This window comes from Mesocryomonas lacus (genome assembly GCF_055730105.2).
The window spans coordinates 1-53703 of sequence record NZ_JBUZWF020000006.1; the positions used below are offsets into that span (position 1 = coordinate 1).

A 53703-nucleotide genomic window follows, 5' to 3' on the forward strand; every position below is an offset into this window, starting at 1 on the left:
CGCTGGGCACCTGGACTGGGGACTCAACCAGGTCTCCCACCTTTTCCGGCCATACGTCAGCTCGTCGGCGCGGGATGGCCTGTTTCCTTTGTCGGCGGGACGATAGGTCAGCCTAAGTCTGCTTTCGAGATACCTCATCAAGGACGAAGAACGGCGGCGTTGGGTCGAGAGCCGTCCGACTGCTTCCGGACGGCTGCTTCAATAGCCGCTCGAGACCGGACGGGGTGGATAGTTCTCCATCCGCTTTCGGAAGGCATGCGCGGGGAAGCAGACGTTCCGGATGTGGCATCAAGCTGGAGTCAGCAATCGGCGCACGCGCACGTCGCGCAACCATAGCCCGGACCACAGGATGAGGCCGACATACACCCCGAACAGGGTGTGGCTTAGCATGGGACTGGCAACTCGAAGATGAGTGGCAATTGCCCCGCCGAGATAGGCGGTCAGCAGAACTGCGCCGATCACCGCTGTCCGCGGCCAAGTATAAAGAGCGGTGCACCCGGCGAGGATTGCGCCAAGTAGACGATAGAACCCTGGCTCTGGCGGCAGTCCCAGCGCCGGGGAGTTGGCAATCATCAAGTCTGGTGCGAGCAGCTTGCCGCCCGCGTCCATCGCCAGGAATAGGATTGCAAAGCCGCTCAGTATGCGCCCAACCAAGGTGCTTGCTGCAAGCCGTCGCGAAGGTGCGGATCGCACTTTTTCCACCATTGATGCCATGGTCTTCCTCCAGGGTGGGACAACGCCAACGCCATCCTTCGTCCGTTACTTTCCCTCGGCGAGTGCTTTGAGCTGGTCCGCGGCGGCGCCCCACCCGGAATCGAAACCCATCTCGCGATGCCGCTCCATGGCCTCGCTGGTCCAATGTCGCGCGGTCGCTCGGTAAAGCGTTCCGGCACCATCGGGCTCGATTTCGAAGATGGCGACCATGAATGGCCCGGCGGGTTGCCAGTCACCGGTGAAGGCGTCGGTGAAGACGAAGCGCTTGTTCGGTTCGAACGCGAGCACCGTCCCCTCGTTTGGCATCTCCTCGCCGTTGGGCCCGTGCATCACCACGAGGCTGTGTCCACCTGGCCGCCAGTCCAGCTCGCGCGCTTCGGCGCGCCATGGCTTGGGACAGAACCAGTCCTCGAACCGTTCGATCATCACCCGCCATACCTGTTCGATCGGCGCTTCAATCCGGCGCTCGATGCTGATTCCGTATCCTTGGTCGGTCATCACGCGTCTTCCTTGCACAGCAATGTCACGTAGCGTTTCAGATGGCGCACGCTCTCGCGAGCCATCTCAGTGTCACCTTGGGCCTTGGCGAGTACGAAGGCGCCTCGCAGCACGGCCTGGAAGTGCAAAGCGAGGCCACGCGCATTCTGGCGTCAGCGTTTGTCCCCGGGCGGCAGATCAGGCCGCGGCGGAGCCTTCCGTTTGGCGCCGACCGACGAGGCCGAAGCGGATGCTGCGGTCGTCCTCGGCGACGAGAGCGAAGGCGCCGCCGGGGATCGCGTCCGGACCCTGCACTGGCTTGCCGCCAGCCATCTCCAGCCGGGCCTTCGCCGCGTCGATGTCGTCGACGGAGAAGTAGATTTGCCAGCCCAATTGCCCGTTCGGCACTTCCCCCATAACCGCGCCGATCCCATTGCTTCCTGCTTGTAGGAAGCGATATTCACCGAGACCGCCCATCGGCATGCCACCCTCGGCCCGTAGGCCAAGGATTCGGCCGTAGAATGCGAGCGCGGCCTCCGGATCCGGCGTCGAGAGCTCGTTCCACACCCCGTGGCCCTGCGGCACGGTTGCTCCGCAGACGAAGGCCCGGGAGTCCTCGGTGCTCGCTCCGCGCATGATGTAGATCATCTGCCCTTGCGGATCGGTGAGGAAGGCGAACCGTCCGACGCCGGGAATGTCAGCCGGGGGAACGTGAATGTTAGCCCCGGCCACGCTTGCTTCCTCCACCGTGCGGTCGACGTCGTCGACGCCGAAGTAGACGAACCAGCGGGTCGGCATGGCCATGCCCGATGGGCATTTCATCACCCCGGCGACGCCCGTGCCATCGGCTTTCGCGATGCGATAGTCGCGCTCCAGGCCGCCGGCAGGGCGTGAGAAGCGCCAGCCGAGGACTTGACCGTAGAACCTCTCGGCGCTGTCGGCATCTTCCGTGATCAGTTCGTACCAGATCGGAGTTCCCTGCGCGTTGGCCATCTTCAATCCTCCCGGCTGACGACGGCAAAGCCGCCATAGATCATCCGCTTGCCGTCGAAGGGCATTGGATTGTCTGCCATCGCGCTCTCCATCTCGGCGAAAACGGCCTTCTGTCCAGCGTCGCGGGTTGCCTTGTCCGGCCATTCGATCCAGGAGAAGCAGACCGTCTCGTCAGCCTCTGCTTTCACTGCGCGGTAGAAATCGGTGACCTTGCCCCGCGGTACATCGACGCCCCAACATTCGACATGTCGCGTCGCCCCGTTGCGCAGAAACACTGGCGCGGCCTCACGGCAATGGAGTGTGAACTCCTCTCGACGCGCCGTCGGCACGGCGAGGACGAAGCCGTCGACATAGCCGAAGACACCTCCGGGTCCCTCATCGACCACTGGCTCGAACCCGCCGAAAATCATGCGTTGCCCGTCGAAGGCCATGTCGGACATGTCCATGCGCGGATCGTTCATCATGGCGGGCTCAGCCGCATCCTTGGTCGCCTTGTCCGGCCAGAGGACCCAGCCAAAGCCGATAAGCTCGTCTTCTCTCGCCGCGACGGAGCGATGGAAATCCGTCAGCGTCCCCTTCGGCACGTCGTCTCCCACCGCGTCGACGACGCTCGTGCCGCCGAACTCGCGAAAGAAAGGCGCCGCTCTTGCGGCCTGTTCCACGAAGCGCTCGCGCTTGGCTCCTTCCACCGGGAGCACGCAACCCAGGACGTAAGACATCGGTGTTTCCTTTCGGTTCGGTTGGGGACAGTTCGTACCGACGGCTAAGTCGGCCACACTCAGCCAGCGCCCTTGTACTTGGCCGCGTTCTCGCGGAACGGCTGCATCTGCGCCTCGAGCGCTCGCTGGAACGCGGGGCGGGCAGTGTGGCGTCGGACGTAGGCTGCAAGCGTCGGGAAGCTGTCGAGGTCACCGGTCGTCTCGATGTTGCGTAGGACGACGGATGTCATCAGGTCGGCAATCGTGAAACGCTCGCCGACAAGGAAGGGACAATCGCCCAGCGCATCGGCGAAGCGCGACAGTCTCAGGCGAAGAAAGTCACGCGCCTGTGGCTCGATCCGATCAGCCGCCTCGCGATCCTCGGCGAAGAAGCGAAGATAGCTGCACAGGTCGATCGGCTGGCCAAGCGAGTCCAGTGCCGCGAAGAACCAAGAAAGGCAGGCCTGCCGGTCGGCCGTGTCCTCGGGAAGCAGAGCTTTGCTGGCTTCCGCGATCCGCCAGGCGCAGGCGCCGGACTCGAACATCGTGAGGGCGCCCACCTGCATTGCGGGCACCTGCCCGAAGGGCTGCCGCGCAAGGTTTGTGGAACTGGCACGCTCGGCATGTGGCAGGAGGTCAGCATCGTAGGGAAAATCTGCCTCCTCCAGCGCCCAGCGCAGCCGAAGATCGCGCACATAGCCCTGCGCCATCTCAGGCACCCAATCGTAGGCGGTGACGGAGACGGGGCCGCGGAGAAAGTCCTCGCGCTTCACTGTACAGCCTCCGCAACATCGGCGTCCGGGGCGGGCATGTCGTTGATGTGAAGGATGTTGCCGTCGGGGTCCTTAAACCAGGCCATCTTCATGCCGCCGGCATGGTGGATGCCAACGCGATAGGTGCCGGCCATATCGTAGTGCTCGAAGGCGATGCCCTTGCCCGCAAGATCGGCAACGATGGACTCGATCTCGCCGGCCGCGTCGAACACGACGGCATTAGCTTGGTTCGTGCCCGCCTCGTCGGAGCGATAGATGACGAGATGCGTCTCACCCGTCCGATAGACCGCGACGTCGCCGTCGTCGCCCGCCGCGGAAAGGCCGAGCGTCCCGCCGTAGAAGGCACGGGCTCGGTCCATGTCGGACACGGCGAGGATTGCGGACGAGCTCTTGTGCGAAAGCATGGCGGGTCTCCCTTCCAGCCGACTTCGAACACTTGTCCTAAGAGTTGATATCAACATATATGGGGTGGTGTCAAATAAAGTCTGCGGCCCGGCGCTCCCGGAAGCCTCCACGGTTCCCTATGCGACGACGATCCACGTCCGCGATCATTGCCTATGCCTTCATACCCAACGTGCTGCCCGGCGCCTGTCGCGACGCTTCGACGAGGCCCTGCGCCCGGCTGGCCTGAAGAGTGGGCAATTCTCGCTGCTCATGTCGTTGAATCGACCGGAGCCGCCGACGCTCGGCGCGGTGGCACATCTTCTCGCCATGGATCGCACGACCCTCACTGCTAACCTGAAGCCGCTGGAGCGTGGGGGACTTGTTGAGGTCCGGGTCGATGCGCAGGACAAGCGCGCCCGTCGCCTCGTCTTGACACAGAAGGGGCTGGAGGCTCTTGCCCGCGCAACGCCGATCTGGACCGCAGAACACGCAGCGATCGAGGCTGAGTTGGGCGAGGGGGAAGCTGGTAGGTTGAGAGGGGCGCTGAACCGTCTCGCTTGAGGGAGTTGGTTCGGCTTCCTGGACCTTGCTGCCTTACACTCGAACAGCTTGGTCGGGTGGAAACCTGCCTGACGTCTTTCGGGCGGGTCCAAGCGGAAGCCGCTGTTTATCCTGTCGCAGTCGATCTGGTCGTGGCATGTTGAGCAACCTCGGAGCGTCCGAGATGAACCAAACGGATGCCCCGCCATGCCACCTGTGGAAATCCTTCTCGCGTTCATGGTGACGACGGCAGTCTTCGCCTTCATCCCGGGTCCAGCGATGCTTTATGCTGCTGCGCAGACAATGGCGGGTGGGCGCCGATCGGGCTTAATGGCCGTTCTTGGTATCCACCTCGGCTGTTACGTCCATATCGTAGCGGCGGCAGCAGGGCTCTCCGTGCTGTTCCATGCGATCCCGACACTCTACCTCGCGATCAAGCTTGCAGGTGCCGCTTACCTCGTATGGCTGGGCATCTCCTTGTTTCGATCAAGGAGCGCTAGCGAGACCGACGTGTCGGGCATCCAACCCAAGTCCGGACGGCGCGCTTTCGTGGAAAGCGTGACGGTCGAGGTCCTGAACCCCAAGACGGCGATCTTCTTCCTCGCCTTCCTACCGCAGTTCGTGGACGCGTCCGCCACGTTCCCCGTGTGGCTGCAACTCGCCATTTTCGGCATCGTCATCAACGCGATGTTCTCGTTCGCGGATTTGGTGTGCGTCTTTCTCGCTGGTCTCGTTGTCGAGCGTCTGAAGCGATCGGGTAGCGTTCAACGATGGGTCCAGCGCGCCGGGGGAACGATCCTTATCGGTCTAGGCGCTCACCTTGCTCTGCAACGAACCTAACAGAGCTCGTGGACACTGGGGCGACCGCTCTCCGGCTTGGCGAGAGCCCTCGGGTTCGTCCTGAAACGTTCGAGAGCAGTCCTCAGGTCGATGATCATCATTGATATGGGGGGCAATGGCTAAAAGCTGAACGGATGGTCCGCTCGCAGAGCGTATCAGTGACGCGTAGCCCTGGCGGAATAGCGGCCGATTTTTTCGAGGAAAGGATTTCGGGGCCCTCCTCAGCCATAGCCCCGATCCTTCAGGATCGCGTTTAGCTCTTTATCCGGGACAGCCTCCAGACAGAGCAGGGCCTCGTAAGGATCGCCGTCGAGGCCGAGCACGGCGGCGAAGGCTGGTTCGGTCTTCAGGCCGGACCAGCGTGCCGCCATGACTGCCCAGCGAAAGCCGTCGCCGCCCATCGCTAGCAGTCTTCGCTCCGCGTGAAAATGCCGCCATCCTGCTTGCCGGGAGACCGGAATGGCCTGACCGAAGATCTCGATCACCCACTCCGAATGGACGATCTCGGCGACCACTGCCCGATCAAGCCCAGTCCGCTGGAAGATACGAAAATTCGGGCAGGGGCCGAAGGCGTTCGAGACAGCGCGAGCAAAAGCCAACGGATCGGGCGCGAAGCAGACGATGTCGATATCGCTTGTCGGCAGATCAAGGCTGAGGGGCGGCGTGCCGACCACATGCGGATCGAACGCGGCCAGGATCTGCAAGACCCCCGTGTGTTCCAGAACCTCTCGGTAATGCGGTCTTTCCATGAAGTAGGCCCTTTACCATCGAGTAGCTCGTCGATGCCAACCGAATGTCGGCGCAATCGTTTCGGTTCGCGACTGCGCTTAAGCCGGACAATAGGCCAGACTGCACGACAGCTTTCCGGACTGTCCGAATGCGCTCGGACAGTCTGAGACGGGCCGTGAACAGCCGTACTGCGTAACGCAAGCGCGTGTTCGCATTGTGGGGTCGCTCGTCGTGGCCAACCGTGTTCTCGTCGCGGCGGCGGCGTGCATGTGGCGGACGGCTACCTGCCGTCGCGGCAGACACCTCCGATCGGTAGGCAATGGACCGCCGATGTGCGCGGGACTACGCGGTCTGGCTCTTGCGGGAGCCGCCGTGAAGGTCACGGTTGCCCCAGCTCCGCAGGGCCCTTTGGGTGATCGACGCGATCCTCCACGAACCCTCGGCAGGCGAGAACTGGAACTCGTACGACCCGCAGGAGTGATAGAAGTCCTCGCCCCCAGACGCAGCCTCGGCGAACCGCAGGATGAGGTAGTTGCAACGCCCGCCGATGCCGTCGCCCTCTCGCGACAGCAAAAGGTTCGAAAAGCTGTGCTGCTTCGAGAGGCTGTCGACTGCGCCCTTGCGGCGCCCCACGAACTCGGCTCCCGGCATGGTGACGGGAGCTTCACGTCCGGAGGAGGAGTAGTCGACGAACACCGTCTCGGCGAGGGTATCTCCCATACCGACCCAGTCGCGCTGGTCGAAGGCCAGGAAGAACCTGCACAACAAATCATGGATAGCCCTGCGGGCTTCGGCGTCGACATTGCTCATGAGGTGAACTCCTTGCTGGGACGATTCATTACCGGCGGCCTCCGGTAATCAATTTCGGGCGCAGGGACTAGTAAAAGCCACCAACACCTAATGCCGCTTCGTTCAGGTGGCGGCCTCGATGTTGCTTGGTGGCAGGACGAAAGTGAACCGCGTTTCGTCGACGCTGGAGGTGACAGATATCCGCCCTCCATGCGCGACGGCGATCTCGGAGGCTATGTGAAGGCCGAGACCAAGGCCTTGTTGGTTTGGTCGCACGTCTCCGCGGAAGAAGGGCTGGAAGAGTTTCGAGATGGCTTCGTCCGAGATCGGGTCGCCGCCATTCGCGACCCAGAACTCCAGCGTGCCATCGCGTGACTTCGCCCCCACTTCGATGGCCTTGCCCGGATCCCCATGCGTCAGCGCGTTACCAAGAAGGTTCGACGCAAGCTGCCCGATCCGGATGAGATCGCAGTCGATTGCCTCGTGCAGCTCGATTAAAACCTCGATCTCCCGATCCGGATGGCTGAGCCGAAGCTCCTCGACGACTTGTCGCAACACGGGCTCCAACGGCAGATCGGAGGTCCGGTTCAAGACGATGCCGCTTCCAAGACGTCCGCGTGCGAAGTCCAGGATGTTGTCGATCAGGCCCGACATCCGTACGACGCTGCCTTCCATAAGGTCCAAGATACGCGAAGTCCGCTCTGGCGAGGGACCCTTGCGCAGAAGGTTCGTCGCTGAACTTATCGATGCGAGCGGATTGCGCAGATCATGTCCGAGGACCGCTATGAACTGCTCGCGGAGCTCGGCGTTCTCCTGTTCAACTTCTAGCTTGGAGCGCATCTCGGCACCTGCCGCCTCCAAAGCGGTACGCGCCTCGACGAGGCCTCGTTCATACCGTCTGCGCTCGACCGCGGGAAAGACCGTGACCCGCGTGAACAAAAGGGCGCCGTCATCGCCACGCCGTTCCGCGGCGTTCGCTAGCACGGGCAACTTGGAACCGTTGGCAGCGATGAGGTCCAGCGCCACCTCGTTAAAGAAGCCTTGCATGCGCAGCAGTGGGGCGAAGTGCGTCTCGTAGAAGATCCGTCCGGGCATGTTCAGGAGGTCGCGCAGGCGCTTGCCGCGCAGCTCCTCGGACGACCTGCCCATCCAAGTCGTCAGCGTGCGATTGACCTTGACGATCCGGCCGTCAGGACCGAGCGAAAGGTACCCACAGGGAGCGTTCTCGTAGAGGTCCTCCAGGTCTTCGACGCCGTCCGCGGAGGGTGCTCGCGGAACCATCAAACGAATTCGCGGATGGCCTGGATCACCTCGTCCGGACTGCTGAGGTTCGGGCAGTGGCCGTTGGCCTCCAGAACAACCAGCTTGCTGCTACGGATTTGGCGATGGACATACTCGCCGACTTCTTCGGATGCGATGATGTCGTCCCGGCACTGGAGAATGAGCGTGCGTGTGGTGACGAGGGGCAAGTCCGCCCGGTTGTCTGAAGAGAAGGTCACCCGAGCGAAGGCCTTCGCTATATCCGGATTGGTGCGACAGAAGCTGTTCGTCAGCTCTTCTCCAAGCTCTGGACGGCCGGGGTTGCCCATGATGACCGGAGCCATGGCGGCGGACCATCCGAGGTGATTGTCGTCGAGTGAATCCAAAAGCTCGTCGACCTCGGCCGCAGTGAAGCCGCCAACATAGTCGCCGTCGTTGATGTATCGCGGCGACGGGCCGACAAGTACAAGGCTCCCGAACAGCTCGGGTGCCTTCAAAGAGGCGATGACACCGATCATCGCGCTGACGGAGTGGCCGACGAAAACCAAGCCGGCCAGCCCGAGCTCACGGCAAATCTCGATCAGGTCGTCGGCGTAGCCCGAAAGCATCGCGTACTTGGCAGGATCGTATGCGGTGAGGTCCGACTGTCCCGCGCCGACGTGGTCGAAGAGGACCGTGCGAAAGTCCGCCTCAAATGCTGGGCTGACCAGGCGCCACATGTTCTGGTCACAGCCGAATCCATGCGCGAAGACGATGGCGCGTTCGCCATCACCTCTGATCTGAACATGATTTCTGGCCAAGACCGACATGGACTCTCCCTTGTCAGCTTCCGTAGCACTAAATTCCGGGGCTGGTCTTCCAGTTCGTAGATCGCGTCGTAGTCGGCAGCCTCTCGCAAACCCTTGAACGAAGCATGCGGCAGCTTGCCGTCTCCGGTCCAAGCACGGAACTCAATCTCGGCCACCAGATCGGCTCTTGCGAAGACGAGCTTCTTTGGTGGCTTGATCATCGGCGCCGCTGCGGCTGGCGCCCCTAGTAGCATAATTGGGTCGAGAGCGGTTGGACCGCTTCCGAGCGTCCGCTTCTCCTGCCTCCGAGACCGGACGGGGTGGAAAGGAGACTGGCACCTTTCCGGTCGTAAGACGACCATGTGGACATTGATTACATCGGGTCTAACCCGAGCGGGCATGGTCCAGTAATGCCTGCCACTTGGCATGACTCCTCACGAACCTGCTACGTAACAAGCCACGTTGAACGAATTCATGAGCCTGTTGACGCAGAGCGTCCGCTCAATGGAAGCACAACACCGCTCCTCAAAGTTTGAGGTCACTGGCGAGAAGGTCGATGAACCCTCTGACACGGGGCTCAAGCAGCCGGCGTCCGGGATAGATGCACCTGATCTCTATCTCTTCGCTTGTTACGTCTGGCAAGATATGAACGAAGCGACCTGACTGAACCTCCCTTGAGACCAGGAAGTTAGGCATCAACGCTATGCCAAGGCCGCGCATGACCGCGTTGTGAAGCGCTTCTCCGCTGTCGAGTCGCAGGCGGCCTTGAATAGGAACTGAGGACCAACTCCCCGTCGCGTCGGTGAAGCGCCAGCGCTGTCGATATCCCCGGCTGCTGAAGGCCAGACATGGGTGCCTTTTCAGCTCGTCCAGATCACACGGCTTCCCGTGCTGGGAAACGTAATCGATTGATGCAACCAAGAGGTAACGGTCCCGAGCCACGACGCGAGACATGAGCCGACTGTCGGGTACGACGCCGCTGAAGCGGATCGCGAGATCGAACCCCTCGTCTAAGAGATCGACCATTCGGTCGGTGAAGCTGGCTTCAATCTGCGTTTCAGGCCACTGGGCCAAAAACTTTTCAATGATGGGCATGATCATCCGCTGTCCGAAGGCATGCGGGGCGGTCAGGCGTAGAATGCCACGCGGCACGCCCGTGCTGCCGCCCACGCTTGCCTCTGCCTGATCCACCGCATCCATTATGTGTTGGCCATGGACGTAGAACGAACGGCCTTCATCGGTCAGGCTGAGCGCCCGAGTTGTCCGGTTGAGCAAACGGACACCCAATCTGTCTTCGAGCCGTGCGACGGCCTTGCCGGCGGCGGAGCGCGTCATGCTGGAAGCGGTGGCACCAGCAGAGAAACTCCCTGCATCCACGACTGCCACGAATACCGAGATATCGCTGAGGTTCATACCTGTCGTCACGCCTCAGCTAGCGGTCCATGCTCACCCGTCTGTGTATCCCAGATTTCCCCAATAAGTGGTAGCCCGGGACATTTACGATCGCCATATTAAGCAGACGAGTTACCTGCTTCATTCGCTGCGACGCTGAATTAAGGCGCTCAGTGCGGAGGCCAGAGAGGATCCACACAATGTCTCCAAGAAAAGCAATTGGCCCCGCCATGCGACAAGACCTTTACACTAAGTTCAAATACTCAGCGGCTATCCAGTCGGGGGATTTGCTGTTCGTATCAGGACAGGTCGGCTCACGAGAGGACGCATCACCCGAACCGGATTTCGAAGCCCAAGTCACACTAGCTTTCGAGAACCTTACGGCCGTTCTGAAATCTGCTGGCTGTACTCTCGACGATGTGGTCGACATCACGACCTTCCACACGGACCCGGAAGCACAGTTCGAGACGTTCCTGACCGTTCGTGACAGGTACTTGGGCGAGCCGCCCTATCCGAACATCACCTGCGTCGGGGTCAATTGGCTCGCTGGGTTCGACTTCGAGATCAAGGTGATTGCGCGGATCCCGCCATCCGCTTGATGCATCATCATGCATGATGAGAGGCCCGTACGGGACTTCCATTATGCATACCTTCATACGGCCATTTGAAGTGGTGGAGTTGATGCAGGATCTGGAACGCAACAAGGCAGCCGTCGTCGCTTTCTATAACATGATGTTCAACGAAGGCCGACCAGCAGATGCGGTCACGCGCTATGTCGGTGCGGACTATATCCAGCATAATCCGCTTGTCGCGACGGGCAAAAATGCCTTCATCGACTATTTCGAACGAATGGAGCGTGAGTGGCCCGGTAAACGCGTCGAGATCAAGCGGGCCATTGCCGAGGGGGACTATGTTGTCCTGCACTGCTTTCAGCACTGGCCTGGGGACAAGGACTTTGCCGGGATCGATATCTTTCGACTGGATGAAGCGGGAAAAATCGTCGAGCACTGGGACGTCCTGCAAGTCGTTCCGGAAGGCGGGGAGAATCCGAACGGCATGTTCTAATCATGTTTGTCCGAACGGGGCGCCTGCAACCCTTCCACCGATCAGAGGCAGCCTCGACAGGATGCAGCCGCTGCTCACAGAGCGTGATCGGTAAATCGACCGATACATGTTCGGCGCTGAGGGCGCCGCGAAAAGCGCGGCCGCTTTACCTATCGCTCGATTTCTACCTGCCTCGGCATCACGTCGACAACGAACTTTCGAGATGCGGCCCAATGGCAGTTACCCGTTAGTCTAGCAGCCAAAACAGCGTGCCGAACACCAGCGTAAGGCCGAGGATGGAACCGACAATCCTGACGGTGCCATCGACCCTGTCGGCTTCTCAGTTGTAGTCCAGCAACGCGGGCACTGCCTGTCGTGTCGCATGGCCCAAGCCGCGCAGGCGCACGAGGCGTTGGACAGCGGCTCGTCGAATGGGCCGATCGTCCTTGTTCAAAAGTGAATCTCGTTCACTGACGGTTGAGATGGATAAGAACCAGAGACGATCGTCTGGTGATGCCCAGCCGGTCCTGATAGACGCCGCAATCTCGTCGGCGAAGATGCGGACCTTCGCTGGCACCAATCGATCGGGCAACATGAGCGTGTGTCCGCTTCTGAGCGTTGCCAACTTACTCCGCTAAGGCAAAAGTGGGTCGAGACCGGACGGGGTGGATTGCAGACCTTCCGCTTGTGGCTTCGTAGGTGCGTGTAGCGGACATTCAGCTTCTCGGTTCGACACCCGTTGAGGAAGGACAACGTCGCGAAGCTCGTGAAAGCCAGGGTCCGTCAACGGTGTCTCGAGTTCGGTCGCGACGGTATCCGAAACGAGCACCGATCGCTTCCGGCGTTTCCCTAGGTGCAAGAGGCACCTTGTGCGGTTCACCGCCGGGCCGATGACGGTGAAGTCCATACGGTGCGCCGCACCGACCATTGCCGTACGTGACCCTGCCGACATCCAGCACAAGGCATGCGCGACGGACGGCTCACCATAGAAACGACGTCGCGCGTTGGCAGCTTCGGTTCTCCGGTTAAAATCCTAGGCCGTTGCCATGGCTCGTCAGAATGTTGTCCGGCGATCTGATCAACGGATGTCGCGAACACCGCATCGCCCATGAACTTCAGAATCTCCCCCATGGGCATCGACGACCTCTCCGACGAAGTCGAACCACACGTTCAAGGTGGCGAGAACCTTACTGGTGGGATGCGTCTCCGAAAGCGCCGTAAACCACGAGGATCGACGAACCATAGGCGCGCGTGTCGAGGGGATGCGCTGGTATCCGATCGTTGACTGCCCGCCATGGCCTCAACCAGGGTCCCGAGCTCCGTCTGCGCCAAGGTCGATGAGAATGCGATGCGCCTACAGGAAGTTAAGCGGGTATTATCGCAGCGGGTAAAAAGTTTAGGGCAATACCTTGCCATTTCCTGCGTTCATTGGCCAATTTCGTCGGAAATTAAAAGGAGGCGTAGTTCATATATGTTGTATCTTTATCTTGATATAGCGTGTCTATGAACTGATCATCGGTACCTTTTAGGCCAGCCGTGACAGAGAGACCGACCGCGCTCCCGCCGATATTCAGCAGGAGGTTCCGGATGACCCGATATTTCTTTCACGTGATGAACGGCAAGGCGGACATCGACGATGTCGGCATCGAGTGCGCCGATCTTGATGCCGTCCGGGAGGAAGCAATTCGGTCCGCCGGGCAGATGCTGAGCACCGGACGTCAGTCGTGGAACGGCGAAGCGTGGCGCATGGCTGTATGCGACCACGAGGGGACGATCGTCTTCGGCGTCAACTTCTCTGTCGACCGCCACGGGCTTTAAGAACCCTTCACATGCCTTCGGGTCGAGTCCGCTCGATATGGAGATAGGTCGGATCGAAGCTCGCGTATTCCTTCAAGACCTCTACGTCGGGTATAGCGAGCTTTTCGTTTCTCATCGTGATGAGGTTTGCGGCCCGCAGTTCCCGGAGGCTCCGGTTCACGTGCACGTTCGACAGTCCCATCGTGTCCGCGATCTCCTCCTGGGTCAGCGGGAGTTCGAAGCCCCCGTCCGTCGTCAGCCCAACCGCCTTCATCCGCACGTGAAGTTCGCAGAACAGATGGGCGATGCGCTGCGAAGCGGAACGCTGCCCGATGTTGACCAGCCACTCGCGCAGCGTCGCCTCGTCGACAAGGGAGCACATCCACAGGGCCCGGGCCAGTGACGGCCGCCGCTCGGTCATCTCAAGTATCGCCGAGGGCGGCAACTTCACTACGCGGCACGGGGTGACCGTCGCGATGCTGTGGTCCATCCTGCGGAGCAATGCGACATGTAGATCGCAAAAGTCGCCGGGGATCATGTACGCAAAAATGTGCCGTTTGCCCTCGAAGGTCGACTTGTAGCGGACCGCAAGGCCCTCAAGCACCAAATGGACGATCTCGGGATTGTCGCCCTCGCGGATCAGGTCCTTGTTGGCACCCACCTCGACGGGGTTCCGCGTCAACGACGCCAGCCAGTCGCGGTCCTCGTCCCGGATCTTCTCGAAACCGTCGAGCTTGCGGATGAACGGGTTTGCCATGGGCCGGCACTCCTTTCGACGACAAATCGAACGGCCGGAGAATTCATCTCACGACCAACGATGAAGCGTGCTCAATGCTCTCATAGTCCTGCCACGACTGCGTACCGTAAGGAGGCGACTGAACGATCAGTAATTTGCCTTTTATAGACGGAAGAGAACTCCGCAAGGCGTAGCAATGTAAATATATAAACTGGGATGACTAACATATGTAATGGCCGAATTTGAAAATTCGGACCCTCACTCCTTTGTCGGCTCGCGGCAGGAAGGATCCAATGGATCACGAACCAACCGTCTCCGTACTCATTCTCGAGGACGAAGCCCTCATTGCCTTGGACGTGGAGTACAGCGTCGTCCAGGCGGGTTTCGGTGTCGCCGCCGTTCTCTCGAACTGTCGCGATGCGCTGGCCTGGCTCTCCGAAAATGTCCCCGACATCGTAATCACGGACGTATCTCTCCGGGACGGCTCATGCGGTCGACTGGCGGAAGCGCTGAATTTCCGCGGCATACCGTTCATCGTGCACTCGTCGATCAGTCGCCGACCGGGGACGTTCGACGAGGCGCTTTCGAACGGGCGCTGGATCTTCAAACCCTGCGATCCCGACGACCTCGTTCGCGCCGTCGCATCCTCCATACGACCGTTTGTCCGGCAAGCCTTGCCGTCCGTGTCTCGCAGGCGGTCAAGCGTGCGACCGGGTGAAGTTGTCCGAAACCGTATTCAAAAGCAAATCGCGATCTAATCGGGGGCCAATGTGATGCAGCATTTCTTCTTCAATTTCCGATCCGACGGCGTGCTCGTCCGGGATTACGAAGGGCATACCCTCGCCGGCCTCGATCAGGCGATCGGGCAGGCAACCGAAATGGCATGGCACATGAAAGAGGCAGCCAGGTCAGGTGCGAACATCGACAGTCGCCAGATCGAGATCTGCAACGAGGCAGGGCTGACGGTTCAAGTCGTTTCCGTGAAACAAGTGGCCGAAGCCCTCGGCGATCTCGAGAATCTCTTGGTCGATCACGATGAAAGGTAGGCCCAACTGGCGGCTGCTCTACGATCCTACGACGCTTCCCTCGGGCGTCGGCTACTTCCAGGATCTCGACGAGCGCTTTCTGCCCGGCACGGGGATGCAGGTCATCGCTGCCGAGCGGGAGGCGTCGATCTCAAAGACGGAGCGGCTTCGTGAGGAACGCTTGGCGCACGCATCGAAGCCGACGCCGGAGAGGGTGACCGATGACGACGTGTGACCAACGCCGTCGGTCGCGGATTCCCCGTTCAGTTCCAGTCGTGTCCGGCATATGAGTGACGTGCATTTCCCGGAAGCGGTCGTCGAGATGATTGTCGGCGGCTTTTCGCTATCGAAGGCATTCCGCCATCACGCTGGCCTGCCGATCCAATACGTTGCGGCACGTACCGGGATCCCGGTGTGCAGGCTGGCGGTGATCGAGAGTGGCAGCAGCGCCTCGGACGACGAACTCTCCGCGATCGGCAAGGCGCTAGAACTGCCGCACGGAATGCTTGTTGGGGCTCCATCGGAAATCATCTCCGCCGGGAGGCTTGTACCGTCGGCATTCCCGGCGGCCAGTCGTCATTCCGGTATGGGAGACTGACATGCTCAGAAAAAAGTGGATGTTCATGGTGGGAGCCAGCCTTGCCATGGCGGGGGCCGTTCATTTCCGTACGATTTGGGCAAAGCGTCGGAGCCCGCCCGCGGGACGGTTCATCGAAGTCGACGGCGTGCGGCTGCACTACGTGGAGGCCGGGTCCGGCGAGCCGATCGTCTTCCTGCATGGCAACGGCAGCCTGATCCAGGACTTTATCACGAGCGATCTCGTTCGCCTCGTTGCACAGACGCACCGGGTCATTGTCTTCGACCGTCCCGGCTATGGCTACAGCGAACGTCCGCGAGACCGGGTATGGACGCCCGCGGCCCAAGCGGACCTGCTGGCGCATGCCGCGGCAGAGCTGGGGATAGAGCGGGCTGAACTCCTGGGGCATTCGTGGGGAACGCTGGTGGCCGTGGAATGGGCTTTGCGACATCCCGAGCGCGTAGGTAGCCTGACTCTTCTCTCCGGCTACTACTTCCCGACGCCACGACTGGATGTCGTGTTCGCGTCCGGCCCCGCCGTGCCTGTTCTCGGAGACTTGCTTCGTTTCACGCTCACACCTCTGCTCGCACGGCTGGCTTGGCCTATGATGATGCGAAAGCTCTTCGGGCCGGCCGTGACGTCGGAGCGTTTCAATAGCATCCAGCCGGCCCTGTTCCTTGCCCCCGATGCGCTGCGTGCCTCGGGAGAGGAGGCTGCGGTGATGATTCCATCTGCCGCCGCGTTGATGGATCGGTATGTCAAATTGAGTGTCCCGGTGTTGATCGTAACAGGCGACGGGGATCGGATCGTCAATCCGCGACACCATTCGCACCGCTTGAGCAAGCTCCTTCAAGGCAGCGCGCTACTTGTTCTCCCGGGTGCCGGACACATGGTCCACCATACGGAGCCACGAAAGATCGTCGAAGCGTTCGTGGCTTTTGCGAACAGACATCGGCTCGTTGCCTGACCCACGGTCTTCTGTCAGTGGTCGTTCGACCAAACCGCGAGCAGGCCGAAGCCAGCTTCCATTCGTCGAAGCGCCCAGGCGTCGCCGAGAAACATATGAACGAGCCCGCTGAATGAACGACTACCAAGCGGGCATGCAGGATACCGAGGGCCGGGACCAAGCCGAGAAACACCTCGAGGCGGTCCGGCAGCAGGGCGGCCTGTTCGTGGAGGCCGTGCGTGTCACCCGCATGCCGATGATCGTCACGGACGCGACACTCCCCGGCAATCCGATCATCTTCGCCAATGCCGCCTTCATCGAACTGTCCGGTTACGCGATCGAGGAGCTCCTCGGGCAGGACCCACACTTCATGAACGGCAAGGACACCGATCCCGCCACGGTCGAACTTTACGAGCAAGCCATCCGCGCGGGTCGGGACGAAACGCTGGAAATCGTCCAATACCGCAAGGACGGATCGCCCTTCCACTCGATGCTCTTCGCCAGTCCGCTCCGCAACGACCGGGGAACGGTTGCGAACCACTTCCTCTCCTACCTCGACGTCACCCGGCGTTTCGACGCCGAGGCCGAGCTGCGCAAGGTGAACGACGAACTGGAGGAGCGGGTCGCGAGCCGCACCCGGGAGCTTGAGGAGACGAACGCAAGGCTGAAGATCGTCGCTGCCGAACGTGAGCTCCTCATGAAGGAGGTTAACCATCGCGCTAAGAACAGCCTCGCCATCGCGGCATCGCTCCTCAGCATCCAGGCGAGGCGGCAGACCGAACCGGCCGTGAAGGCGCTGTTCGAGGATGCACGGGAGCGCCTCGGTGCGATGGCTCGCGTTCATGACCTCCTCAGTCACTCGGAGAGCGAACAGAACGTCGACGTCACCGCGTACATGACGGACCTGTGCGCCGCCCTTCAGTCGATGACGGACGAGGGCCGCATCCGGCTGGAGGCAAGGTCGGAGCCGGGCATCTTGCTCGATGCGGACACCGCGGTACCGCTGGGCATCGTTCTGACGGAGGTCGTCACCAATGCGGTGAAGTACGCGTTCCCGCCGCCGCGCACGGGTACGATCCTGGCGCGGGCGAGGCGCAGCATGCCGGGGCGCATCGAACTCGAGGTGAAGGACGACGGCGTCGGCGTGGCCGAGGCTCGGGAGGGCTCGCTGGGCTACGGCCTGATCCGAGCGCTCGTCCAGCAGATCGGAGGCGTGATCGAGGTCAGTTCCGAAGACGGTGTAACGGTCCGGATCACTTTTCCCGATCCCTTGAGCCAAGACCTGGACGCAGTGGAAAGTTACTGACGCTGCTTGTCTGAATCGGCGAGGCGGTCTGGATTGAACCTCCTCGAGGTTCAGCACCCACCCTGCCGCTGCACGGCGTCATTCACGCCGCTTCAACGGAACGATGCCGCCCATCTCATCGTCGGGCATCGCCCCGGCCTCAGTATCCGTCAGCGCGTTGGCCTGAGCCTCTGGGTGATAGTCGGGATCAGGCGAATCCTTCGCACCAACCAAGGTGTCGGAGACGCGCGGCGTGCCGCCTTTCTCCGGCACGCGGTCGGCTTCATCGTCGGAGTTTCGTGAGAACACGTGCTTGGTCGGCTCGGCCATGGTCATGCCTCCTCTACGTCGTGGGCGCTGAACTCGGCAAAGGCCTCGCGGATGAGGGCGGCCTTACTCTCGTCTTCGATGTCGACCGATACCTCGATCGCGCCGTTCAAAGCAGCATCGTGACGCTCCTCGACGCTCGGCTCGCCGGCGTCGTTGTCCGATCCGGCCGTTTCCTCGCCCGCGGTGTTTTCCCGGCCGGCGGCGACGACGAAGATGTCCGTCCGCTCGATACCGTGCTCCTGCACGAGACGCTCGACCGTCATATCGGCCTCTCGTCTCGTCTCGAACTTCGCCGTCAACGTCGTGCCCATGGCCTCATTCCTTTGTTGGTGGTCACCGAGCCAACGCACGAAGTCGACAAACGACCCACGGCACCGGGATCCTTCGGCTCGTCCTAGACGATCGTCTGTCCCGTCTTCGCCCAGTCGGCGACGAACCCCTCGAGGCCTTGTCCGTCAAAGGGTGATTGATCAACGCCCGCAGCGTCGACGTGGGCATGGTCGCTGCGTCGGCACCGATGGGGGCAGCCTCGCGCACGAAGTGGTTCTGGGTACGGAGCGAATTGGATTACGACTCGGGCAACGCGGCTCCGGTTCGCTCGATTCGCAGCGCATCAACCACTTAAGGCTTCTACAACATCGCAGTGCGATGGTGTGCCGTTCCGCAATGAATTGGATCTGTCATGACCATCCCCTGCGAAGGCTGCCAGAGTGGCGTCCAGCTCGACTTCGACTTCTCCATGGCGTTCCAGCCGATTTACGATGTCGCAAGCCAGCGTGTCTGGGGCTACGAAGCGCTGATCCGCGGCACGGGAGGGGAAGCCGCTTACACGATGCTGTCGCGGGTGTCGCCGGAGCAACGCTACCGCTTCGACCAAGCCTGCCGGGTAAAGGCCATCGAGCTCGCATCCCGCCTGTTCCCCAAGGACTGCGACCTGAAGCTCTCCATCAATTTCATGCCCAACGCCGTATACGAGCCTGCAGCCTGCCTGCGTGCGACCCTGAACGCCGCCATTTGTCACGGCTTCCCAAAGTCGGCGATCATGTTCGAGTTCACCGAGGACGAGGAGGTCTCGGACCCCCTGCACCTTACCCGCATTATCACCGAGTATCGCAAGCACGGCTTCGTCACCGCGATCGACGACTTCGGCGCGGGACATGCCGGCCTTGGGCTGCTTGTCGAGTTCCAGCCCGACCTGATCAAGATCGACATGAAGATCGTTCGGGGCATCGACACGAGCTGGGCGCGTCAGGCAGTCGTGGCGGGGATCGTCGGCATTGCACGGACCCTCGACATCACCGTCTTGGCCGAGGGCATCGAGACGGAGGAGGAGTTCCTGACCCTGAAGGCGGCGGGCATCCCCCTCTTCCAAGGCTACTGGTTCGCCCGCCCAGCCTTCGAGGCTCTGCCGGCGATCGGGTCCGCTTCAATGGCGGCGCTTCGCCTGACAGCATAGAAGGGGAACAACCGCGCATGGAGGGACTTGGGTCTGGAACCCAAGGAAACCTCATGACCGTAAAAGCCATCCTGTTCGACGTCGACGGCACGCTCGTCGACAGCAACGACCTTCATGCGGCGGCATGGGTGGAAGCCTTCGCCGAGTTCGACATCGTCATCCCGCACAGGGACGTCCATGACCAGATCGGCAAGGGTGGCGACAACCTTATGCCTGCCCTTCTCGATGAGGAGGTAGTCGATGAGCACGGGGAGGCGATCTCGAACGCGCGCGCCCGCATCTTCAAGGAACGTCACGCCAGCAAGGTCGAGCCCTTCGCCGATGTCGCGGCTCTCTTCCGGAGGGCGCGGAAGGATGGCTGGAAGATCGTCCTCGCGACCTCCGGCGAGACTGATGAAGTTGAACCTCACATCGACAGGCTCGGCGTTCGCGACCTTCTGGACGTGGTGACCACCGCATCAGACGCCAAGCACTCCAAGCCCGACCCCGACATCTTCGCCGCGGCCCTCAAGAAGGTTGGCGCCGAAGCTGCCAACGCCATCGTGGTCGGGGACAGCCCATACGACATTCAAGCCGCCAAGAAGATTGGGCTGCGCACCATCGCCGTCCGGAGCGGTGGTTTCGACGACCAGGTGCTGACGGAAGCGGGCGCCGTGGCGATCTACGACAATCCTGCCGACTTGCTGGCCAGGTACGATACCTCCCCCTTGGCATCACACTAGCCCAAAGCTAGTGGCTCTAAGGAGGAGCAACCTCATGGCCGGCTCCGCGCCATTCCCGCCCGGCTAACAACCCAAATGGCCAGCGCGACGACAAGTGCGTCCTCCACGACGCCTGCGGCCATTGGCCGTAGCGGGCGATGAAGCGTTTACGGACCGCAATCGTGAAGTACGAGGATGCCACGACCACGGCTGCACCAACCACTGCTCCTGCCTTCTTGTCGTCGGCAAGGGCCGCTCCCGCGATCCCGCCCGTCATCAACTTGGCCAACATGCCGGGAGGGACGGTTCGGTCGGGTTCCGAGTGCATCTTGTCTCCCAACAGTTCGGCGACTGCCAGCGCGATTGCGCCTGCAAAGACCCACGGGCTTGCAAGCAACCTGACGGGAGGTCTCCGGCCGGAAAGGCGGCGCGCTCGCGCAAGCAGTGAGACGGCGGCAAGCGGGGTCACCGATCGTGACCCGGCAACGACGCCCATGACGAGAGGCGCAATCATTCAGCGGACCGTACGTGCCAAGTAGATGGTTTCGTCATCCGTCTTCTCCCATTCGTTCCGTAATCCGAACGGCGAGCGCGGCGCGGGGTTGCGACTCGATAATATGTTGGCCCAGTCTCGCGACGACAGTTATCTTCGACGCTGTAGTGACCTGAAGGGTCCGGGTATCCAACGGCCGCCCCCGTCAGCTACGTCGCCGTTGATCGTCGATGACCAGCGCGTGGCGGTGGCGGATTAACTGGTGAGGGTTCAAGTGCGGACCCTCCCAGCCATCGTACTCAAGGCGGGATTTAGGGGAAACCCTTGCCACCATGCGCACCAACCGCCGTCCCAGTGCTGAAGGTCGCTTCGCCGGACGCAAGGGAAACATACAGCGACGCCAGCTCGGCCGGCTGGCCCGCACGCCCAAGCGATGTCTGCTGGCCGAACTCGCCCATCTTGCCGGGGAGTTGGCCGCCTGCGACCTGCAACGGCGTCCAGATCGGCCCCGGCGAAACGGCGTTTACCCTGATGCCCTTCTTGGCGAGCTGCTTGGCCATGCCGCGGGTCAGGTTCTGGATCGCCGCCTTGGTCGAGGCGTAGTCGATCAAGTCCTCGCCGGGATCGTAGGAGTTTTGCGAGATCGTGTTGATGATCACCGAGCCGGGCGGGAGGCTTGGGATAGCCGCCTTGCTGAATCGGAACACGTGGAAGACGTTCGTCTCGTACGTACGGACGAACTGCTCGTCCGAGATCTCCATAATGTCCGCCTTGGACTGCTGGTAGGCAGCATTGTTGACGAGGAGGTCGAGACCGCCAAGTTCAGCGATCGCCTTGCGGACGACCTCCTCGCAGGCGGCCTGCGTCCGGATGTCGGCGGGGATGGCAACTGCTTTGCGGCCGGCCTCGCGGATCAGCGCGACCACTTCCTGGGCATCGGACTCCTCGTCGGGATGGTAGTTGATGGCGACGTCCGCGCCTTCTCGGGCAAACGCGATGACCGCGGCCCGTCCGATCCCGCTGTCGCCACCCGTTATCAGGGCGCGGCGTCCTGTCAGCTTGCCTGAACCACGGTAGCTCTTCTCGCCATGGTCCGGCACCGGGTCCATCTTGCTCGCCAGCGCTGGCCAAGGCTGCTTCTGTTCGGGGAAGGGCACTCGGGTAAACCTGTCTCGCGGATCGACGAGCGACGGCGCCGTGCCTGCGGGAGGGGCGCCCGCATCGCCCGTCTGGGCGGCGGCCGACGAGGCGGCACCGACGGCGAGGCCAACGGCCGCGCTGCCGAGTACTGCGCGGCGGGTCAAATGGTGATCGGTCATCTGGTGTCTCCGTCCGTTCGAAGGGTCTTGTTCTACATCGCGAACGGCGTTGGAGGGAGATCGCTCCCCGTCTCATCATGATGTGACCTGATCGTACGGTACAGGCCCCCTTCCTCGGCGAAACCGATTGCGTTCAAAGACATTCCCCCATTCCAACCAACCGGAGAATTTCCATGGTCACCACCGTCGGCACCGAAAGCACGTTCGAGAAGCTCGTCCAGAACCTTCTCATCCTCGAGCATGACGCGATCGCCGCCTATGAGAGTACGATTGCCAAGCTGGACAGCGAGATATTCAAGACGAAGATCGCCGAGTTCAAGGCGGATCACGATGCCCACGTCGCCGAGCTCACCAAGATGGCCCAGCGTCTTGGCGTCGAAGCCCCTACCGAGGGCGACATGAAGGAGTATCTGACCACGGGAAAGGTGGCGCTCGCCTCGATCATCGGCGACGGCACCATCCTGAAGGCGATGTCGACCAACGAAATCGAGACAAAGATGGCATACGACCAAGCCTCGAAGAACACCGCAGCTCCCGCCGAAGCACAGGCCTACTTCCGCAAGGCGTTCGAGGACGAAAGCCGTCACAAGGCCTGGATGGACGCCAACGCCTGATCAGACAAACGAAGGCCCGTCACGATTTCCGTGGCGGGCCCTCTGACTTCCGATCGTGACAGTCTGCTACTTCAAGGTGGGCATGTCCTCGGCAATCTGCGTTAGGAGATCGTCCGTCCGCTTCTCCTCCTGAAGGGTCTCGTCTAGCAAAGTCACCGCCTCGTCGTAGCCCAGCTTGGTAGCCCATGACTTCAACAGGCCGTAACGCGCGATCTCGTAGTGCTCGATGGCCTGCGCGCAGCCGATAAGGACATCCTCCGACGCCGCGGTATCACCAAAGTCCTCGAGGTCTTCTTCCATTTCAGACGTCATGCCGACCATGGCTTCGCAGGTCTTGCTCCGGGGGGGGGGGGTGCCGATGAGCTCGAACACCTGCGTCAGTCGTTCCACCTGGTTCGCTGACTCGTCGACATGCTGAATGAACGCATTCCTGAGCTCAGGGGCCTTTGCTGCTTTGGCTGACTTCTTGAGTGCCTTCACCGAGGCTATCTCGGCGTAGTAGACGTCCTTGAGTGTCTCGTAGAAGGCGTCCTCGAGCGTCCTTTCCTTCGCCATGTCACGCTCCTGAGAGATTGCCGCGACATGCGGCCTTTGGATTCGCAGGAGCTGGCGAAGGTCACATCGGTTCCCGCAGAGCCGAATGGCCAGGACAACAACTGTCCCACATCCATCGGACGTATCCCGGTACACAATCCGCCTGGAACTTCGGAGGTTCGCATTGCTTTGGAATTGAAACGGAGGCGGACTAAATGAAATCCGAACACGACGTCGATACTGCACCCGGGGAGCTTACGGTCTGGCGTAGCCTCTTTGGCGGCTCCATCCTCTGGGGTCGCTTCAAGTTCTTCATTTTCGTCGGCGCTTTTCTGCTGATCGGCGGCCTCATCGTCGCGTTCGCACCGATCTGAAGGGGCCTAAAATGGATTTCCAGAATGGCGAACGCGAGTTCCTCACGGCCAACCGTGCCGTAAAGATCGACGAAGACGGCATCGAGCGATATGTCGGCCTCACCGAAGACGAAAGCGTCGAGTATCTCGGTCTCTCGCGGGCAAACGATGCGGGCGGCCTTGAGGAGAGTGACGCGGCCCGCTACGCCACCCTGCACGAGAAGCACGAGAACGCCCGGCAGGTGTATGCCCGGGGCGAGAAGTCTCTTCATCCCTTCCAAAAACCCTGACCCGCCCGGTAGAGATTCAGACCGATTGTCAGATAATTGGCGCCGGCCCAGCCAGACTGACCGCTGCCGTCTATCTCGCCAGCTTCCGTCGTTCCGTCATCGTCCTCGACGGCGGCGAAAGCCGGGCCACGCGCATTCCGCTCAGCCACAACATCCCTGGCATGGCCGAGGGTCTAAGTGGTCATGACCTACTGAACCGCCACCTCGAGCAGGCAGCCGTCTATGGCGTAACGCCGCGCATGGGTACGGTTCGCGACATGGCGCCCATGACTGGCGGGGGCTTCCTTGCGACCGTCGACAACGGCTCAGGTGACAAGCTTCGGATCGAGGCGCGCTCCGTTCTCGTCGCGACCGGGGTCCGCGATCGGGAGCCGGCTCTGCCCGACGTGGAAAATGCCATCATGCGCGGCCTCGTCCGCCACTGCTCGATATGCGACGCCTTCGAGGTCACCGATCAGAACATCGCTGTACTGGGGCAGGGAGCCGGGGCAATCGGCGAGGCAGTCTTCATTCGCACCTACAGCCGTCGGGTGGCATTGTTGCTTCTAACTGGCGCCGAGACCCTTAGCGAAGAAGACCACCATCGGCTCGCCGCGCACGATATCCACCTCGTAAAGGATCCGATCATTACCGTCTCGATCGAAGGCAACCGGATCTCGGCGCTGACGACAGGGGGTGGAACGCAGCATCGCTTCGACGCTCTACTCGGCACTAGGCACCGATGCGCGCTCTGAGATTGCCTTGTCGATCGGTGCCGATCACGAGAAGACCTGCAACGCGATCATCGTCGAGGAGCAACAGCGTACTTCCGTGGCGGGAAGGTGGGCTGCCGGCGACGTCGTGAGTAACCTCAACCAGGTTGCTGTAGCGTGGGGACAGGATGCGGTGGTCGCTACCGACATTCACAACCGACTTCGCGATCTCGACCAAAAGACAGCGGCCGCCGCGCTCTCGGAACGGCCGTCGCTCTATGGACATGCGGTGAGGTGAGAGGGCAACCGTTAGCTCGGTACGGGAGTATCGATCCTCACGTCCCTGCACTGGAACAAACACCCAGTGCTCAGGTTTTGGGTCGAAATTTTAGCGAAGCGTCTTCGGACTCCTTCCTTTAGGATGGCGTCCGCCCTGTTATCGCGAAGGAGAATTGCATGACCATCGGCAGGTTTGCCTTCGAGACCAGTTGGGGAACCCGCTTCAATCCCGACGGTACGCGGTTTCGACTTTGGTCGCCGGGGGCTAGGAGCGTTGAGCTAGCCTTCACGGAAGGCCCGCTACCTGGTCCAATGGAATTCCAGATGATGGAGCGGGACGGCGACGGCTGGTGGGAAATCACCACCGACGCGGCAAAGCTCGGCTCCGGCTATGGCTTCCGCGTTGATGGCGGCAAAGTCGTGGCCGATCCCGCCGCCCGTGCCCAGATGGGCGACGTCCACTGGCTGTCGCGGCTGACCGATCCCCAAGCGTTCGGATGGAAGTCGGCCGACTGGAAGGGACGGCCTTGGCACGAATGCGTGTTCTACGAAATGCACGTCGGCACCTTCACCGCGGAGGGCACCTTCGAGGCGATCGTTGCCCGTCTCGACCACCTTGTCGACGCCGGCATCACCGCGATCGAGCTCCTGCCGATCGCGCAGTTCGCCGGCCAGCGGGGCTGGGGCTATGACGGCGTGCTGCTCTACTGCCCGCATCAGGTATATGGCGGGCCGGAGGGCCTGAAGCAGCTCGTTGACGCCGCGCATGAGCGTGGGCTGATGGTCTTCCTCGACGTCGTCTACAATCACTTCGGACCGGACGGAAACTACATCCCGACCTATACGCCGGAGTTCTACCACTTGGATGTCGATACGGCTTGGGGGCCGGCGATCGCCTACGATGAAAAGCCCGTCCGCGAGTTCATGATCGAGAACGCGCTGTACTGGCTGGAGGAGTTCCGCCTCGACGGCCTGCGCCTCGATGCGATCGACTCGATCAAGGACACGACTGAGGTTCCTTTCGTTCAAGAATTGGCCGCCCGGGTGCGCAAGGTCGTCACGGACCGCTACGTCCACCTGACGACCGAAGACGATCGCAACATCACCTGGCATATCGAGCGTGACGAGGGCGGCGCGATCCCGCTGGTGTCCGGCGAGTGGAACGACGACTTCCATCACACAGCGCACGTCCTCGCGCTCGGCGAGCAGGAGGGCTACTACGAGGATTATGAGATCCACTCCGCGGCGCAGATGGCCAAGGCTTTGGCGACAGGCTTCGTCTATCAGGGCGAGCACTCGCGTCACCGAGAGAAGACGATCGGCTTCTCGTCGGCACATTTGCCGCCGACGGCCTTCGTGAACTTCATCCAGAACCACGACCAGATCGGCAACCGGGCATTTGGCGACCGCCTCAAGTTCCTGTCGTCGGTGCGGGCGTACACCTGTTTGGAGTCGATCCTGATGTTGTCCCCGCAGATCCCGTTGATGTTCCAGGGTGACGAGTTCGGCGACACGACGCCCTTCTGCTACTTTACCGATTTCCATGGCGAGCTCGGCAGTGCGGTGAGCCAAGGCCGCAAGCAGGAGTTCAGGAGCTTCTCGGCCTTCGAGGACCCGCAGGCAGCGGAGGTGTTTCCCGATCCGAACGACGAGTCGACCTTCCTGGTATCGAAGCTGGATTGGGACTTGCTGCGCATGCCCACGCACAAGCGGTGCCTCCAGGTCACCCGGAACCTCCTACGGGTTCGGCGCGACGTACTCATGCCTCTGCTGGCCGACATTCCCGGTGGGAGCGGCGCAGCGATGGTCGACGGCCGCAAGTTCGCGGTGTCGTGGACCCTCGCGGACGGGCGGGAGTATCAGCTCTTCGCTAATCTTACCGACGAGACCTGGAGGCTGGAGGGTGTGGCGACAACTGCCGACCTCGCTTCGGCGTCACCTGTCTACTCGAACCACCTACACGCACCCGAAGAGCTCAAGGAAGGACGTCTTAGCGCCTACACGACCCTCTTCGTGCTTGCCCCTAGACGGCTGTTCGAGCCGACCCTCTAGGCCATCACCATTCACAAAAACGCCCGCCCCAATAGGGGCGGGCGCAATACTCACCGGACGATCTGTTCAGCGCGACTTCTTGTAAAGCTTCGAGGCGATCTCGAACATTTCCTCCGGCGCGTAATCCGGGGTGAAGGCCGAGGGCACACCAGTCAACTGATGGATCTTGCCGCCTTCCGGCATGCCGTCGACGACTTCGAGTTCGCCCGGTGGATCGTTCGGCAGTGCCATTTCGCCGTTACCCCAGATGCCCGCCATCTCCTTGTAGTCGTTCGGGCTGAACGTGTAGAGCCGGCGATGCGAGCCCTCGTCGAGGTACTTCTGGCATTCCGGGATCTTGGAGAGGTCGATGTTCGGCGTCGGCAGGAAGTCCTTGATCTTCACGCCGGTGATCTTCTCCAGCGCCAGCGCGTAGGCGTGGGCATGCACGGAGCCGCGCACCAGGAGATAGCCGCAGACCTCGCGGCCGGTCGGGTCGGTCAGCGTCTCGTAGACTCGCAGCTTGTGCAGCCGCGCGCCGCATTCGAGGTGGAAGTTGTGCAGGAGGTCGACGACGACATTGCCGGTGGTGGTGATGAAGTCGTTGTTCCACGACGCGCCGTTGGAGTTGACGGGCATCGCGCCGCCGGCACCCGACAGGAAGGCCGCGGCCAAGCGGATGTCCTTCATGTCCTCGAACGGTGCGCCGGAAATGTCCCCGCCATCACCCATGTCGCCGTTTGGCTTGTCCGGGCCGTTGTTCAGCATGGCGACGCCGTTTGAGACGAGCTCGACGTGCCCGAGTTCCTCGGCGGTGATCGAGGCGACGAGGCTATAGAACGGCTTCAGTTTGTCCTTGGAGCGGAAGTTGAAGCTCTGGAACATGTAGTTGCCGAGCGTCGACATCTCGCCGTACTTGCCGCCGAGTAGCTCCTGAAGGGCCGCAGCGGCATTGGGGTCGGCACGTTTGGGGGCAGGAAGCTCCGCTTGCAGCTTATCGACTCGCATGAACATGAGAGTGGCCTTTCTTGAGTGGAGACCAGAGCCAACGGGAGCGGGGGGAAGGCGTTCCTCATTCATTCGATAGGCGTGCTGTGTTGGATCCGGGCCCGTCGACGAGACGCGGACGCTTCTACCAAGTTGTCAGATCTTACTTGGCAGCGAGCTTTTCGGCCTCTGCCAGATGCTGCTTCAAAGTCGGAAGGCTCTCAGTTGCAAAGGCCTTCAGTTTGGGTGAATTGCCATTGTTCGAAAAGTCGTCGAAGAGCGCGACCGCTTCTTGATGCGCCATCACCTGCATCTTGGCGTAGATCAGGTTGAAGTCGCCGCCCTTACTTTGGCGTATCGCCTTGATCATCTGGCCATACTTCGAGTCTGGCGGAGATACGGTCCCGACCCCATCTGCCTTCGCCGCCGCGAGCAACTTAGCTGTTGTCTCGGCGTGATTGTGAACCATGTGCTCGGCAAATTCCTTCACGTCTGCGCGGTCAGCCTTCTCAAGCGCTGCCTTGCTGGATTCAACTTCGAACATGTCCGACGATGCGGCGGTCAATGCGAATAGTTTTTCGTCGGACATCTCTGTCTTCACGGCGCGATCTTGGCCCGGAGTGGTTTGAGCGGACGCTATCGGTGCCACGAGGAAGGTCAATGACGCTGTCAGTAAGTTGCGGCATATCATGCGACTAGCTTCCCTTGAACATTGGTTACCGTCTGCCAACCCTGCCGTAGTCGGCAGTTCAGGCGGCAACAGGCCATTGGAGCAGAATCCAATCATGCGTACGGAAAAGAACCTTGGCTCATGGGCCGAGCTTCGCCAGATGATGGCGAGAAGATCGAAGCCTGCGCAAAGAACTCTAGGATTCGGAAATTCACCGCAGTGACCTCTTCCCGATGCAGCCAATGGGTCGCATCGGGAAAATACTCGATCGTGGCGTCGTTGCAGGTGTGGACGGAGGCCGCGGCAAGCCCCGGTTCCAGCGCGCTGTCTTTCTTGCCCCAAAGGACCAACGTCGGTGCATGGATCGACTCTGAGTAGGACGGTCGATAGCGCAAGGCGCGGTACCAATTCAGCATCGCCGTCAAAGCACCGGGATGTCTCCAGGCGCGACGGTACAAGGAAAGATCGTCATCACTGAACGCGCTAGGCCGGGCCGAGGCAACCAGAGCCTTCGTTAGCAGACGTGCATCTCCGGCACCAAGAACGGTTTCCGGGAGCCACGGAAACTGGAAGAACGCGGCATAGCTGCTCCGGAGGAACTGCGTCGGCGATCGGAGCGCGTATCGAAAGAGGGCATCTGGATGCGGCGCATTCAGGATCACAAGCTTGTCGACCCTGTCGGGTTTGCTGGCCGCGAGCGCCCAGGCGACAATGCCTCCCCAGTCATGACCCGCCAGATGGAAACGACGGATCTCCAAAGCGTCTGCTAGAGCGACAACGTCAGCCACTAGCTTATCCAGCGAGTAGGCACGAAAGCCCTTTGGTTTGTCGCTGGTATTGTAGCCACGCTGGTCCGGCACGATGACACGATACCCTGCCGCCGACAGGGCCTGCATCTGGTGGCGCCAACCGATCCAATGGTCGGGAAAGCCATGCAGGAGAAAAACCGGGTGGCCGTCGGCTGGTCCGCAGGCGACGACGTGCAGTTTCACGCTCCCGACTGTGACGAAGCGATGCTCGATCGCCTCCTCGGCGATGAAGGCTTTGTCCAAAAATTCGGAACGCACGGGCACTCAGGACCCACCCGCGACGGAACCAGTAATGGCGATGACGAGTGACACCAAGTCAACATTCCCCTTAATGTCGAGGGTATCGTCGTCTCCCAACTCCACGACCAGTTTGCAGGGATTTTCGTTAGCTTGCCGTTTCAGCTCAGCGAAGATCGCTTCTTGCAACTTGACGTCCAGAACCATTTTCGTCCTCGCTGTCAGGCTTACGGTTTGCGGTAAGCGGATCCGTCTTCGGCCCGGGCGGGGTTGCCGAGGTACTCCCCACTTTGCGGAACGGCGATGTCGTCGAAGCCAGCGGCGAGCGCCTGTAGAGCCTGCCGCATCTCGGCGCCTTTCATCGCCTGACCGTGCCCCGTCACGACTAGCTCAGGATTTAAAGCCGCGAGTATGCGAACAGAGTCGCGAGCCTTGTCCCACTCAACGGTGTAGTACATCGGCGGACCATGCATCACGGCCTTTTGGAGCGCCACGGCATAAGCCGATTCTTGCTCAGTCGTAACAAAGGCATCTCCCACGATCAGCGTCCGGTCGGCTTCCCGCCAAAGCGAGACATGCCCGACACTGTGACCCGGCGTGTGAACCCAGCGCCATCCTGGCATGCCGGGAATGCTGCCATCCGCTGGAAGCGTACGGAGACGGCTCGATACATCCACCGGACCACGGGGGTAGAACCGCGCCATGGCCGCCATCAACCCTCCGCCGACCGAGGGATCGCCCGGAGGATAAGCTGCCGTGCCGTCGAGATATGGACGTTCCAAGGCGTGGGCGTAGACGGGTGCGTCCCACTGCTCCGCCAGATCCTCAAGCGTTCCAATGTGGTCGAAGTGGCCATGCGTCATCACGATGGCCGCGGGCCGAGCCCCCGTACCGAAGCGTTCGGCTGCGGCACCCTCGATTAACCCGCGAGTTCCGGGCAATCCTGCGTCGATCAGGACCCAGTTGCGGTCGCCGCACCCGGCCTCCCCAAAGAAAACGACGTTGACGATTCCAAGGCGACGATAGGCCAGATCGCTTGCGATCTCATGCGTGCTGTCGTCGCGAGCAGCGTCCAATACAGGATCGACTGCGATGGCTTCCGTGGAAAGGGGAATCTGTTGGGTCATCGAAGTTGTTCTCGTCTTAGGGGCCGATCGTGGAAATGGCTTCGAGGATGGCGGGCACTTCGCTCGATAGTTCTCGTGCCAGAAAGCCTACAGTGCCGAGCCGCTTGGTCAGCCGCCGCCCTGCCTCGGCGTGCAGGAAGACACCCCACTGGACTGCACGAAGGGGAGGGGCCCCACGCGCGGCGAGTCCTGCAATTAGGCCCGCGAGGACATCACCAGAACCCGACGTAGCCATGCCGATCCCGCCGCCTTCGCAAGACCAGGAGCCGCCGTCGGGTGAGCAGATGAAGGTCTTCGGCCCCTTCATCGCGACGATGCCGCCAACGGCGGCGGCCGCTCTTATCCCCGCTCCCTCTGGGTCACCAACAATCGCGTCTTTGTCTATCCCCAGGAACGTCGCCATCTCACCCGGATGCGGAGTGATCGCAAAGCCTCGCCCAGAACCGCGAAGCGTTTCGAGTGCGTCTCGCAGACCTGTCAACGCAGCGGCGTCAAAGACGAACGACGCTTCCCCCTCCATCTCCAACACTGCGAGTGAAAGTGCGCGTGCCCCGGCTTCATCGGCCATGCCAGGTCCGATGAGAACTGCATCAGCCTGACCGACCTCTTTCAGCAGACGCGAAGCGCAGCAAGGATCGATTTCGCCGTCTACCGTTTCGTCTAGTGGGATCACGCGTGCTTCGGGAACAGCCAGTGCCAGATGCAGTGCGACCGATGCGACGGTCGCGATCTGTAGCTTGCCTGCGCCCGCCCGGAGGGCGGCCTCCGCAGCTAAGCGGATTGCGCCGGGCACCTCCCGACTGGCACCGATGATCAGGACGGTGCCGCGCTCGTCTTTACCTGCGGAAACCTCGATTTCGGGAAGGGGATGTGACCGTAGGAAGTCAAAGTCGACTGAGCGTGAACTACTCATCGGGCTGCGACGCGAGCATCGGGCTCGTCGGTCACCTCCGTACCCTCTTCAACGAGGGGCGCCACAAAATTGTAGCGCTCGAGCCTAAGCATGACGTCGCTGTCGCCATTAGCCTTCGCATGATATTCCGTGACCGCACAGTTAGCGACGTCGCCCTCGCTGTCGATTTCTAGGATCTGCTCCTCGTCGAGCTGCTCGATAATGTAGCGTAGGCACAGCACTACCACCTGATGGCCGACGATCAGAACCCGTTTGCCGCCGTAGTGAAGGCTGATTGTATCCAGCATCGAACGCAGCCGAAGAATGACGTCACACCAGCTCTCGCCGCCCGGCGGCCGGTGATAGAACTTCCCGAGCAGTTGCCGAAACTCGGCCTGATCTGGATGCTCGCTTTCGATGCCAAAGCGCGTCAGCCGATCGAGAATACCGAACTCCTTCTCGCGCAGACGCTCATCCGTGGAGCGGGCGACGTTTCCGAGGCCAGCCTCATCGACAATTGCAGAAGCGGTACCTATGGCCCGGAGATAAGGTGAGGAGAGGATGACCTCCGGGCGCTCTTCCTCGGGCAGGGATGCGAACCAGCGACCGACAGATCGCGACTGCTCAAGCCCGAGGGGGCTTAGAGGGACATCGATGTCTCGGTCCGCGATATCAATACGGGCGAGGTCGGATGCCATGGCGGCGTCCCTTGCAACATTGCCCAGGCTCTCGCCATGCCGAACGATCCAAATCTTAGAAGGCCATGTCATTGTCATGGATTGATCCCGAGGTTGAAGCAGCCATCACAGGGCGGGAAGAGCCTAGAGTTCCCTTCTCCGCATTTCTCTGTCAGCACTAGAGTGTTGCCGTAGGTCCTATTTTTCCTTGTGGAGCCGCTCTTCCACGCGGTTGCGACTGTTGCCAACCTCCTTCACCGCCTCACGAACCTCGCCGCGACTAACGCCTTCCTTCTGCGCTTCATATTTGACTTCATGGGTCTGGCCCCCGGCAACCTTGGCACGATCCTGAGCGCGCCCACGGGATGTCTGCTCTTCAGCCATTTCAGCCTCCATCAATTCGGTCGTGTTTCAACGTGGGCAAGGCTGAGGAGTTGCTTTTCCAAAGCGTCTGCTTTCGGACAATGGTGCGAATGGCCGGCTGTGCACGAACATCGTCATCAAACTTCAACGATGCCTTCTTTGCTCATCCCGTTTTTTCTATGCACGGTGGCATAACCGTTCGAGGCTACGTCTGGGCTCTACGAGGCACCTCTCTCCGCGGGCCCTTGTAGGCCGGGTGGAGGGATGGCTTCGTCTGCATCGGGATCCTTGCCATGGCTCCTGTCGAGCATCCGCATGACAGGCGTGACTGTCACGCCATGCATGAGAATTGACATCAGAATGATCAGGCCGACGACCGCCCACAGCCGATCGACCTCCTCGACGTGGCCGATGTGGTTCAGGCCATAGGCGAGGTAGTAGACCGTTCCCACGCCCCGGATGCCGAAGAACGAAAGCGTCAGGCGCTCCTGCCATCCCACCTTATGACCGACGAGGCCGATCAGTCCTGCAATGGGTCGAACAACTAGCAGGATCACGACAGCCGCCGCGACATCGACCCAACCTAAGGGCACGAGCAGGCCGTTGACGAGCGCGCCGCCGAACATGAGCAGCAGCACCATCATCGCGATGCGCTCGATCTGTTCGGTCAGATCGTGCATCTGAAGATGGAAGTCGTGGTCCCGGTGCGAGTGCCCAAATGTCAGCGCGGTGACGAAGACGGCCAGAAACCCATAGCAGTGGATGAGCTCGGTCAGGCCGTATGAGACGAAGGTTGCTGACAGCGCGATCAGCCCGTCTCCGGTCTTCGCAAGCTTCGTCTTCGCGGGCACGTGGAAGGTGAGCCATCCGAAGGCGCGGCCGATTAAATAGCCGCCCAGGACCCCGGCGCCGATCTCCCATAGGACGTTGTAGGTGAGCCACTCGACGAGCCACGGCTTGCCTGTCGAGGCCGCAAGCGCCAGCACTATGGCGAGGTGGACGAACGGAAACGCGAAGCCGTCGTTCATTCCAGCTTCCGAGGTGAGACCGAACCGGACTTCGTCCTCCTCCCCGGACCTTGGCGGCCCGACCTGCACGTCGGCTGCAAGCACCGGGTCGGTAGGGGCGAGTGCCGCGCCGAGGAGCAGCGCCACTGTCCATGACAGGCCCATCCACCACCCCGCGATGACGGTAATCGCGGCTATGCTGAGGGGCATGGTCATGGCGATCAGCCGCCAGGTCACACCCCACTTTCGGAAGTTGAAGATCCGGTCGAGCTTAAGTCCCGCCCCCATCAACGCGATGATGACCACGAACTCGGAAAACCGCTCCGTGATTTCCGGATAGAGGATGGGTAGCGGATCAAGGGTCACGCCCGGAAGCGAGAAGATTACCGCGCCAAAGAGAATGCAGACGATCGGCAGCGACAGGGGCAGGGTGCGCAGTGCCAAGGGCAGCCATGCCACTAACGCGATGAGGAGACCCGCCCCTGTTAGGATGAGGATGTAGGGGTCGGGACTGAGTTCGAGGGAAAGGTTCATGCCGCTCTTGCCGTTGATGGTCGCCACGCACGAAAACCGGAGGGACATGCCCTCCCGTCTCCGATGGATGTTCACGGCCCGGATCGCTCGGTGGCGATCCCGACTTGCGAACTACAGCTTGCTGGGCGATACCTCGGAAACGCTTCCTTTCGCGGCGCTGGCCACGTTGCCGACCCTGTCCTTCAGGTCAGCAGCAACCTCTCCGAGCTTCGCCTTCGTCAGGCCCTGCGCCTCGGCTTCGCGTGCAACCTCATCGAGCGCTGTCGCCGCCAGATCCTTGGCTTCGCCGATCTTCTCGCCAACGAGCGAGCGCGCCTGCGCCTTGAGCTCGTCACTGGTCTCACCGAGATATTCCCGCTCGATGTCCGTGACAGGAAGCAGCGCTGCGACGCCCGCGCCCACTGCAAGTCCGAGCACGCCAAGCGCCAGAGGCTGGTCTTCGAAGAACTCGCCGACTGTCTGCTGCACGTGTCCCGCCTGGCTCCTGGCAATCCGCGAGCCAGCCCTACCCGCGTCGTAGGCGTGCGACCCTATGTAGGAAGCCGCGTCGCCGGCATATGAGGCGGCCGCGTCGTACCCTTGGGATGCCGCGCCGGCGACTGACGATGCCCCGCTGGCAATACTGGATCCTGCCTGCTGGGCACCATAGCCGACGGCATCCACGGCATCGTTGGCGGCACTACCCACACCGCTCGTCATGGCGCCGAAGCGGTCGGACGCGCGACCAACGTGACGCGGCGCCTCAAAACGCATCTCGAAATCGTCACGCTCCGACCGATGGCGGTTGCGATGACCGTGGGCGCGATCGTGGTCCCGCTTCGAGCCGAACAGCGACGTCTTGCTTCCACCGAAGAACAGCCAGGCGACACCCATGCCGATCAGCGCGGCCGACGCCGGGTTTTCGCGGACAGCGTCCGTAAGGGTGGTTCCAAAGTCCTTCCTTGTCACAGTGTTCCCGGCGTTGGGAATGGTGGGATCTTCCGCGTATGTGGAAGGGACGGGACGTTCGTATGTATGGCTCATGGCTGATTTCCTTTCGCCGCTTGTGCGTCCATCTGGACCTGATGCACCGTGCGCTCGGGCACCATCGTCTCGGATTTCAGTTTCTTGATGCCCGCCGATACGAGGATTGCAGCGACCGCGCCCCCGACGACGGTAGCTAGCAGGAACGCCAGCCCTGCACCCATGCCCGCCTCAACGAGGAAGGTTGCGACGGTGGTCAAGAGCATCACCAAGGTAGCCATCGCGAATGCCACCCCGCCGACCATCAGTCCGATGGCCATGCCGGCATTCGTTGCCTTCTTAGCCATCTCCGCCTTTGCGAGCTGGATCTCGCTCCGGAAGAGGGCCGAGAGCTGCTCGAGGCCGTTGGAGATCAGCTCCGAGAAGCTTCTGTCGTCGGGGGACGTAGCCATCCGATCCCCCCTTAGCTCAGTGTGCCGCGGACGGGCAGCGGCCGGGGTGCGCCGACATGGTCCGCATCGCTCTTCCAGTCACCGACGTTCGCCTCGCGCGTGCGCTTCTGGGCTGAGGTCGACAGGAACCGAGCAACGACGAAGCCAGCCAACGCGGTGGCGCCGAGGAACACAGCCGGCTGACGGCGAGCGTAGTCGTGAACGACACCGACGAGATCGGCGAGGTCGCGATCTTTTACGGCATCGGCCAAGTGCTCGATCTCGCCCGCTGCCTTGCGGGCAAAGTTGGCGACCATCGGCATCTCTTCGTCGAGGCTGTCGGCAGCGCGGTTGATCGACCCGGCATAGCCCTTGAAGCGGTCAGCCCCTGCGGCCTTTTGCTCTTCGGCGAGACCGCGCACATGATCTGCCGCGTCGAGAACACCCTGTTTGGCACGGTCACCGAGATCGTTCACGGCGGCCTTCGCCTCGTTTGCAAGCGAGCTCGCCTCGGCACTGACATTGTCGGCGGCGGCCTTTGCCTGATCGGTGATGTCCGGCTTGGCTGCCTGGTTCGGGTTGTAGGTCGTGTTGCTCATGTGGGTCTCCTTAAATTCGATTATGGGTTAGTCGCTGGCCTGATGGCCCGTTCAGTGATCCAGGGGCCGTGCCGCAACGTGCTTCTCAGGCTCCTCGTCTGGGGCGACAGCCTTCACACCTGCATCGACGACGGCTGCCGCGCGCTGACCAAGATCGCGGATCGCATTCTTGCCGGACTCGACGTCGAGGCCTTCGTCGGAAGCGGCGTTCACGGTTGAGGCAGCCACTCGCTCACCGACATCCATTGCGGCGTGCAGACCTTCTCGGGCAGTCGTCTCGGCCTTCTGCCTCACTCGCGAACTCGCGTCGCCGAACAAGCGGGATTCCGTGCGGCTATGCGGGATGAGCGCGGCAAGTGCAGCACCTGCTAGGGCCGTTAGCGCGCCGACCAATAAGGGGTTGCGCTGGACTGTATCAACCAGCGTGTCGCGACCCTGTCTGCCAAGCACAACCGCCTGATCGGCGACTTCGCCAACCGCGTGTGTGGCGTCGTGATAGGTCATCCGGGCTTGATGGGTCACGGCATCGGCCGCGTCCGTCAGGCTCTGGGTCGCATCGGTCAGGGTGTTGGTCACCTTGTTCGCGGCTGCCGATGCGGCGCCGGTTACGCGGTCGGACATATCTTGTGCGGTTGAGGTAACGGAGGCCGCGGCGGCCGATGCCGTGTCCGATGCCTTGCTTGCCAGTTTCGAGGCCTTGTCGCTGCCCGTCGAAACCGCATCGTTGACTTTGTCTCCCGAGATCAGTCCGGAGAAGATGTTGTTGCGGCCGGACAAAGCCACGCCCGCGCCCATCAAGAGAATTGGCGCCGGGATGCTCCGGAGAATGCCGATGATCGGATAGGCCAGACCAGCTCCGATCGCTGCGGTCTGCAACGGGTTATCCCGTGCGGACCGCTCGAGCTTGGCAAGCAAGTCCTGGCCCGATTGGACAATGCTGTCCTTGACGTCGGCTTTGATGGTACCGGGCGATAGGCGGTTCCGCAGCTCTCCAACGGTGTCGGCAAGCCCGGACCGTAGATTTTCGTTCCGGGCCTCGATCGCATCGAGGCTCGGATCGCCGGTCTCGGTTCTGTCGGTTGAACTCATCTTCTTCTCCTCAGCAGCCCGTGCTTTTAGAAGGCCACGTTCACTATTCTGAGAACTTTCGTAGGAGTCGCTTAGTTCCTCCAGCAACGTCTGGGCTGCTCGCGCAAATAGTATATCGCGGCCGAAATCTACGAGGCTTCCATGAGCTTTCAATGTCGTGAACGACATCCGATAGTCCTGTTCCGTTCAACGAGAGACGGGAACGATCGATTCTGTGAAGAATCCAGTATCACCCGCGACGGCTTGCCCGATCAACAGAATGCCGAACGACGCCAGTTCGACATGGTCGTTAGGGAGGCCGTGCCGTCCGCTCGAGCGTTCTCGATCTTGGCCAATCCCTCGAGACCAAAGGAAACTCGTGGTTACCGGATCATAACGGCGTCCCGAAAGTTTATCCGTGCGCCAGCGAGAGGATAGACATGACGGACGTAGGTTTTGCTCCGGACCAAGACAGTCCGCCGACGCCCGCCAAGCAAGAGGTCTTGAAGGAACAGAAGCAAGCCCACGCCGAAGCAGCCTCAGAACGCGGCCGAGGGCGGGAAGCTGCCAAGCCCACGGAGATCCCGGCGACTGGCTGGAAGGACATCTTGTGGCGCGTCTACGCCGAATTCTCGAACGACCGCCTGATGCTCGTGGCCGCCGGGCTGACATTCTACCTGCTGCTCGCGCTGTTTCCTGCGATCACGGCGTTCATCTCCATATACGGGCTCTTCAGCGACTTGGGCACCGTGAACGACCACTTACAGTCTATGTCGGGGATTCTGCCGTCCGGGGCGGTGCAGATCATCGGCGAGCAGCTCGAACGCACGGTCAAGAAGGGCGACGTCACGCTCGGATTTGGTTTGGTGTTCGGCTTGGGCGTCGCCCTGTGGAGCGCGAACGCGGGGATGATGAGTTTCTTCGACGCCCTGAACATCGTCTACGCCGAGAAGGAGAAGCGCAGCTTTGTCAGGCTGACACTGATCTCGCTCGCGTTCACGCTCTCGATGCTCGTTTTCATCGCCTTCATGCTCGGTGCCGTCATCCTGATGCCGATCCTCTTCGAGTACATCGGCCTTGGCGGTCTCGAGACGTTCCTCCTGATTTTGCGCTGGCCGATATTGCTCGCGATCGTAGCTGTTGGCATCTCGATCATGTTCCGTTACGGGCCGAGCCGCGCGAAGGCGAAGTGGCGCTGGGTCACACCCGGGGCTGGCCTTGCAGCGATCGTCTGGGTCCTATTCTCCATCGCGTTCTCCTTTTATGCGACGAACTTCGGAAGCTATGACGAGACGTATGGAAGCCTCGGCGCCGCCATCGGCTTCATGGCCTGGACGTGGCTGTCCTGCATCGTGGTGCTGTTCGGCGCCGAGCTTAATGCCGAGCTGGAGCATCAGACCGCCCGCGACACGACACACACTCCTGAACGTCCGTTGGGAGAACGCGGAGCCGCAATGGCGGACACCGTAGGTGAGGCCTCCTCGTGACGTAATAGGGAAAGCTCATACTTGAGCGAACGGCGGGGCGGGAGGGTTTGGCTCTAGCCGCACCAAAGCTCCGATGTTCATTTCTGCTGATGGTCCGGCGATTCATGGAAGAAAGCACAGTGAAGGCACTCAAGAGCGAGATCATCCTTGAGGTACTGAGAGCTTCCCCGAGCATAGGCCTGGCCGAACTTTCCCGGCGTATCTACGGAATGGACGGCAAGGCGTGCATCGCGCGCACCAGGCAGCAAATCAGCATCCTTCGAGGTGCCGGCCATCCCATCGACTACGATAGGCGATCCAAATCGTTGTCGTTGGGCCTACTGGCTCCTGCTGGGGATTAAGACTGCCCATGACTTTGGGTGCAGGGTCGTGGCGGAAGGCATTGAGAGCGACGCGACCTATAAGCTGCTCAAGCGAATGCGACGAGGACAGGGCTATCTCAAAGCCCGCCCAATGCCCGCTGCCGAATTCGAGAACTTCATGCGAGACGGAACGCACGCGGCGTTGGCCTGACGGCACCAAAGCAGCCGGCGCGGTAGGCGTTCAGAACCCGTGTCGTCGAAGCAGGCGGGACGTATCCATCTCCCGCTCGATGCACGCCATCAAGATGGGATAGGAGCCTCCCGCTACCTTGGCAACCTCACCGCAGTATGCGGTCGTGCTCGCAGGAAAGGCTGTCCATTCGTCTTTCAGTTGAGCGTAAGCATCGCGCTGGCTTTCGAGGCAACCCATCCATGCCCGTTTCGACTCACCGACGAGGCTTGCAAGGTTGCGGCAGTAGTCCGCGGGATCGTACCGAGGAACGCTGTCCGCCATCGAAGCGTGACACGACAAGATCAGAGTTGCGGTCGTCGTTGCCGCAGTAAGGGAACGCAACAAGTCGGTCATCTTCCTATCTTCGCCTGGAGGAGGCGACGCTGACGAAGCCTGCATAGAAGCGGCGTGCCGAGTGACCGACCAGCCAACGGGATTCGATAACGGAGCCACATGAAGCGGCTCCGCCGTCACTCGGGTTCCTTACCAGTTCGTAGTCTCGTTGCGATCCGGAAGGCGGCCGTTCGGCGTCAGCTTGTCGATCACTCCCGGCAGGAGTTCCGACAGTTGCGAAAGGAGGTCGCCCTGCGACATCCCGGTCTGGGTCGACAAACGATCGACGGTATCGTCGCCGAGGGCTTGCTGAAGCTCGTGCGGAGCGATGGACTCGTTGTCGCCATGACCGACCCACGAAGCCGCCTTCTGCCCATGCCCGGCCTGCTCGAGACGCTCGAGAAGACCGCCGGGTCCGGTGTGGCCGCCGTCGAACTCCCCGCGGCTGCCGAGCCCGCCTTGAGTCGGCCGATCGCTGCGGTCTGCGCGCTCTTCTCGGTCCGGCTCTTGTATTTGGCCCGAGCCACCGATCTGGCCCACGCCACCCGACCGTCCAGTCAAGCCGCCGAGTAGGTCGCCAAGGCCGCCCCCACCAAGCACCCCGCCACCGCCGCGACCGGACATCTGCTGCGTGAGCAAGGCCATCAGTGCCATCATGATCGGCGACATACCGCCCTGCGATCCGCCACCCAGCATCCCGCCGAGGCCACCAGGCAGTCCACCTTGTGTTCCATTGCCCTGCATGCCGCCGCCTCGCTGCTGTCCGCCCAGCACGCTGCCGATCACGTCTTCAAGAATGCCCATCGATACCTCCCAAAATAGAAAAGGGCCGGAGGGGAGATCCCCGCCGGCCCGACTGTTACCCTTAAAGGCCGCGGCGTACCCGCTCTGCGTCCGTCAGGGTCTCGCCGACCCGCTCGTCCGCAATGTCGACCTCGGTGTGACGCACCGTGTCCGAAACCGTCTCGGTACGGTCACGAACATCACGCTTGAGGTCGATCTCCTCGACAACACGCGCTTCCTTCGAGATGACCGGCTCCTGCGCGGTTTCCTCGAGTTCGATCGTGCGCTCAGCGAAGGCGTCGACCGCGCCGACCGGACGGTCGACGGCGCGACGGGAGATCTCGACGTTCTCGCTACGAAGAGTGACGTCCTCGGAGACATTCTCTTCGACGACATACGAACGGACCTTGACCCGACCATGGCTGACGTCGCGCTTGCCGACGCGCAGGTTCTCCTGCACCACCTCGATGGTCCCGTCCGATCCTTCGAGAGGTCGGTGTCAAGGGTGTCGCGCTCTGAGTAGCCAGCGGCGCCCGATGCGGCGGCATACGAGGTGCCCGTCGAAGAGCCGATGCCCGTGGTGGCAACAGTGCTGTCACCCACTGGGTCGATCGAACCGCCGGAGTAGGCGCAGCTGCCGGAGGCAGAGGTGCCTTCCCAGCCTTCCGAGCGCCAGGTTGCTGCACGCTCGTCGATGTCAGCTGCACCTTCGCCCTCGAGCACGTCCGCAATCTCTTCGAAGCGGCCGTCCGGAGCGCTGACGGTCACGACCGTACCGCCGCGGCGCACGCCTTCGGCATAGGTGTGGCGGTCGTCTTCGTCGTCGCCCATGAAGAAGTCGCCGATGGCCTCAAAGAAACCCTTGTCCTCCTCCGCGGTCGTGCCGCGTGAAGTCGTCGTTGTCGAATCGGCGATCCGGACCTCGGAACCCGAGATGCCGATAAGAGCGAGCTTATCGATCGCGGCCTGGGCTTCGGCACGGGTATCGAAGTATGCGGTAACGGTCTGCGTCATTGGTTTTCTCCCGTTGGTGAGGTGTCTGTTGAATCGCCGTCGACGTCCGTCCGTTCCACGACGGCGCGCTGTTTCCGCAAGTTGACCGAAGTCTCGATGCGCTCGGTGGTCTTGACGCGGCGAATATGAACTTCTTCGGTGACGACCAGACGCTTGGTGACGACGATGATCTCCTCGACCAGCGATATGATCGTCACGTCGCCTTCCTGGCGGACGACGGGTGCTTCGGCGACTTCGCGGTCCACACTCACGCGGGTGATCTCGACGTTCTCGGCATCGAGCTCTTCGGCAACGATGTGGTCGGTCGTCTCAGTGACGGTGCGCACCCGGACGTGGCCTGTGACCACGTTCTCCTTCTGGATGCGCACCGTCTCCTCGACGAGAGGGATCACATCCGACCGATCTTCCTCCGGTGCCATAGTCAGACCACCCCGCGCGAGGGGATATGCCAGCCTGCGATGGCGCCTCCACGAACCCTCTCCAACAGGATTGGCCTTGATCCACGGACCTCCGTCGGGATTAAACCGGGAAGGTCATGCGGTAGCACGCAGATGGTTGTCGGGGTCATAACTAGTCCTCCGTTCGGCGTGCGGAGCGCGGGCCCTCGAAGGCTCAACCTGGCCTTGGGAAAATCGTTCAACGCGGAAGCGTTGGGCTTGAACAACAGCGTCCAACAGGTACGGGAACGCTGCATCGCGGCAGGTGAAGGGGAAGGCTCGATCGGGATTTGGCCTCGCGAAGCCGCCATGCCCCCCTGAAGGGCTTGGACGACTCCGATGGCTTCCCGATAACCGACGTAGTGCTTGGCTTCCGTATCCTCGTTCCAGACTCCACCGGGTCGGCAGGGTCGGATCGACCGCTGCGAACTCGCTGGCTCATGCTGGGGATTTCTACTGGGGGGGGAGGGAGCAAATCCTTGTCTTGTGACATTCCTGCGGCCGCCGGCTTCGTCGATGGTCCGTCGACGTTCCTCGCCGACTTTTTCGACTTGCCGCACCGATTGGCAATCGATGTCATGCCGCACAGCCGCGAAGATCTACGGGGCGTCGCGCTCGCAACTCGAAGTAAGCGTCTCCGGCCCGTCGCGACGTCCGCAATGCGTCATTAGCTGCGGACGGCACTAGGACGCATTCCCGTAACTTTCGCCCATGAGATTCGATCGTCGCTGCGCCGTCTGTCAGGTGGCCAGTGAGGTGCCTCGGTTGAACATCTCGGTTAGGCAGTTCCGGCGACCACCTTGTTGCGGCCATTCGCCTTGGCTTGATAGAGCGCCGTGTCGGCCGTGCGGATCAGGCCATCGACGTCGACAAGATCGGCGCCCCCTTCCAATGTCGCGACCCCTACACTGATGGTCACAACACCGTGGCTGCTGCCTGAGTGCGGGACCGCAAGGTCGAAGACCGCCTTGCGGACCACTTCGGCGCGCATGAGCGCTCCAGAGGCGTCCGTCGCCGGAAGGATAGCTCCCAGTTCCTCGCCACCGTACCGTGCCGTGAGGTCTCCGGGGCGGCGAAGGCTTCCCTTCAATGCGGCCGCCAGTTGACGCAGGCAATCGTCGCCAGCCTGGTGCCCGTATGTGTCGTTGAACGCCTTGAAGCTGTCGACGTCGATCAGGAGGAAGCTGAGGTCGGTCTTGCCACGGGTCGCACGGGCAAACTCCAACTTCAACTGCTTGTCGAGCGCCCGGCGATTGGCGAGTCCGGTCAAACCGTCCGTCGAAGCCAACAGCTCCAACTGACGGTTTGCCTCCCCCAGTTCGTTCTCCATCAGCTTTCGGGAGGTGATGTCTCGCATGACGAAGACCGTTCCCGCCCCGTCATCAAGTGGTTTCGCCGCAACTTCAACCCATCGATATCCGCCGTTCCGATGGGCAACCCGGTACTGGACCCCGGAGGCCGGGCGGCCGGCCGTGACCTCCGCCATCATGATGTCGACGATGGGGACGTCATCAGGGTGCGCGAGCTCACGCGGTTGTTTTCCCATCAACTCCGCGGGCTCGTACCCAAGAAGGTCGCGACTGGCGGGAGAGACGTAAACGCGCCGTCCGCCCTCGTCGGAGCATGTGATCATGTCCGCGGTGTTTTCGGCCAGCAGGCGGAAACGTGCCTCGCTCTCGGCGACGATGGCCTCCGCCTTGCGTCCGTCGGAAAGCCTCACCGCCATGAGCTCGAGGACGCCTCCGAGGTTGCGCAACTCGGGAGCCTGCCACGGTTCCAGGTGCGTCGTGACATCGGCTTTTCCGAGGCCGATCTGTCCCGCCAGGTCCATGAGGCTTTGCAACGGTCGCAACTGGGTTCGGTCGCTCAACCACCAGACCGCCGAAGCGGCCGCCAGCAGGAAGGTCAGGAAGCCAAGGATCGACAGGACAAGTCTGTTCCGGACCGGAGCGATCAGGTTGCTGCGATCTTCACCGACCGCCAGAACGATGTTTCTTGCGGATGGCAGCGGGGCGAACCCATAAACCCGCTCGACGCCGTCAATCCCCCGTACTTCCGCCGTCCCACTGTTTTGGGCGGAATGCATGGCAGCCATCAGCGGATTTCCCGGGAACGTCGTTCCGAACGGAGTTCCCTGCAGCGGCGGGAAGTGGACCAGGACACGGTCCGTGCCGGGTTCGACCAGCATCACCGATCGGCTCCCCCCGCCGGAGACGTTCTCGACCTCGTGGGTCAGTCGATCGAGGCTGAGGCTCGCAAACACGGCGCCCGTAAAGTCGCCGTCGGCCGAAGGAAAACTGTTCGCCAAAATGACGGTCGGCTTGCCGCTGACCCTTCCGATCACGAAGTTGCCGACCTGAAACTTCCGCGCGCCCGGTGCCTTCATCCGATTTACGAGATCGACGTCGGTCAGCCCCTGGCGGGTCCTCAACGAGTTGTGGCAGTTGATTGTACCTTCGGTGTCAACCACACCGATCGTGTTGTAGAAAGGGTTCGCTCGGCTGACGTCAGCGATGAACGCCGAGCAGGCCTCGCCGCCGCCGGGTGTCACGACGGGGCCAAGGGCGAGAGTTCCCAGAAGAGACCTTGTCTCGTCAAAGATCCGGGATTCGGTCGCCGCTGCCAGTTTCGCTGCGGAGAACACCCCGTCCTTTGCTGTCCTGATCGTCTGGCCATAGTCGGCCGAGAGATACAGGGCCACAAGGGCAGCCAGAGGCAGCATCGCGAAGGCAAGAAGCCCAATCTGCCGATGACGCATTCCAACCGAACCGATGGAAGGAAATTTCACTGTCGCAAGCCTTCACTGAGGGAACTCCCGCCGTGTGACGACGCGATATCAGTATAAGATCCTATCCTTACCGATGGCTTGCTATCGGTTTAGTTTGCAGCAACCTGGTTTGGCGAAAGCTTCACGGGAGCTTCGATCTGCCGAGGATCGGACAGGCTATGACCGCGGATGGCTTACTCGTACCGTCTATACCGCACGGTCCGACGCGCATCGCGGTCGTTTAGACGCGTGGGGTTGCCGGGGACCGGGGGAGCTGGCAACGAGCCTTCCGGGATGATCCGGGCTTGGATCGGAGGCGACGGCATTCCCGTTAAACCGACCCGCGATGGACACCTGCGTGTACCCGCTCGTTCAGTTGGCGCCCCACGACGTCAAGCTACGCATGTTGAGCGCCGTCGAGGAAGCAAGCCGTTCCGACGAGGGCATGCCGACTACTCGCCCCCACAAGACCCGGGGCGTGCCCGGATCTTGTGCGAAGACCGGCACGCCCCTGAGCGGTCCGTGAGTTCTCTTCTGAATCCGAAAGACAGGCGCTCGGGGAAGGGATCGCCGACGTTGTCCGCAGGGGCAGCAGCGTCCGCACGAGGGTCTAGTGACCGTCTCCCCAAACTTGTCGGGGATCTGGAACAGGGGCGTCCCGAACAGGGTTCCCGGATCGTACGGCCAGCGCGTCGATCGTGCCGTTTGAACCTGGGAGACAACATGAGTGACCAGACACTGAACGACCTGTTCCTTCACCAGCTCAAGGACACCTACTTTGCGGAGAACGCGATCCTGAAGGCGATACCAACGCTGATGGACGCATCGAGCTCCGATGATCTGAAACTGGCATTGGGCGTGCACCTCGACGAGACAAGCAGCCAGATCAAGCGCCTCGAGGACGTCTTCTCGATCATCGGTGCAAAGCCGGAGGGCGTCGAATGCAAGGCGATCCTTGGGATCATCGCGGAAGGCCAGGAAGTAATCGAGGAGTTCGCCGGGTCCGAAGCCCTCGACGCCGGGATCATTGCCGCGGCGCAGGCCGTCGAGCACTACGAGATCACCCGTTACGGAACTCTGTATGCCTGGGCAAACCAGCTAGGTCTCGAGGAGGCTGCCGAACTCCTTAAAGATACGCTCATCGAGGAAGAGAACACGGACCAAATCCTGTCGGATCTCGCCGAGTCCTCGGTCAACGAAGAAGCCGACCAAGATTGATCGGCCGGAGGTGTTGTGACCAACGTTGCCACACCTCCACCTCGGCCCGGGCGATCGGCACGCGGAAGGTTGACGAACTGCGGCCCACGCGACGGTGGACCGTTGCCCCCGGTCTTCGTTCGAAATTGGTCCACCTGCGTAACCTCCCGCTTACCATCGCGACGTCGAGCGCACAAAATGCAGACCAATTTAACCTCCGTGCCCGTAGCTTGTCCCCCAAAGCCCAAGGGACATGCGATGACCGCCTACGTAATCGACGCCGTCAGAAACGAAGAGGCGCGCCTCAATGCGCTACGCGACCTCAACCTCCTCGACACATCTCCGAGCGACAGTTTCGACCGACTGACGCGACTTGCCAGCAAGTTGCTCGACGCCCCGGTTTCAACGATCTCGCTCACCGATCGCGACCGCCAGTGGTTCAAGTCCAAGGTCGGCGTCGACATCACCGAGATCCCGCGTGAACAGGCGCCGTGCAGCTATGCCATCGGCGACAACGAAATCTTCGTGGTTCCAGACCTTCAGGCAGATCCGCGTTTCGTGGACAGTCCGCTGGCCCTTGCCGGAATCAGGTTCTACGCAGGGGCGCCACTCTTCACGCGACAAGGCTACGGCCTCGGCACGCTTTGCGTCGTCGACGACAAGGTTCGAGACCTCGACGCCGAGGGGCATCAGGTGCTGCGGGACCTCGCTGGCATGGTGATGAGCCAGATCGAGCTCAGCAACACGATCGGTCGATCCGACGCCGTCACCGGGCTGCCGAACCAGCACCAGATGTTTGAGGACATCGAAGACCTGGCTAGGCACCATCCCGGCGCCGACGTCGCGGCGATCATGTTCGAGCTCGTTTCTCAACAACAGTACGACCAGGGCCAGCGAGTGCTGGGTGGAAGCTTCACCGAGGCGTTGATCCGCGGAGGAGCGGCCATGCTTCGTCCGTGGATGGGCAACTCGTCGCGGCTCTACCACGTCGGTCCGACGCGGCTGGCGGTCATCCTGACACCCGAGTTCGGCGGGGACCGGGAGGAGTTGGCAATGAGCCTTCTCGGTCTCCTCCGAGCGCCGATCGAGTGTGATGGCATCCCCGTCACGCCAACCCCAGCGATGGGAACGTGCGTGTTCCTACTCGGCGAGCTGGCGCCGCGTGACGTCCTGCGGCGCATGCTGAACGCCGTCGAGGACGCGGGCCTGTCCGATGAAGGACATGCCGACTACTCGCCCTCGCACGACCTAAGGCATGCCCGCAGCTTCATGTTGCTGAACGATTTCAGGACGGCACTGGAAGCAGATGACCAGCTCCGCCTTCACTACCAGCCGCGTGTCGACTTGCGGACGGGGACGTGCCTAGGCGTCGAGGCGCTCCTGCGCTGGACCCATCCGCAACTGGGGCCGATCCCGCCAGTGGAGTTTATCCCGTCCGTCGAACAGACGGCGCTCGCCAAACCTCTGACTGAATGGGTCGCAAGGACGGCCCTCGCCCAAATGGCAGAGTGGAACGCTCGAGGCATCGAGATGAAGGTGTCAATCAACGTATCGGCCTTGAACCTCGACGAGCCGGACTTCGCCGACCGGATCCTCGGCCTCGTCCGGGATGCGGGCGTACTCTCCGGGTTCTTGGAGCTGGAGTTTACCGAAAGCGCGGTCGCAAGGAACGCCGCGCGCGTCGTCACCCAGCTTCAGGCCATTCGCGCGGCGGGCATCTCGATCGCGATCGACGACTTTGGCAGCGGCTACAGCAACCTGTCCTACCTCCAGAAGCTTCCCGCGACGGTGCTGAAGGTGGACCGTTCGTTTGTCGGTGACATGGAGGGTTCAGAGCGCGACCGCACGCTCGTCAGGTCCGTCGTCGACTTGGCCCAGGACCTTGGCTACCGCGTCGTGGCCGAGGGCATCGAAACGGAGGGTGCCTACCGTCTTCTCAAGGAGTGGGGCTGCGACGAGGGGCAGGGTTACCTGATCGCGAGACCGATGCCGGCGTCCGAACTGGAGGCATGGCTACGTTCAAAGGATCTCTCGGCCGTAGCATGACGGTCAGGTATCTCATGTCCCCCTCAAGCAGGCGAAGCTCCCGATGAGTCGTCTCAAATGCTGACCGTGCTCAACTGCATGCAGGAAGCCAACGACAGCCGCTTGCTGATCCTTGCTGCCATCGTTTGCACCGTTGGTGTCTACGGCTCGTTCTCCATCGCCAAGCACGCAGGCCGATCCGCGGGACGCGCACGGGCCATCTGGGCGTGGTCGAGCGTGCTTGCAGCGGGGTGCACCGCATGGGCAACACATATGATCGCGTTGCTGGCCTTCCAGCCGGGCATGGAAGCCGGCTTCGACCCGATCCTGACAGTCCTATCCCTTGTTCTTGGCGTCGTCGGCATCGGGGCCGGCCTCGTGCTTGCGGTCGGCCGCCAGAAGCGGCCGCGACGCTTTGCGGCCGGCACGATGCTGGGGCTCGGCGTCGGGGCCCTCCATTACGTCGGGCAGGCTTCGTACGTGGTTCGCGGCGAGATCGCATGGGACTTCGGTCTAGTCGCGACGTCGCTCCTCGTCAGCCTGCCGATCTCCGGTCTGGCTTTGGTTGCCGCGGGCGAGCGCCGGAAGAAGATCCGTCACGTCGCTGCCCCCCTGCTACTCCTGTCCATCGCGGTGCTGCACCTCGGCGGCATGGCGGCCCTTAGCCTGACGTTTGATCCCCGCATCGTCCTGCCGCGGCGAACTTTGCCGCCGGAAGTCTTGGCACCCATCGTTGCGGCCGTGTCGTCCGGTCTTCTTGCCCTCGCCGTCATCGGCCTCCGTTTTGCGCTCGACGCCCGCGCGCGGCTCCGTCGCGACCACTTGCGCCTGCGCGAACTGGCCGATCTTGCCGTGGAGGGCCTGGCCATCTGCAACGGCGAGACGATCTCGTCGGTCAACGACAGCCTCGAGCGCCTGTCAGGCCTGTCGCGCGCGGACCTGACGGGAACCGGACTGTCCGACCTGCTGCCCGGTCTCGTCGTTTCCGACCTTCCGCAGCACGAGGAGCGGGACGCAAGGCTCCTCGGGGCTGGCGGTCAGCTCCTTCCCGTCCGCGTCCTGCGGCGAGATGTGGTCATGGGCGACCAGACAGTCACGGTCGTCGCGGTCCGGGACCAGCGGGAACGCCTGTCGAGCGAGGCGAAGATCAGGACGCTTGCCTTCTTCGATCCCTTGACGGGCCTTGCCAACCGCACGCGGTTCTCGGAAGTGCTGGCCGACCTTGTCGCCGACCGCATGCAAACGGGGCAAGTCTTCACAGTGCTACTGTTCGATCTCGACGGCTTCAAGGCCGTGAACGACGCTATGGGGCACGCCGGGGGCGACGCGGTACTCAAGACCGTCGGCGAGCGGCTGTCTGCGACGCTAGACGACAATACGTTCGTCGCTCGGCTGGGTGGCGACGAGTTCGCCGTCCTGATCCCGGAGACTGCCGATCGAACCCGTGCCGTTGCACTTGGCAACCGCATCATCGCCATCGTCGAGCAACCGATCGAACGGAGCGATCGCACCATCCGGATCTCCGCGAGCGTCGGGATTTCCTTCTTTGACGAACCGGGTGCGACCGCCGATCAAGTCGTCAACGATGCCGATCTCGCGCTTTACGCCGCCAAGGCGGAAGGCAAGGGTCGAACCCGCTTGTTCACCTGCGACCTCCGGGATGTGGCCATCGAGCGGAGCGACACCGTCCTCAAGCTCGTCGAAGCATGGGCGCACAAGGATTTCGAACTCTATTACCAGCCCCAGGTGCGACTGTCGGACGGCGCCCTCGTCGGAGCCGAAGCACTCCTCCGCTGGAACTGCGGATCCCGGGGCGTGCTCACGCCGGCTGCCTTCCTGCCCATTCTCGAGAGCGGCCTGCTCGCGGCACCCGTCGGGGAATGGATCCTGCGCACGGCTTGCGAACAGGCCGTCCGCTGGCGCGCCATGGGAGTGCCGAACCTGCGCATGGGCGTGAACCTCTTCGCCGCCCAGTTTCGCATCGAGGGATTTGCCGAGACCGTCGAGGCCATCCTGCGAGAGTGCGGTCTCGCCCCCGGCGGACTGGAACTCGAGGTAACCGAGAACATCATCCTGAAGGACGACGGCCATATCGTCGGGCAGTTGGAGCAGCTTAAGGCCGCCGGCGTCGGCATCGCATTCGACGACTTCGGAACCGGATATGCCTCGTTGACGATGCTGAAGTTCTTCCCCGTCACGCGGCTGAAGATCGACAGGTCGTTCGTCACCAACATCGCGTCGAGCCGCCAGGACCAGACCATCGTCGAGGCCATCGCGCGTATGGCCCAAGGCTTCGATCTCGAGATCATCGCGGAGGGAATCGAGTTCCCCGGTCAGGCGGACTTCATGCGCGGCATAGCCAGCGAGGGCCAGGGATATCTCTACGGAAAACCGATGACAGCCGAGGTATTTGAAATTCGTTATGGCCTCATGGGGCCGTCCCTGGCAGCGGCCTAACCGGCCCCAGCGGAAGGTGCCGAAGTCGCCGCTGATTGCGGAGAACTGCCAGGAGGCCGCGAACCGACGGTGGGGAGCGGTCCGAGAAGGCGCCGATCGTGTTGAGCGACTGCCATAGGCCGAAGCTTGCGCCCCGGATCTCCGGCGGCAAAAGGTCGGCCGATGTACTGAGGGCGACGCCATCCAGAAGCGCTGTCGCATCGACTCGATCGGGCGACGGTGCTTCAGTGGCGAAACCCTGAAAGAACCACGGAGAGACAGAGATGGCAGACAACAAGAAGAAGACCGACGGGCGCGACAGGGCGAAGGTGTCCGCTACCGAGCCTTATGAGGTGAACTATTTCGCCAAGAAGCACGGCTTGGCGGCCGAGCAGGCCCGCGAGATCATCGAGAAGCACGGTCCGAGTCGCGAGGCGTGCGACGCGGCGGCCGAGCGCAAGCGGTAACGCTCCCGAGCAAGGAGGCGGTGGCGCCATAGAGCTAACGGGATATGTAGCGTGACCCGCCGCAAATGGCGTGCGCTGCCGTCCCGGGAACATCGGCGGGCCCCGGTCTGTTCGTCTCATCAGATCATGAGGAGGACCGCATGCCCGACTTAACCCAAAACTTCATAGCCGCTCTCAAGCGCCTCGAAAACGATCGTGACGCAGACACCATCGCCGGCCTGTTTGCCGAGGACGCGGAAGTCGCCAGTCCCTTGGTGCAGCACGAAAGCGGTGGCGTGGATGCAGCCAAGGCTTTCTGGTCGCAATATCGCGATGCCTTCGACGAGATCAGCTCGGACTTTCGCACCGTCACTGAGAAGGACGGCACCGCCTTCCTGGAATGGACCAGCCAGGGCTCGTTCAACGGCAAGCCCTTCACGTATGGAGGCGTCACGGTTCTGGTAGGCGTTGGCGACCGCATCACCTCCTTCCGCACCTACTTCGACACTCGCCACATCCCGAGCGTCAGAGCCCAGGGCGGTACCGGGTCCGCCCCTGTGGCATCCGTTGACAAGGCCAATGTAGAGCGGAGCCAATTTCCCAAGTCGGCCGGAGAGAATGTCGGCGGGATCGACGCCAATGGTCGGGAAGTCAGCTCCGACGACATGGTGGATGCCCAGCGTGAAGCATCCGAACAGCGCGCCGGCGGGGGCTACAGCTAAGCAAGGGGCACGGCTACCGGGCATTCCCTTCCGCCGGAGTTATGGACGCCGCAAATTGTCCGCTATCGCAACACCGCGCCTGAACTGACCGTCTCTCGCAGCGTGAATTCGACAACCTCGGCATCGTGCGTGCAGACATCCCGGCTTTGGCTCGCCAGTCGTTCCGCTAACGGATTCACCGAATTCGCTGCGGCCGTTCCTCCCAGACCCGACGCCAAGAGACCCAGCTTTTCGTCCCACCGCAACGGACATTGGCTGACACCCTCGCCGGGTCTTCCCCGGCGGGGGTGTTTCCGTTTTAGATCAGTAAGCAATCTCGCGAGGTCGTCGACTATGGCCATGTCGGGCTCTTGCTCCGGAGCCATCCACGTCGCTTTCCTACGAGCAGAGCTGACCCAACGCAGAATGGTAACCTGTGCTGAGGCGATGGCCTCGCAGGACGAGCGGTGGGCGAAGTGGCTGGCATCGCCGAGGCGACGCCGCAGGACAAGCTGAACTACATCCGCAACGAGCAGCGGCAGGGAAGGCTGGTCGCCATGTGCGGCGACGGCACCAACGACGCCCCGGCGCTCGCCCAGGCCGATGTCGGCGTCGCCATGCAGACCGGCACCCAGGCCGCCCGCGAGGCCGGCAACATGGTCGACCTCGACTCGGATCCGACGAAGCTTATCGAGGTGGTCGGCATCGGCAAGCAGCTCCTGATGACCCGCGGCGCGCTGACGACGTTCTCGATCGCCAACGACGTCGCGAAATACTTCGCGATCATCCCGGCGCTGTTCATCGCCGCGATCCCCGAGCTCGGCCTCCTCAACGTCATGGGCCTCGCCTCGCCGGAAAGCGCGATCCTCTCGGCGGTAATCTTCAACCCGCTCGTCATCGTCGCCCTGATCCCGCTGGCGCTGAAGGGGGTGAAGTACACGCCCGGCGACGCCGGCTCGATCCTGCGCCGCAACCTCCTGATCTACGGCCTCGGCGGCATTCTCGTGCCCTTTGTCGGCATCAAGCTGATCGACATGGTCATCGCCGGCCTCGGCCTCGTCTGACCGCAGTCCGGTCCCTTCCCATCCGGGTAGGGACCGCCTGTCAGGCTCAACATCTTCGTTCCAAAGGAACTCCCATGCTTTCGCAAGTTCGCCCCGCGCTCAGCCTTCTCGTCATCCTCAGCGCCGTCCTGGGCATTGCCTACCCCTTCGCCATGACAGGCGTTGCCGGGGTCGTCTTCCCGGATGCCGCCAGCGGCAGCCTTGTCATGCGTGACGGCAAGGTGGTCGGCTCCAGCCTGATCGGTCAGTCCTTTACCCGTCCGGAATACTTTAAGCCTCGCCCGTCGGCCGCCGGCACTGGCTATGACGCCAGCGCCTCATCAGGCACCAACCTCGCCCCGACGTCGGCCAAGCTCGCCGACCGCCTGAAGACGGACGCCGACGCCATGCGTGCCTCAGGTATCACCGGCCCGATCCCGGCCGACGCAATCACCACCTCCGGCAGCGGCCTCGATCCTGACATCTCGCCAGCCTACGCGCAGGCTCAGGTCGCCGGCGTCGCCACGGCCCGCGGCATGGCCTCGGCGAAGGTGTCGGAACTCGTTGCCGCTCATACCAAGGGCCGCACGCTGGGCATCCTTGGCGATCCCCGGGTGAACGTCCTCGAGCTGAACCTCGCGCTCGACCAAGAAGTACCGAAGCCGTAAGGCGAGCCGATGGGTGCCGACCAACCCCAACGGGCCTCGCCCGACGCACTGATCGCCGCCGCTGAACGCGAGGGCAGGGGATCCTTGCGCATCTTCCTCGGCGCCGCGCCCGGGGTCGGCAAGACCTACGCCATGCTCCAGGCGGCGAAGGCCGCCAAGGCACAGGGAGGCGGTGAGGTGTCCGAACTCGGGATTGCCGGCGCCGGGGAAGCGCAACATGCAGGCGGCGACAAGTGTGGAGGCGCCTGGTGGCCCTTCGGACGGTCCGGCTCAGGTAGCCGTGAGCGATGGGCATCGAAGAGGGGCCTTGCGACTAGACGTGGACGGCGTTGCAGGCTAGCCCGAGCAAATGAGCCGTGCCGCCGCCGTTCCTCCACTTCCTCAGCCGAGCTTGGACCGGGTCTTGCCCGGCATCGGGCTGATGCTCGTCTTCTGCATCGTTGCGCCCTTGATCGACGTCGCGTCGAAGATGGCCGTCCAAACGGTTTCAGCGGGAACGGTGACGCTGGCCCGCTTCGTGGTTCAGGCTTTACTCATGGCGCCTGTTGCCCTTGCCATGAGCCTGCCGATGAGGATTGACGGAAGGGTC

Annotated in this window: 60 protein-coding genes and 4 pseudogenes (1 of these 64 only partly in view); 29 read left to right on the forward strand and 35 right to left on the reverse strand. The window is 62.1% G+C overall.

Annotated features, from left to right (window positions below; genetic code table 11):
- Positions 1-288: 288 nt before the first annotated feature.
- The 6 genes from ACZLZQ_RS18960 to ACZLZQ_RS18985 form a co-directional block, all read right to left on the reverse strand.
- Positions 289-714: a DoxX family protein gene (locus tag ACZLZQ_RS18960; RefSeq protein ID WP_472950691.1), complete on the reverse strand. Its 426-nt coding sequence runs from the start codon at positions 712-714 to the stop codon at positions 289-291.
- Positions 715-759: 45 nt separating this feature from the next.
- Positions 760-1212 (reverse strand): SRPBCC domain-containing protein, encoded by a 453-nt coding sequence (locus tag ACZLZQ_RS18965; RefSeq protein WP_472950692.1) that lies wholly within the window; start codon positions 1210-1212, stop codon positions 760-762.
- Positions 1213-1389: 177 nt separating this feature from the next.
- Positions 1390-2184, reverse strand: a complete 795-nt coding sequence (locus ACZLZQ_RS18970; RefSeq protein WP_472950693.1) for a VOC family protein — start codon at positions 2182-2184, stop codon at positions 1390-1392.
- 2 nt (positions 2185-2186) lie between these two features.
- Positions 2187-2903: a DUF1428 domain-containing protein gene (locus ACZLZQ_RS18975; protein ID WP_472950694.1), complete on the reverse strand. Its 717-nt coding sequence runs from the start codon at positions 2901-2903 to the stop codon at positions 2187-2189.
- Between the two features lie 59 nt (positions 2904-2962).
- On the reverse strand, positions 2963-3655 hold the full coding sequence (locus ACZLZQ_RS18980) for a glutathione S-transferase family protein (protein WP_472950695.1): 693 nt from the start codon (positions 3653-3655) through the stop codon (positions 2963-2965).
- Positions 3652-4059, reverse strand: coding sequence for a VOC family protein (locus ACZLZQ_RS18985; protein WP_472950696.1), 408 nt, complete (start codon positions 4057-4059; stop codon positions 3652-3654). The genes ACZLZQ_RS18980 and ACZLZQ_RS18985 overlap by 4 nt, the downstream gene beginning before the upstream one ends.
- A 67-nt stretch (positions 4060-4126) precedes the next feature.
- Between ACZLZQ_RS18985 and ACZLZQ_RS18990 the strand changes: the two genes are divergently transcribed.
- Together ACZLZQ_RS18990 and ACZLZQ_RS18995 are read left to right on the forward strand one after the other, a co-directional pair.
- The gene (locus tag ACZLZQ_RS18990; RefSeq protein ID WP_472950697.1) at positions 4127-4600 is read left to right on the forward strand and encodes a MarR family winged helix-turn-helix transcriptional regulator; all 474 of its coding nucleotides are present in this window, start codon (positions 4127-4129) and stop codon (positions 4598-4600) included.
- Between the two features lie 186 nt (positions 4601-4786).
- Positions 4787-5419 (forward strand): LysE family translocator, encoded by a 633-nt coding sequence (locus tag ACZLZQ_RS18995; protein WP_472950698.1) that lies wholly within the window; start codon positions 4787-4789, stop codon positions 5417-5419.
- 221 nt (positions 5420-5640) lie between these two features.
- On the opposite strand, the gene ACZLZQ_RS19000 is transcribed toward ACZLZQ_RS18995, so the two are convergent.
- The 6 genes and pseudogenes from ACZLZQ_RS19000 to ACZLZQ_RS19025 all read right to left on the reverse strand — a co-directional run bounded on the left by ACZLZQ_RS19000 (position 5641) and on the right by ACZLZQ_RS19025 (position 10398).
- Positions 5641-6168, reverse strand: coding sequence for a DUF4269 domain-containing protein (locus tag ACZLZQ_RS19000; RefSeq protein WP_472950699.1), 528 nt, complete (start codon positions 6166-6168; stop codon positions 5641-5643).
- A 322-nt stretch (positions 6169-6490) separates the two neighbouring features.
- Entirely contained in the window at positions 6491-6958 is a 468-nt protein-coding gene (locus ACZLZQ_RS19005; RefSeq protein ID WP_472950700.1) for a nuclear transport factor 2 family protein, read from the reverse strand.
- Between the two features lie 102 nt (positions 6959-7060).
- Positions 7061-8218 (reverse strand): PAS domain-containing sensor histidine kinase, encoded by a 1158-nt coding sequence (locus tag ACZLZQ_RS19010; protein ID WP_472950701.1) that lies wholly within the window; start codon positions 8216-8218, stop codon positions 7061-7063.
- Positions 8218-9006: an alpha/beta fold hydrolase gene (locus ACZLZQ_RS19015; RefSeq protein ID WP_472950702.1), complete on the reverse strand. Its 789-nt coding sequence runs from the start codon at positions 9004-9006 to the stop codon at positions 8218-8220. The genes ACZLZQ_RS19010 and ACZLZQ_RS19015 overlap by 1 nt, the downstream gene beginning before the upstream one ends.
- 92 nt (positions 9007-9098) lie before the next feature.
- Positions 9099-9413, reverse strand: a pseudogene (locus ACZLZQ_RS19020) (hypothetical protein); the annotation flags it as partial.
- Between the two features lie 97 nt (positions 9414-9510).
- Complete coding sequence (locus tag ACZLZQ_RS19025; protein ID WP_472950703.1) at positions 9511-10398, reverse strand: LysR family transcriptional regulator; 888 nt, start codon at positions 10396-10398, stop codon at positions 9511-9513.
- Between the two features lie 179 nt (positions 10399-10577).
- On the opposite strand from ACZLZQ_RS19025, the gene ACZLZQ_RS19030 reads away from it, so the two are divergent.
- From ACZLZQ_RS19030 to ACZLZQ_RS19040, 3 genes are all read left to right on the forward strand, one after another.
- Positions 10578-10976, forward strand: coding sequence for a RidA family protein (locus ACZLZQ_RS19030; RefSeq protein ID WP_472950704.1), 399 nt, complete (start codon positions 10578-10580; stop codon positions 10974-10976).
- A gap of 82 nt (positions 10977-11058) precedes the next feature.
- The gene (locus tag ACZLZQ_RS19035; RefSeq protein ID WP_472950914.1) at positions 11059-11442 is read left to right on the forward strand and encodes a nuclear transport factor 2 family protein; all 384 of its coding nucleotides are present in this window, start codon (positions 11059-11061) and stop codon (positions 11440-11442) included.
- A 1566-nt stretch (positions 11443-13008) separates the two neighbouring features.
- Complete coding sequence (locus tag ACZLZQ_RS19040; protein ID WP_472950705.1) at positions 13009-13239, forward strand: DUF6894 family protein; 231 nt, start codon at positions 13009-13011, stop codon at positions 13237-13239.
- Positions 13240-13246: 7 nt separating this feature from the next.
- On the opposite strand, the gene ACZLZQ_RS19045 is transcribed toward ACZLZQ_RS19040, so the two are convergent.
- Positions 13247-13975: a Crp/Fnr family transcriptional regulator gene (locus ACZLZQ_RS19045; RefSeq protein WP_472950706.1), complete on the reverse strand. Its 729-nt coding sequence runs from the start codon at positions 13973-13975 to the stop codon at positions 13247-13249.
- A gap of 272 nt (positions 13976-14247) precedes the next feature.
- Here ACZLZQ_RS19045 and ACZLZQ_RS19050 point away from each other — a divergent pair, with 272 nt between their 5' ends.
- From ACZLZQ_RS19050 to ACZLZQ_RS19075, 6 genes are all read left to right on the forward strand, one after another.
- On the forward strand, positions 14248-14712 hold the full coding sequence (locus ACZLZQ_RS19050; protein WP_472950707.1) for a response regulator: 465 nt from the start codon (positions 14248-14250) through the stop codon (positions 14710-14712).
- Between the two features lie 15 nt (positions 14713-14727).
- Entirely contained in the window at positions 14728-15000 is a 273-nt protein-coding gene (locus ACZLZQ_RS19055; protein WP_472950708.1) for a DUF6894 family protein, read from the forward strand.
- Entirely contained in the window at positions 14990-15214 is a 225-nt protein-coding gene (locus ACZLZQ_RS19060) for a hypothetical protein (RefSeq protein WP_472950709.1), read from the forward strand. The genes ACZLZQ_RS19055 and ACZLZQ_RS19060 overlap by 11 nt, the downstream gene beginning before the upstream one ends.
- A gap of 51 nt (positions 15215-15265) precedes the next feature.
- On the forward strand, positions 15266-15577 hold the full coding sequence (locus tag ACZLZQ_RS19065) for a hypothetical protein (RefSeq protein ID WP_472950710.1): 312 nt from the start codon (positions 15266-15268) through the stop codon (positions 15575-15577).
- Between the two features lies 1 nt (position 15578).
- Entirely contained in the window at positions 15579-16523 is a 945-nt protein-coding gene (locus ACZLZQ_RS19070; RefSeq protein WP_472950711.1) for an alpha/beta fold hydrolase, read from the forward strand.
- 112 nt (positions 16524-16635) lie between these two features.
- A complete protein-coding gene (locus tag ACZLZQ_RS19075) occupies positions 16636-17808 on the forward strand; it encodes a sensor histidine kinase (protein ID WP_472950713.1) in 1173 nt (390 codons plus the stop codon).
- A 78-nt stretch (positions 17809-17886) separates the two neighbouring features.
- Here the strand turns inward: ACZLZQ_RS19075 and ACZLZQ_RS19080 are convergent, their stop codons facing one another.
- The 3 genes and pseudogenes from ACZLZQ_RS19080 to ACZLZQ_RS19090 all read right to left on the reverse strand — a co-directional run.
- Positions 17887-18117, reverse strand: a complete 231-nt coding sequence (locus ACZLZQ_RS19080) for a hypothetical protein (protein WP_472950715.1) — start codon at positions 18115-18117, stop codon at positions 17887-17889.
- Between the two features lie 2 nt (positions 18118-18119).
- Positions 18120-18428 carry a hypothetical protein gene (locus tag ACZLZQ_RS19085; RefSeq protein ID WP_472950717.1) on the reverse strand — a complete coding sequence of 103 codons (309 nt, stop codon included), beginning with the start codon at positions 18426-18428 and terminating at the stop codon, positions 18120-18122.
- An 83-nt stretch (positions 18429-18511) separates the two neighbouring features.
- A pseudogene (locus tag ACZLZQ_RS19090) lies at positions 18512-18678 on the reverse strand (fructose-6-phosphate aldolase); the annotation flags it as partial.
- 121 nt (positions 18679-18799) lie between these two features.
- Here ACZLZQ_RS19090 and ACZLZQ_RS19095 point away from each other — a divergent pair.
- Complete coding sequence (locus tag ACZLZQ_RS19095) at positions 18800-19573, forward strand: EAL domain-containing protein (RefSeq protein ID WP_472950718.1); 774 nt, start codon at positions 18800-18802, stop codon at positions 19571-19573.
- A 53-nt stretch (positions 19574-19626) separates the two neighbouring features.
- Positions 19627-20295 (forward strand): HAD family hydrolase, encoded by a 669-nt coding sequence (locus ACZLZQ_RS19100; protein ID WP_472950719.1) that lies wholly within the window; start codon positions 19627-19629, stop codon positions 20293-20295.
- Positions 20296-21078: 783 nt separating this feature from the next.
- Here the strand turns inward: ACZLZQ_RS19100 and ACZLZQ_RS19105 are convergent.
- The gene (locus ACZLZQ_RS19105) at positions 21079-22086 is read right to left on the reverse strand and encodes an SDR family oxidoreductase (protein ID WP_472950720.1); all 1008 of its coding nucleotides are present in this window, start codon (positions 22084-22086) and stop codon (positions 21079-21081) included.
- A gap of 173 nt (positions 22087-22259) precedes the next feature.
- On the opposite strand from ACZLZQ_RS19105, the gene ACZLZQ_RS19110 reads away from it, so the two are divergent.
- A complete protein-coding gene (locus tag ACZLZQ_RS19110; RefSeq protein WP_472950721.1) occupies positions 22260-22700 on the forward strand; it encodes a DUF2383 domain-containing protein in 441 nt (146 codons plus the stop codon).
- Positions 22701-22766: 66 nt separating this feature from the next.
- Here the strand turns inward: ACZLZQ_RS19110 and ACZLZQ_RS19115 are convergent, their stop codons facing one another.
- On the reverse strand, positions 22767-23255 hold the full coding sequence (locus tag ACZLZQ_RS19115; protein WP_472950722.1) for a YciE/YciF ferroxidase family protein: 489 nt from the start codon (positions 23253-23255) through the stop codon (positions 22767-22769).
- 194 nt (positions 23256-23449) lie between these two features.
- Here ACZLZQ_RS19115 and ACZLZQ_RS19120 point away from each other — a divergent pair, with 194 nt between their 5' ends.
- The 5 genes from ACZLZQ_RS19120 (at position 23450) to treZ (ending at position 26900) form a co-directional block, all read left to right on the forward strand.
- Positions 23450-23608, forward strand: a complete 159-nt coding sequence (locus ACZLZQ_RS19120) for a hypothetical protein (RefSeq protein ID WP_472950723.1) — start codon at positions 23450-23452, stop codon at positions 23606-23608.
- Between the two features lie 11 nt (positions 23609-23619).
- Positions 23620-23877: a hypothetical protein gene (locus ACZLZQ_RS19125; protein ID WP_472950724.1), complete on the forward strand. Its 258-nt coding sequence runs from the start codon at positions 23620-23622 to the stop codon at positions 23875-23877.
- A gap of 56 nt (positions 23878-23933) precedes the next feature.
- Positions 23934-24611 carry an NAD(P)/FAD-dependent oxidoreductase gene (locus tag ACZLZQ_RS19130; protein WP_472950915.1) on the forward strand — a complete coding sequence of 226 codons (678 nt, stop codon included), beginning with the start codon at positions 23934-23936 and terminating at the stop codon, positions 24609-24611.
- Positions 24612-24618: 7 nt separating this feature from the next.
- Positions 24619-24867, forward strand: a complete 249-nt coding sequence (locus ACZLZQ_RS19135; protein WP_472950725.1) for a hypothetical protein — start codon at positions 24619-24621, stop codon at positions 24865-24867.
- Between the two features lie 158 nt (positions 24868-25025).
- A complete protein-coding gene (treZ, locus tag ACZLZQ_RS19140; RefSeq protein ID WP_472950726.1) occupies positions 25026-26900 on the forward strand; it encodes a malto-oligosyltrehalose trehalohydrolase in 1875 nt (624 codons plus the stop codon).
- 66 nt (positions 26901-26966) lie between these two features.
- Here the strand turns inward: treZ and ACZLZQ_RS19145 are convergent, their stop codons facing one another.
- The 13 genes from ACZLZQ_RS19145 to ACZLZQ_RS19205 all read right to left on the reverse strand — a co-directional run bounded on the left by ACZLZQ_RS19145 (position 26967) and on the right by ACZLZQ_RS19205 (position 37264).
- Positions 26967-27893 (reverse strand): manganese catalase family protein, encoded by a 927-nt coding sequence (locus ACZLZQ_RS19145; RefSeq protein WP_472950727.1) that lies wholly within the window; start codon positions 27891-27893, stop codon positions 26967-26969.
- Between the two features lie 136 nt (positions 27894-28029).
- Positions 28030-28653 carry a DUF4142 domain-containing protein gene (locus ACZLZQ_RS19150; protein WP_496253631.1) on the reverse strand — a complete coding sequence of 208 codons (624 nt, stop codon included), beginning with the start codon at positions 28651-28653 and terminating at the stop codon, positions 28030-28032.
- Positions 28650-29603, reverse strand: coding sequence for an alpha/beta fold hydrolase (locus ACZLZQ_RS19155; RefSeq protein ID WP_472950729.1), 954 nt, complete (start codon positions 29601-29603; stop codon positions 28650-28652). The genes ACZLZQ_RS19150 and ACZLZQ_RS19155 overlap by 4 nt, the downstream gene beginning before the upstream one ends.
- A gap of 6 nt (positions 29604-29609) precedes the next feature.
- Positions 29610-29789 carry a hypothetical protein gene (locus ACZLZQ_RS19160; RefSeq protein WP_472950730.1) on the reverse strand — a complete coding sequence of 60 codons (180 nt, stop codon included), beginning with the start codon at positions 29787-29789 and terminating at the stop codon, positions 29610-29612.
- A 20-nt stretch (positions 29790-29809) separates the two neighbouring features.
- Positions 29810-30709 (reverse strand): MBL fold metallo-hydrolase, encoded by a 900-nt coding sequence (locus ACZLZQ_RS19165; RefSeq protein WP_472950731.1) that lies wholly within the window; start codon positions 30707-30709, stop codon positions 29810-29812.
- 16 nt (positions 30710-30725) lie between these two features.
- Positions 30726-31622, reverse strand: coding sequence for an NAD(P)H-hydrate dehydratase (locus ACZLZQ_RS19170; protein ID WP_472950732.1), 897 nt, complete (start codon positions 31620-31622; stop codon positions 30726-30728).
- Positions 31619-32377, reverse strand: coding sequence for a histidine phosphatase family protein (locus ACZLZQ_RS19175; protein ID WP_472950733.1), 759 nt, complete (start codon positions 32375-32377; stop codon positions 31619-31621). The genes ACZLZQ_RS19170 and ACZLZQ_RS19175 overlap by 4 nt, the downstream gene beginning before the upstream one ends.
- A gap of 99 nt (positions 32378-32476) precedes the next feature.
- Complete coding sequence (locus tag ACZLZQ_RS19180; protein ID WP_472950734.1) at positions 32477-32662, reverse strand: DUF3606 domain-containing protein; 186 nt, start codon at positions 32660-32662, stop codon at positions 32477-32479.
- A gap of 197 nt (positions 32663-32859) precedes the next feature.
- Entirely contained in the window at positions 32860-34230 is a 1371-nt protein-coding gene (locus tag ACZLZQ_RS19185) for a cation:proton antiporter (RefSeq protein WP_472950735.1), read from the reverse strand.
- A gap of 63 nt (positions 34231-34293) precedes the next feature.
- Positions 34294-35205, reverse strand: coding sequence for a hypothetical protein (locus ACZLZQ_RS19190; RefSeq protein ID WP_472950736.1), 912 nt, complete (start codon positions 35203-35205; stop codon positions 34294-34296).
- Positions 35202-35597, reverse strand: a complete 396-nt coding sequence (locus ACZLZQ_RS19195) for a phage holin family protein (protein ID WP_472950737.1) — start codon at positions 35595-35597, stop codon at positions 35202-35204. The genes ACZLZQ_RS19190 and ACZLZQ_RS19195 overlap by 4 nt, the downstream gene beginning before the upstream one ends.
- A gap of 11 nt (positions 35598-35608) precedes the next feature.
- Positions 35609-36175 carry a hypothetical protein gene (locus ACZLZQ_RS19200; protein WP_472950738.1) on the reverse strand — a complete coding sequence of 189 codons (567 nt, stop codon included), beginning with the start codon at positions 36173-36175 and terminating at the stop codon, positions 35609-35611.
- Between the two features lie 51 nt (positions 36176-36226).
- Entirely contained in the window at positions 36227-37264 is a 1038-nt protein-coding gene (locus ACZLZQ_RS19205) for a hypothetical protein (protein ID WP_472950739.1), read from the reverse strand.
- Positions 37265-37683: 419 nt separating this feature from the next.
- On the opposite strand from ACZLZQ_RS19205, the gene ACZLZQ_RS19210 reads away from it, so the two are divergent.
- Positions 37684-38730 (forward strand): YihY/virulence factor BrkB family protein, encoded by a 1047-nt coding sequence (locus ACZLZQ_RS19210; RefSeq protein ID WP_472950740.1) that lies wholly within the window; start codon positions 37684-37686, stop codon positions 38728-38730.
- 1017 nt (positions 38731-39747) lie between these two features.
- On the opposite strand, the gene ACZLZQ_RS19215 is transcribed toward ACZLZQ_RS19210, so the two are convergent.
- From ACZLZQ_RS19215 to ACZLZQ_RS19230, 4 genes are all read right to left on the reverse strand, one after another.
- Complete coding sequence (locus ACZLZQ_RS19215) at positions 39748-40401, reverse strand: YidB family protein (RefSeq protein ID WP_472950741.1); 654 nt, start codon at positions 40399-40401, stop codon at positions 39748-39750.
- 61 nt (positions 40402-40462) lie between these two features.
- A complete protein-coding gene (locus ACZLZQ_RS19220) occupies positions 40463-40843 on the reverse strand; it encodes a YsnF/AvaK domain-containing protein (RefSeq protein WP_472950742.1) in 381 nt (126 codons plus the stop codon).
- Between the two features lie 547 nt (positions 40844-41390).
- Complete coding sequence (locus ACZLZQ_RS19225; RefSeq protein WP_472950743.1) at positions 41391-41786, reverse strand: YsnF/AvaK domain-containing protein; 396 nt, start codon at positions 41784-41786, stop codon at positions 41391-41393.
- 823 nt (positions 41787-42609) lie between these two features.
- Positions 42610-44619 carry a sensor domain-containing diguanylate cyclase gene (locus ACZLZQ_RS19230; RefSeq protein ID WP_472950744.1) on the reverse strand — a complete coding sequence of 670 codons (2010 nt, stop codon included), beginning with the start codon at positions 44617-44619 and terminating at the stop codon, positions 42610-42612.
- A 702-nt stretch (positions 44620-45321) separates the two neighbouring features.
- Between ACZLZQ_RS19230 and ACZLZQ_RS19235 the strand changes: the two genes are divergently transcribed.
- From ACZLZQ_RS19235 to ACZLZQ_RS19275, 9 genes and pseudogenes are all read left to right on the forward strand, one after another.
- The gene (locus tag ACZLZQ_RS19235) at positions 45322-45816 is read left to right on the forward strand and encodes a YciE/YciF ferroxidase family protein (RefSeq protein WP_472950745.1); all 495 of its coding nucleotides are present in this window, start codon (positions 45322-45324) and stop codon (positions 45814-45816) included.
- 237 nt (positions 45817-46053) lie between these two features.
- Entirely contained in the window at positions 46054-47841 is a 1788-nt protein-coding gene (locus ACZLZQ_RS19240) for a bifunctional diguanylate cyclase/phosphodiesterase (protein WP_472950916.1), read from the forward strand.
- A gap of 78 nt (positions 47842-47919) precedes the next feature.
- The gene (locus tag ACZLZQ_RS19245; RefSeq protein ID WP_472950917.1) at positions 47920-50277 is read left to right on the forward strand and encodes a bifunctional diguanylate cyclase/phosphodiesterase; all 2358 of its coding nucleotides are present in this window, start codon (positions 47920-47922) and stop codon (positions 50275-50277) included.
- Positions 50278-50540: 263 nt separating this feature from the next.
- A complete protein-coding gene (locus ACZLZQ_RS19250; protein ID WP_472950746.1) occupies positions 50541-50723 on the forward strand; it encodes a DUF3606 domain-containing protein in 183 nt (60 codons plus the stop codon).
- A 140-nt stretch (positions 50724-50863) separates the two neighbouring features.
- Positions 50864-51424, forward strand: coding sequence for a nuclear transport factor 2 family protein (locus tag ACZLZQ_RS19255; protein WP_472950747.1), 561 nt, complete (start codon positions 50864-50866; stop codon positions 51422-51424).
- A 464-nt stretch (positions 51425-51888) separates the two neighbouring features.
- Positions 51889-52467 (forward strand): annotated as a pseudogene (locus tag ACZLZQ_RS19260) (HAD-IC family P-type ATPase); the annotation flags it as partial.
- Positions 52468-52541: 74 nt separating this feature from the next.
- Entirely contained in the window at positions 52542-53114 is a 573-nt protein-coding gene (kdpC, locus tag ACZLZQ_RS19265; protein WP_472950748.1) for a potassium-transporting ATPase subunit KdpC, read from the forward strand.
- Positions 53115-53123: 9 nt separating this feature from the next.
- Positions 53124-53282: pseudogene (locus ACZLZQ_RS19270) on the forward strand (hypothetical protein); the annotation flags it as partial.
- A 181-nt stretch (positions 53283-53463) separates the two neighbouring features.
- Positions 53464-53703 carry the 5' end (the start) of a DMT family transporter gene (locus ACZLZQ_RS19275; protein ID WP_472950749.1) on the forward strand. The gene runs 696 nt beyond the window's last position, so the window shows 240 of its 936 coding nt (coding positions 1-240); it begins with the start codon at positions 53464-53466; the stop codon falls past the right edge of the window.

What these genes read in the sequence shown, in the direction of transcription:
- ACZLZQ_RS19195 (WP_472950737.1), bottom strand. Translation starts at nt 35,597, where the DNA reads ATGGCTACGTCCCCCGACGACAGAAGCTTCTCGGAGCTGATCTCCAAC.
- ACZLZQ_RS19055 (WP_472950708.1), top strand. Translation starts at nt 14,728, where the DNA reads ATGCAGCATTTCTTCTTCAATTTCCGATCCGACGGCGTGCTCGTCCGG.
- ACZLZQ_RS19100 (WP_472950719.1), top strand. Translation starts at nt 19,627, where the DNA reads ATGACCGTAAAAGCCATCCTGTTCGACGTCGACGGCACGCTCGTCGAC.
- ACZLZQ_RS19010 (WP_472950701.1), bottom strand. Translation starts at nt 8,218, where the DNA reads ATGGTTCCGCGAGCACCCTCCGCGGACGGCGTCGAAGACCTGGAGGAC.
- ACZLZQ_RS19255 (WP_472950747.1), top strand. Translation starts at nt 50,864, where the DNA reads ATGCCCGACTTAACCCAAAACTTCATAGCCGCTCTCAAGCGCCTCGAA.
- ACZLZQ_RS19185 (WP_472950735.1), bottom strand. Translation starts at nt 34,230, where the DNA reads ATGTCCCTCCGGTTTTCGTGCGTGGCGACCATCAACGGCAAGAGCGGC.
- ACZLZQ_RS19005 (WP_472950700.1), bottom strand. Translation starts at nt 6,958, where the DNA reads ATGAGCAATGTCGACGCCGAAGCCCGCAGGGCTATCCATGATTTGTTG.
- ACZLZQ_RS19125 (WP_472950724.1), top strand. Translation starts at nt 23,620, where the DNA reads ATGGATTTCCAGAATGGCGAACGCGAGTTCCTCACGGCCAACCGTGCC.
- ACZLZQ_RS19205 (WP_472950739.1), bottom strand. Translation starts at nt 37,264, where the DNA reads ATGAGTTCAACCGACAGAACCGAGACCGGCGATCCGAGCCTCGATGCG.
- ACZLZQ_RS19105 (WP_472950720.1), bottom strand. Translation starts at nt 22,086, where the DNA reads ATGACCGATCACCATTTGACCCGCCGCGCAGTACTCGGCAGCGCGGCC.
- ACZLZQ_RS19115 (WP_472950722.1), bottom strand. Translation starts at nt 23,255, where the DNA reads ATGGCGAAGGAAAGGACGCTCGAGGACGCCTTCTACGAGACACTCAAG.
- ACZLZQ_RS19165 (WP_472950731.1), bottom strand. Translation starts at nt 30,709, where the DNA reads ATGACCCAACAGATTCCCCTTTCCACGGAAGCCATCGCAGTCGATCCT.
- ACZLZQ_RS19190 (WP_472950736.1), bottom strand. Translation starts at nt 35,205, where the DNA reads ATGAGCCATACATACGAACGTCCCGTCCCTTCCACATACGCGGAAGAT.
- ACZLZQ_RS19240 (WP_472950916.1), top strand. Translation starts at nt 46,054, where the DNA reads ATGACCGCCTACGTAATCGACGCCGTCAGAAACGAAGAGGCGCGCCTC.
- ACZLZQ_RS19175 (WP_472950733.1), bottom strand. Translation starts at nt 32,377, where the DNA reads ATGACAATGACATGGCCTTCTAAGATTTGGATCGTTCGGCATGGCGAG.
- ACZLZQ_RS19120 (WP_472950723.1), top strand. Translation starts at nt 23,450, where the DNA reads ATGAAATCCGAACACGACGTCGATACTGCACCCGGGGAGCTTACGGTC.
- ACZLZQ_RS18985 (WP_472950696.1), bottom strand. Translation starts at nt 4,059, where the DNA reads ATGCTTTCGCACAAGAGCTCGTCCGCAATCCTCGCCGTGTCCGACATG.
- treZ (WP_472950726.1), top strand. Translation starts at nt 25,026, where the DNA reads ATGACCATCGGCAGGTTTGCCTTCGAGACCAGTTGGGGAACCCGCTTC.
- ACZLZQ_RS19235 (WP_472950745.1), top strand. Translation starts at nt 45,322, where the DNA reads ATGAGTGACCAGACACTGAACGACCTGTTCCTTCACCAGCTCAAGGAC.
- ACZLZQ_RS19095 (WP_472950718.1), top strand. Translation starts at nt 18,800, where the DNA reads ATGACCATCCCCTGCGAAGGCTGCCAGAGTGGCGTCCAGCTCGACTTC.
- ACZLZQ_RS18970 (WP_472950693.1), bottom strand. Translation starts at nt 2,184, where the DNA reads ATGGCCAACGCGCAGGGAACTCCGATCTGGTACGAACTGATCACGGAA.
- ACZLZQ_RS19160 (WP_472950730.1), bottom strand. Translation starts at nt 29,789, where the DNA reads ATGGTTCTGGACGTCAAGTTGCAAGAAGCGATCTTCGCTGAGCTGAAA.
- ACZLZQ_RS19035 (WP_472950914.1), top strand. Translation starts at nt 11,059, where the DNA reads ATGCAGGATCTGGAACGCAACAAGGCAGCCGTCGTCGCTTTCTATAAC.
- ACZLZQ_RS18995 (WP_472950698.1), top strand. Translation starts at nt 4,787, where the DNA reads ATGCCACCTGTGGAAATCCTTCTCGCGTTCATGGTGACGACGGCAGTC.
- ACZLZQ_RS19250 (WP_472950746.1), top strand. Translation starts at nt 50,541, where the DNA reads ATGGCAGACAACAAGAAGAAGACCGACGGGCGCGACAGGGCGAAGGTG.
- ACZLZQ_RS19060 (WP_472950709.1), top strand. Translation starts at nt 14,990, where the DNA reads ATGAAAGGTAGGCCCAACTGGCGGCTGCTCTACGATCCTACGACGCTT.
- ACZLZQ_RS19200 (WP_472950738.1), bottom strand. Translation starts at nt 36,175, where the DNA reads ATGAGCAACACGACCTACAACCCGAACCAGGCAGCCAAGCCGGACATC.
- ACZLZQ_RS19065 (WP_472950710.1), top strand. Translation starts at nt 15,266, where the DNA reads ATGAGTGACGTGCATTTCCCGGAAGCGGTCGTCGAGATGATTGTCGGC.
- ACZLZQ_RS19025 (WP_472950703.1), bottom strand. Translation starts at nt 10,398, where the DNA reads ATGAACCTCAGCGATATCTCGGTATTCGTGGCAGTCGTGGATGCAGGG.
- ACZLZQ_RS19145 (WP_472950727.1), bottom strand. Translation starts at nt 27,893, where the DNA reads ATGTTCATGCGAGTCGATAAGCTGCAAGCGGAGCTTCCTGCCCCCAAA.
- ACZLZQ_RS18975 (WP_472950694.1), bottom strand. Translation starts at nt 2,903, where the DNA reads ATGTCTTACGTCCTGGGTTGCGTGCTCCCGGTGGAAGGAGCCAAGCGC.
- ACZLZQ_RS19075 (WP_472950713.1), top strand. Translation starts at nt 16,636, where the DNA reads ATGAACGACTACCAAGCGGGCATGCAGGATACCGAGGGCCGGGACCAA.
- ACZLZQ_RS19050 (WP_472950707.1), top strand. Translation starts at nt 14,248, where the DNA reads ATGGATCACGAACCAACCGTCTCCGTACTCATTCTCGAGGACGAAGCC.
- ACZLZQ_RS19170 (WP_472950732.1), bottom strand. Translation starts at nt 31,622, where the DNA reads ATGAGTAGTTCACGCTCAGTCGACTTTGACTTCCTACGGTCACATCCC.
- kdpC (WP_472950748.1), top strand. Translation starts at nt 52,542, where the DNA reads ATGCTTTCGCAAGTTCGCCCCGCGCTCAGCCTTCTCGTCATCCTCAGC.
- ACZLZQ_RS19180 (WP_472950734.1), bottom strand. Translation starts at nt 32,662, where the DNA reads ATGGCTGAAGAGCAGACATCCCGTGGGCGCGCTCAGGATCGTGCCAAG.
- ACZLZQ_RS19215 (WP_472950741.1), bottom strand. Translation starts at nt 40,401, where the DNA reads ATGGGCATTCTTGAAGACGTGATCGGCAGCGTGCTGGGCGGACAGCAG.
- ACZLZQ_RS19000 (WP_472950699.1), bottom strand. Translation starts at nt 6,168, where the DNA reads ATGGAAAGACCGCATTACCGAGAGGTTCTGGAACACACGGGGGTCTTG.
- ACZLZQ_RS19045 (WP_472950706.1), bottom strand. Translation starts at nt 13,975, where the DNA reads ATGGCAAACCCGTTCATCCGCAAGCTCGACGGTTTCGAGAAGATCCGG.
- ACZLZQ_RS19210 (WP_472950740.1), top strand. Translation starts at nt 37,684, where the DNA reads ATGACGGACGTAGGTTTTGCTCCGGACCAAGACAGTCCGCCGACGCCC.
- ACZLZQ_RS18960 (WP_472950691.1), bottom strand. Translation starts at nt 714, where the DNA reads ATGGCATCAATGGTGGAAAAAGTGCGATCCGCACCTTCGCGACGGCTT.
- ACZLZQ_RS19030 (WP_472950704.1), top strand. Translation starts at nt 10,578, where the DNA reads ATGTCTCCAAGAAAAGCAATTGGCCCCGCCATGCGACAAGACCTTTAC.
- ACZLZQ_RS19040 (WP_472950705.1), top strand. Translation starts at nt 13,009, where the DNA reads ATGACCCGATATTTCTTTCACGTGATGAACGGCAAGGCGGACATCGAC.
- ACZLZQ_RS19245 (WP_472950917.1), top strand. Translation starts at nt 47,920, where the DNA reads ATGCAGGAAGCCAACGACAGCCGCTTGCTGATCCTTGCTGCCATCGTT.
- ACZLZQ_RS19085 (WP_472950717.1), bottom strand. Translation starts at nt 18,428, where the DNA reads ATGGGCACGACGTTGACGGCGAAGTTCGAGACGAGACGAGAGGCCGAT.
- ACZLZQ_RS18965 (WP_472950692.1), bottom strand. Translation starts at nt 1,212, where the DNA reads ATGACCGACCAAGGATACGGAATCAGCATCGAGCGCCGGATTGAAGCG.
- ACZLZQ_RS19080 (WP_472950715.1), bottom strand. Translation starts at nt 18,117, where the DNA reads ATGGCCGAGCCGACCAAGCACGTGTTCTCACGAAACTCCGACGATGAA.
- ACZLZQ_RS19150 (WP_496253631.1), bottom strand. Translation starts at nt 28,653, where the DNA reads ATGATTGGATTCTGCTCCAATGGCCTGTTGCCGCCTGAACTGCCGACT.
- ACZLZQ_RS19110 (WP_472950721.1), top strand. Translation starts at nt 22,260, where the DNA reads ATGGTCACCACCGTCGGCACCGAAAGCACGTTCGAGAAGCTCGTCCAG.
- ACZLZQ_RS19070 (WP_472950711.1), top strand. Translation starts at nt 15,579, where the DNA reads ATGCTCAGAAAAAAGTGGATGTTCATGGTGGGAGCCAGCCTTGCCATG.
- ACZLZQ_RS19015 (WP_472950702.1), bottom strand. Translation starts at nt 9,006, where the DNA reads ATGTCGGTCTTGGCCAGAAATCATGTTCAGATCAGAGGTGATGGCGAA.